This is a genomic window from Vibrio sp. A2-1 (assembly GCF_021728355.1).
GTDB classification, from domain to species: domain Bacteria; phylum Pseudomonadota; class Gammaproteobacteria; order Enterobacterales; family Vibrionaceae; genus Vibrio; species Vibrio splendidus_K.
This window is the reverse complement of sequence record NZ_JAKKCO010000004.1, coordinates 373,442-421,007: the sequence shown is the minus strand read 5'-3', so window position 1 is coordinate 421,007 and position 47,566 is coordinate 373,442. Positions and strand designations below refer to the sequence as shown.

Annotated in this window: 43 protein-coding genes and 1 tRNA gene; 16 read left to right on the top strand and 28 right to left on the bottom strand. The window is 44.0% G+C overall.

Annotation, left to right across the window (positions count from 1 at the left end; all coding sequences use genetic code 11):
- Window positions 1-141: 141 nt before the first annotated feature.
- From csdA to L3V33_RS16425, 3 genes are all read right to left on the bottom strand, one after another.
- Window positions 142-1,353, bottom strand: coding sequence for a cysteine desulfurase CsdA (csdA, locus tag L3V33_RS16435; protein ID WP_237290820.1), 1,212 nt, complete (start codon window positions 1,351-1,353; stop codon window positions 142-144).
- Window positions 1,354-1,440: 87 nt separating this feature from the next.
- Window positions 1,441-2,334, bottom strand: coding sequence for a 2-dehydropantoate 2-reductase (gene panE, locus L3V33_RS16430; protein ID WP_171308797.1), 894 nt, complete (start codon window positions 2,332-2,334; stop codon window positions 1,441-1,443).
- 110 nt (window positions 2,335-2,444) lie between these two features.
- Complete coding sequence (locus tag L3V33_RS16425) at window positions 2,445-3,236, bottom strand: outer membrane protein OmpK (protein WP_029222329.1); 792 nt, start codon at window positions 3,234-3,236, stop codon at window positions 2,445-2,447.
- Between the two features lie 585 nt (window positions 3,237-3,821).
- On the opposite strand from L3V33_RS16425, the gene L3V33_RS16420 reads away from it, so the two are divergent.
- Complete coding sequence (locus L3V33_RS16420; protein WP_237290819.1) at window positions 3,822-5,168, top strand: DUF4397 domain-containing protein; 1,347 nt, start codon at window positions 3,822-3,824, stop codon at window positions 5,166-5,168.
- Window positions 5,169-5,244: 76 nt separating this feature from the next.
- Here the strand turns inward: L3V33_RS16420 and L3V33_RS16415 are convergent, their stop codons facing one another.
- The 4 genes from L3V33_RS16415 to L3V33_RS16400 form a co-directional block, all read right to left on the bottom strand.
- Complete coding sequence (locus L3V33_RS16415) at window positions 5,245-6,603, bottom strand: MFS transporter (RefSeq protein WP_017079927.1); 1,359 nt, start codon at window positions 6,601-6,603, stop codon at window positions 5,245-5,247.
- Between the two features lie 54 nt (window positions 6,604-6,657).
- Complete coding sequence (locus L3V33_RS16410) at window positions 6,658-7,206, bottom strand: peptidylprolyl isomerase (protein ID WP_146457515.1); 549 nt, start codon at window positions 7,204-7,206, stop codon at window positions 6,658-6,660.
- Window positions 7,206-7,775: a YajG family lipoprotein gene (locus L3V33_RS16405; RefSeq protein WP_004735204.1), complete on the bottom strand. Its 570-nt coding sequence runs from the start codon at window positions 7,773-7,775 to the stop codon at window positions 7,206-7,208. Before L3V33_RS16405 ends, L3V33_RS16410 begins: the two co-directional genes overlap by 1 nt.
- A gap of 66 nt (window positions 7,776-7,841) precedes the next feature.
- Window positions 7,842-8,993 (bottom strand): methyltransferase, encoded by a 1,152-nt coding sequence (locus tag L3V33_RS16400; RefSeq protein ID WP_004735205.1) that lies wholly within the window; start codon window positions 8,991-8,993, stop codon window positions 7,842-7,844.
- A 175-nt stretch (window positions 8,994-9,168) separates the two neighbouring features.
- Between L3V33_RS16400 and bolA the strand changes: the two genes are divergently transcribed.
- The 9 genes from bolA to nqrM all read left to right on the top strand — a co-directional run bounded on the left by bolA (window position 9,169) and on the right by nqrM (window position 17,288).
- A complete protein-coding gene (gene bolA, locus L3V33_RS16395; RefSeq protein WP_146457513.1) occupies window positions 9,169-9,477 on the top strand; it encodes a transcriptional regulator BolA in 309 nt (102 codons plus the stop codon).
- Between the two features lie 521 nt (window positions 9,478-9,998).
- Window positions 9,999-11,339, top strand: a complete 1,341-nt coding sequence (locus tag L3V33_RS16390; RefSeq protein ID WP_237290818.1) for a Na(+)-translocating NADH-quinone reductase subunit A — start codon at window positions 9,999-10,001, stop codon at window positions 11,337-11,339.
- Between the two features lie 5 nt (window positions 11,340-11,344).
- Window positions 11,345-12,589 carry an NADH:ubiquinone reductase (Na(+)-transporting) subunit B gene (locus L3V33_RS16385; protein ID WP_004735208.1) on the top strand — a complete coding sequence of 415 codons (1,245 nt, stop codon included), beginning with the start codon at window positions 11,345-11,347 and terminating at the stop codon, window positions 12,587-12,589.
- On the top strand, window positions 12,579-13,346 hold the full coding sequence (locus L3V33_RS16380) for a Na(+)-translocating NADH-quinone reductase subunit C (RefSeq protein WP_004735209.1): 768 nt from the start codon (window positions 12,579-12,581) through the stop codon (window positions 13,344-13,346). The genes L3V33_RS16385 and L3V33_RS16380 overlap by 11 nt, the downstream gene beginning before the upstream one ends.
- Window positions 13,346-13,978 (top strand): NADH:ubiquinone reductase (Na(+)-transporting) subunit D, encoded by a 633-nt coding sequence (locus L3V33_RS16375; RefSeq protein WP_004735210.1) that lies wholly within the window; start codon window positions 13,346-13,348, stop codon window positions 13,976-13,978. The genes L3V33_RS16380 and L3V33_RS16375 overlap by 1 nt, the downstream gene beginning before the upstream one ends.
- Window positions 13,979-13,985: 7 nt before the next feature.
- The gene (gene nqrE, locus L3V33_RS16370; RefSeq protein WP_004735211.1) at window positions 13,986-14,582 is read left to right on the top strand and encodes an NADH:ubiquinone reductase (Na(+)-transporting) subunit E; all 597 of its coding nucleotides are present in this window, start codon (window positions 13,986-13,988) and stop codon (window positions 14,580-14,582) included.
- 29 nt (window positions 14,583-14,611) lie between these two features.
- Window positions 14,612-15,838 carry an NADH:ubiquinone reductase (Na(+)-transporting) subunit F gene (gene nqrF / locus L3V33_RS16365; protein WP_004735212.1) on the top strand — a complete coding sequence of 409 codons (1,227 nt, stop codon included), beginning with the start codon at window positions 14,612-14,614 and terminating at the stop codon, window positions 15,836-15,838.
- A 174-nt stretch (window positions 15,839-16,012) separates the two neighbouring features.
- Complete coding sequence (locus L3V33_RS16360; RefSeq protein WP_237290817.1) at window positions 16,013-17,017, top strand: FAD:protein FMN transferase; 1,005 nt, start codon at window positions 16,013-16,015, stop codon at window positions 17,015-17,017.
- A 16-nt stretch (window positions 17,018-17,033) separates the two neighbouring features.
- Window positions 17,034-17,288 (top strand): (Na+)-NQR maturation NqrM, encoded by a 255-nt coding sequence (gene nqrM, locus L3V33_RS16355; RefSeq protein WP_004735214.1) that lies wholly within the window; start codon window positions 17,034-17,036, stop codon window positions 17,286-17,288.
- 127 nt (window positions 17,289-17,415) lie between these two features.
- Here nqrM and L3V33_RS16350 read toward each other — a convergent pair whose 3' ends face one another.
- Complete coding sequence (locus tag L3V33_RS16350) at window positions 17,416-18,657, bottom strand: diguanylate cyclase (RefSeq protein ID WP_054548041.1); 1,242 nt, start codon at window positions 18,655-18,657, stop codon at window positions 17,416-17,418.
- A 163-nt stretch (window positions 18,658-18,820) separates the two neighbouring features.
- Between L3V33_RS16350 and dinB the strand changes: the two genes are divergently transcribed.
- Window positions 18,821-19,897, top strand: a complete 1,077-nt coding sequence (gene dinB / locus L3V33_RS16345; protein WP_019350587.1) for a DNA polymerase IV — start codon at window positions 18,821-18,823, stop codon at window positions 19,895-19,897.
- A 124-nt stretch (window positions 19,898-20,021) separates the two neighbouring features.
- Here dinB and L3V33_RS16340 read toward each other — a convergent pair whose 3' ends face one another.
- Window positions 20,022-21,956, bottom strand: coding sequence for a RecQ family ATP-dependent DNA helicase (locus tag L3V33_RS16340; RefSeq protein WP_237290816.1), 1,935 nt, complete (start codon window positions 21,954-21,956; stop codon window positions 20,022-20,024).
- 145 nt (window positions 21,957-22,101) lie between these two features.
- Here L3V33_RS16340 and L3V33_RS16335 point away from each other — a divergent pair, with 145 nt between their 5' ends.
- The 3 genes from L3V33_RS16335 (at window position 22,102) to L3V33_RS16325 (ending at window position 25,100) form a co-directional block, all read left to right on the top strand.
- The gene (locus L3V33_RS16335) at window positions 22,102-22,575 is read left to right on the top strand and encodes a GreA/GreB family elongation factor (RefSeq protein ID WP_054548038.1); all 474 of its coding nucleotides are present in this window, start codon (window positions 22,102-22,104) and stop codon (window positions 22,573-22,575) included.
- 87 nt (window positions 22,576-22,662) lie between these two features.
- The gene (locus tag L3V33_RS16330) at window positions 22,663-23,421 is read left to right on the top strand and encodes a YggN family protein (protein ID WP_237290815.1); all 759 of its coding nucleotides are present in this window, start codon (window positions 22,663-22,665) and stop codon (window positions 23,419-23,421) included.
- A gap of 317 nt (window positions 23,422-23,738) precedes the next feature.
- A complete protein-coding gene (locus tag L3V33_RS16325) occupies window positions 23,739-25,100 on the top strand; it encodes a sodium-dependent transporter (protein ID WP_145565914.1) in 1,362 nt (453 codons plus the stop codon).
- Between the two features lie 181 nt (window positions 25,101-25,281).
- Here L3V33_RS16325 and lipA read toward each other — a convergent pair whose 3' ends face one another.
- The 12 genes from lipA to leuS form a co-directional block, all read right to left on the bottom strand.
- Window positions 25,282-26,247, bottom strand: coding sequence for a lipoyl synthase (lipA, locus tag L3V33_RS16320; RefSeq protein ID WP_237290814.1), 966 nt, complete (start codon window positions 26,245-26,247; stop codon window positions 25,282-25,284).
- 4 nt (window positions 26,248-26,251) lie between these two features.
- Window positions 26,252-26,911: a lipoyl(octanoyl) transferase LipB gene (lipB, locus tag L3V33_RS16315; protein WP_017079937.1), complete on the bottom strand. Its 660-nt coding sequence runs from the start codon at window positions 26,909-26,911 to the stop codon at window positions 26,252-26,254.
- Window positions 26,912-27,106: 195 nt separating this feature from the next.
- Complete coding sequence (ybeD, locus tag L3V33_RS16310; RefSeq protein WP_017079938.1) at window positions 27,107-27,382, bottom strand: DUF493 family protein YbeD; 276 nt, start codon at window positions 27,380-27,382, stop codon at window positions 27,107-27,109.
- A gap of 235 nt (window positions 27,383-27,617) precedes the next feature.
- Window positions 27,618-28,799: a serine hydrolase gene (locus tag L3V33_RS16305; protein WP_017079939.1), complete on the bottom strand. Its 1,182-nt coding sequence runs from the start codon at window positions 28,797-28,799 to the stop codon at window positions 27,618-27,620.
- Window positions 28,800-28,892: 93 nt separating this feature from the next.
- Window positions 28,893-29,732 carry a septal ring lytic transglycosylase RlpA family protein gene (locus L3V33_RS16300; RefSeq protein ID WP_017094899.1) on the bottom strand — a complete coding sequence of 280 codons (840 nt, stop codon included), beginning with the start codon at window positions 29,730-29,732 and terminating at the stop codon, window positions 28,893-28,895.
- A 3-nt stretch (window positions 29,733-29,735) separates the two neighbouring features.
- Window positions 29,736-30,857, bottom strand: a complete 1,122-nt coding sequence (gene rodA, locus L3V33_RS16295; protein WP_054548035.1) for a rod shape-determining protein RodA — start codon at window positions 30,855-30,857, stop codon at window positions 29,736-29,738.
- The gene (gene mrdA, locus L3V33_RS16290) at window positions 30,857-32,749 is read right to left on the bottom strand and encodes a penicillin-binding protein 2 (RefSeq protein ID WP_054548034.1); all 1,893 of its coding nucleotides are present in this window, start codon (window positions 32,747-32,749) and stop codon (window positions 30,857-30,859) included. The genes rodA and mrdA overlap by 1 nt, the downstream gene beginning before the upstream one ends.
- Window positions 32,750-32,755: 6 nt before the next feature.
- Window positions 32,756-33,226, bottom strand: a complete 471-nt coding sequence (rlmH, locus tag L3V33_RS16285; protein WP_004735246.1) for a 23S rRNA (pseudouridine(1915)-N(3))-methyltransferase RlmH — start codon at window positions 33,224-33,226, stop codon at window positions 32,756-32,758.
- A 3-nt stretch (window positions 33,227-33,229) separates the two neighbouring features.
- Window positions 33,230-33,547: a ribosome silencing factor gene (gene rsfS / locus L3V33_RS16280; RefSeq protein ID WP_004735247.1), complete on the bottom strand. Its 318-nt coding sequence runs from the start codon at window positions 33,545-33,547 to the stop codon at window positions 33,230-33,232.
- Between the two features lie 64 nt (window positions 33,548-33,611).
- Window positions 33,612-34,637: a DNA polymerase III subunit delta gene (gene holA, locus L3V33_RS16275; protein ID WP_237290813.1), complete on the bottom strand. Its 1,026-nt coding sequence runs from the start codon at window positions 34,635-34,637 to the stop codon at window positions 33,612-33,614.
- A gap of 9 nt (window positions 34,638-34,646) precedes the next feature.
- Window positions 34,647-35,288, bottom strand: a complete 642-nt coding sequence (lptE, locus tag L3V33_RS16270; RefSeq protein WP_146457499.1) for an LPS assembly lipoprotein LptE — start codon at window positions 35,286-35,288, stop codon at window positions 34,647-34,649.
- Between the two features lie 226 nt (window positions 35,289-35,514).
- On the bottom strand, window positions 35,515-38,091 hold the full coding sequence (gene leuS, locus L3V33_RS16265) for a leucine--tRNA ligase (RefSeq protein WP_114633072.1): 2,577 nt from the start codon (window positions 38,089-38,091) through the stop codon (window positions 35,515-35,517).
- Between the two features lie 265 nt (window positions 38,092-38,356).
- Here leuS and L3V33_RS16260 point away from each other — a divergent pair, with 265 nt between their 5' ends.
- Window positions 38,357-38,827, top strand: coding sequence for a zinc ribbon-containing protein (locus L3V33_RS16260; RefSeq protein WP_237290812.1), 471 nt, complete (start codon window positions 38,357-38,359; stop codon window positions 38,825-38,827).
- A 125-nt stretch (window positions 38,828-38,952) separates the two neighbouring features.
- Here the strand turns inward: L3V33_RS16260 and lnt are convergent, their stop codons facing one another.
- The 5 genes from lnt to miaB all read right to left on the bottom strand — a co-directional run bounded on the left by lnt (window position 38,953) and on the right by miaB (window position 44,681).
- Window positions 38,953-40,467, bottom strand: coding sequence for an apolipoprotein N-acyltransferase (lnt, locus tag L3V33_RS16255; protein ID WP_237290811.1), 1,515 nt, complete (start codon window positions 40,465-40,467; stop codon window positions 38,953-38,955).
- Between the two features lie 32 nt (window positions 40,468-40,499).
- Window positions 40,500-41,390, bottom strand: a complete 891-nt coding sequence (corC, locus tag L3V33_RS16250) for a CNNM family magnesium/cobalt transport protein CorC (protein ID WP_004735253.1) — start codon at window positions 41,388-41,390, stop codon at window positions 40,500-40,502.
- 120 nt (window positions 41,391-41,510) lie between these two features.
- A complete protein-coding gene (ybeY, locus tag L3V33_RS16245; RefSeq protein ID WP_065113503.1) occupies window positions 41,511-41,972 on the bottom strand; it encodes an rRNA maturation RNase YbeY in 462 nt (153 codons plus the stop codon).
- The gene (locus L3V33_RS16240; RefSeq protein WP_017087693.1) at window positions 41,973-43,094 is read right to left on the bottom strand and encodes a PhoH family protein; all 1,122 of its coding nucleotides are present in this window, start codon (window positions 43,092-43,094) and stop codon (window positions 41,973-41,975) included.
- Window positions 43,095-43,256: 162 nt separating this feature from the next.
- Window positions 43,257-44,681, bottom strand: a complete 1,425-nt coding sequence (miaB, locus tag L3V33_RS16235; protein WP_171308809.1) for a tRNA (N6-isopentenyl adenosine(37)-C2)-methylthiotransferase MiaB — start codon at window positions 44,679-44,681, stop codon at window positions 43,257-43,259.
- A gap of 308 nt (window positions 44,682-44,989) precedes the next feature.
- On the opposite strand from miaB, the gene L3V33_RS16230 reads away from it, so the two are divergent.
- Window positions 44,990-46,165, top strand: coding sequence for a 2-octaprenyl-3-methyl-6-methoxy-1,4-benzoquinol hydroxylase (locus tag L3V33_RS16230; RefSeq protein WP_237290810.1), 1,176 nt, complete (start codon window positions 44,990-44,992; stop codon window positions 46,163-46,165).
- Between the two features lie 71 nt (window positions 46,166-46,236).
- Here the strand turns inward: L3V33_RS16230 and L3V33_RS16225 are convergent, their stop codons facing one another.
- A complete protein-coding gene (locus L3V33_RS16225; RefSeq protein ID WP_237290809.1) occupies window positions 46,237-47,283 on the bottom strand; it encodes a lactonase family protein in 1,047 nt (348 codons plus the stop codon).
- A gap of 157 nt (window positions 47,284-47,440) precedes the next feature.
- Window positions 47,441-47,525, bottom strand: a tRNA-Leu gene (locus L3V33_RS16220).
- Window positions 47,526-47,566 lie beyond the last annotated feature (41 nt).

Sequence of the window (47,566 nt, the reverse complement as noted above, 5' to 3'; positions counted from 1 at the left end):
TATCAGAAGAATCGAGAGATCGCTGAACAGCTTCTCGTTTAAATTCGTCTGTATATTGTCTTTGTGATTTTACTTTCATGACACTCAATGCTCTGTATTAAGTGTCTACTTTTATGGGGTCACATCAATACTCGCTACTCGCTACAGCATATCAACGGCTTTTTCTATCGCCGCTACGAGCTTTTCAACATCATTCATGTTGTTGTAAATACCAAATGAAATTCGAACCGTTCCTTTTACATTAAGCGCATCCATCAATGGGTGAGCACAATGATGCCCTGCACGTACCGCGATCCCTTGCTGATCCAACAGTGTCGCAATGTCTTGATGGTGAACACCTTCCATCACAAAAGTAATCACGCTTGCGTTGGGCTGATACCCCAAAACCTGAATATCATCCAGTTTACTGAGTGCACGGTAGGTTTCGTGCTGAAGCTGGTGGATATGATTTTCGACATCTTGCTGTGCAAAACCACTTAACCATTCTATTGCAGTGCTTAATGCTATCGCTCCCGCCACATTTGGCGTGCCCGCTTCGAATTTGCCAGGCAGTTCTGAAAAAGTAGTGCCAGAGAAAGAGACACGCTCAACCATTTTGCCACCGCCGTGCCAAGGTGGCATCGCTTCGAGCAATTCAAGCTTGCCGTAAAGTACACCGATACCCGCAGGGGCGTAGAGCTTGTGCCCTGAGAATACGTAGAAATCCGCACCTAAAGCAGCAACATCAACGGGCTCGTGTACGATGCCCTGTGCGCCATCGACCACAACAATCGCATCCATCTTGTGTGCTTTTTCTATGACAGCTTCAATTGGCTGACGAGAACTCGTCACGTTGGTTATCTGAGCTAATGCAACAATCTTGGTTCGTTCATTTAAAAGCGTATCAAACGCGACTAGGTCAAATTCGCAATCCGATGTCATCGGTACTTTAACAACTTTAGCCCCGGTTTGTTCAGCCACAATTTGCCAAGACACAATGTTGGCGTGATGTTCCATTTCGCTAACCAAGATCTCATCGCCAGGCTGAAGGGTACTTCTTGCGTAGGTTTGAGCTATCAGGTTGAGTGCTTCGGTGGCACCGCGAGTCCAAATGATCTCTTTTGAAGATCTTGCACCGATAAACTGAGCGACCTTATCTCTTGCCGCTTCAAACTGGCTGGTCGCGTTCGCTGTTAAGCTATGACTACCACGGTGAACATTGGCATTTTGTTTGGAGTAATATTGGCTAATGGCATCAATAACCACCTGAGGTTTTTGTGTCGTTGCCGCGCTGTCTAAGTAAATCAATGGTTGTTGATTGATGGTTTGTGATAGCGCAGGAAACTGCTCTCGGATGTGATTGATATCAAGCATCTATTCTTACCTAAAATCTTGGAAATTGGTGCTAGCGTTGTGCTTAGCGGTATTGTTATTTTATCGCGACTTGTTAACTGTTGCTGACTAATCTTGATGATTCCAGCGATTTTCTTGCTCTTTGACTTGAGCGAACAGTCTTTGGTTAACGGGAACGTCTATCTGATGCTTGAGTGCAGTCTTAATAAGGTAGCCGTTAATAAAGTCGATCTCGGTCTTACGTTGGTAAAACATATCTTGCTTCATGGATGAGTTGTTCTGCGCCGTGGCTTGGATAACCTGTTTGACGCTTGCTTCCAATTCATCGAATGAACAAACGATCCCTTCGGCTTGCATAACCTGCGTGAGCTCTTTAACGATAGAACTCAAAATATCCTCAAACCTTTTATCTGCAAGTTCGCCATTCTTGATCTGTTCAAGGCCCGTGAGTGGGTTGATCGCACAATTGATGGCGAGCTTAGTCCAAAGCGCGGTTTCTATTTGTGGGTTCCAACGCACAGCAGGGAGAGCATCATCTAAGACATCAACTAAAAACGTACACTGTTGGCCAGTTTGGTTGAAAGCACCCAATTGAGTTTGGCCCAATCCCGTGTGGTATACATTGTTGCGGTTGGGCTTGAATGCCGCTTGGGTGGTGGTCGCTAGTACTACCGGGTGAGTATCAATTTGAGTTGCTATCTGATCGACCGCGCCCATTCCGTTATGCATGAACATGAGAATGGTGTCGGGATCGAGATGTTGAAGCTGTGGAGTGGTTGCTTCTTCTACTTGCCAAGCTTTGACCGTGAAAATAACCAAGTCACTCGCTGATAGCTTTTCGATATTGTTGTTACTGAAGGAAAGGGAAGCTTGTCCATCAAGTGATAATTCAATTGAGTTATAAGTGGAACGACTCCACAAAGAGACATTATGACCAGCTTGAAGTAGTTTTATTGCCCATAAAGAGCCGATGGCCCCTGGCCCAACAATCGTGATGTTCACAGCTATACCGAGATAAAAAAGTGATGCTGCAAGGATAGCGAGGCATTAAATGAAAGCAATAAAAAATGGCACCCGAGGGTGCCATTTAGGAAACTTTCTTATAAGTTCGATTAGAACTTGTAAGTTACTGCTACGTAGTGACCGAAGCCTGTCGTTTTACCTGCTAGGCCGTCATCTTTAAGACCGTAAACGTCTTTGTAGCCTTTAAGGCCGTAACCAACAGCAAAACGGTCTGAGTGCCAGTAAAGGCCGTTAAACATAACGCCGCCATTTGATGTTTTCAGCGCTTTATTATCATCATCCATACCGAATTGGTAATCGATGTAACCTTGGTAAGAGATGAACGAACCGTTCTCGAAGAAGTAGAATGGTTTGAACCAGTTAGTCGAGATTTGGTAGCCGTTCCAGTCTTTTTCGTTTGAATCGTATGTACCGTATAGGTTTAAGCCAATCTTGCCTAACCAAGGAACCATTACGTCAGAGCCAAGACCAACTTTTTGAGTGTTAACGCCAGAGTTACCACCCCATTCCATAAGCGTAGAAACATAAAGCTCTTGAACTGGACCGAAAGATAGATCTTTACCAGTTAGGCCATCTAGAGACATACGTGGTGCAAATTTCATGAAGATTTTTTCTTGACCATCTTTATCACTGCCTGGATCAGACGTTAGGTTGAATACATCAACGTAACCGTATAGATCGAAGATTCCAGAGCGACCACCAAACTCCATCTCTAGGTAATCATGAGTTGATTCGCCTGGAAGTTCGTCAATAGCACCCATAAGGTTGAACTGCATCCATTTGTAGTCGTTTTTATGGATGTCGCCGTCAGAATAATCAGCTGCCATTACTGGAGCAGATGTTGCTGCAATTAGGCCAAGAGCTAAAAGTGATTTACGCATAATGGAACTCTCTATGTTTAAAATAAGTAACCCGCTAATCCGTGCGTGTTTGTATGTCCGAATGCCGAGCATAATAGCGATTTTGTTCTCAAATAAAAGTGAGACAGAGTGAAAACTATAATTATTATGGTGAGGTTGATCACACTAACGATCTAAATGATGGAACTTTAAGATGGCAATGCATCTTGATGCACCCCTATTTCTATTGATTTTGTGAAATTAGATTATTTTGTGGATAAATCGGTGAAATACTGCGCTAAGCAAACGATTCTACTAAATAGAGTGACATGCATATCAAAATCAACAGTATTCCTTTCTAATAGTTTTCTCTTTAAAAATGACTCATTAAAACCTCCTTTCAATCTTGTCTTTGATCTATTTTTGACCAACTGCGTAATGATGTTGGAATCAATTGATGAACAACTCATGTGATGACTGACTAGGAATTTCAATCTAGCTACTTTTTGAATCACGGAGAATTAAAGACAGTTCACTGCACTAGATTTTGAGACAATTTTTAAAGATTAGTTATTGGACTAATCATTTGTGTGACGAACTGGTCTAACTTTTTTGGAGAGAAGACCGATGGAATATTCACCAATACTCGCGGTAGCGATGTCAGCCCTGTTCATTGTGGGGTGTAATGATGACGATGAACCAACAACTCAACTACAAGCTGTACATGCATCGCCAGATGCTCCGTTGGCTAATGTCTTAGTAAATAGTCAGGCTCGTTGGAGCGGTGTCGATTATGCTCAAGCATCCGGATACGCATCTGTAAATCAAGGGCAAACAACTTTGCAAGTCGACGTTCAACTTCCTGGTGACGCAGTTGCTACCGTAATTTCACCAAGCCAATTCGATTTGAGCGGTGATCTAGATTACACCGTAATGGTGGTCGGCGATGCTGATGGTTCTAATAACCCGGTTGAGGCTTTAGTTGTTACAAGGCCTGCTGAGGGAACGGCAACAAGTTCAAGTTTAGATGTGCAAGTTGTTCACGCGGCAACAGGGGTTGGAGATGTGAACTTATACGTAACGGCACCGAATGATCCATTGGGCGCTCCGCTTGGCACTCTCGGTTATAAAGACTTTACTGACGTACTCAATATTCCCGCAGGACAATATCGTGTGAGACTTGAAACGGTAAGTGGCAGTGCCATTGCTTTTGACTCTGGAGAAATCACTCTGTCTGGCGGTAGTGAGCTAACCATAGCGGCGGTGCCAAGAGCTGACTCCAATAGCGCTTCACCTGTAAAATTGATGGTGATGGACGGAACTGGATCATCTTTAATCTACGATATGGCAGAAACTTCAGAAGTAAGAGTCGGGCATTTAGTCGATGGTGCACCGGATGTAGATGTGTTCGTTAACGCTACTAAGTTTGCTCCTCTTGATGCTCTGATGTTTAAAGAGATTCGCGGCTTCCTAGACTTGGCTTCAGGTAGTTACGATATTGATATTTACGAAACTGCAACGACGACTCCAACATTTATCGATGTTGATGGTTTAGCTGTATTTGCTGGAATGGATTACAGCATTTATGCAGTGGGTACGGTAAGTCCACTCAATTTGGAACCACTAGTTGTCCCTGAAAACCGTCGCCCGGTTGCGACCAGTGCGGTGTTAAACATTACTCATGCGGCGGCAAACCCAGTTGCAGCATCGGTTGATATCTACTTGACTGAGAACGTGGGAATCTCTGGTAGCACTCCGGCACTAAGTGATGTGAAGTTCAAAGATTACGCGAATGGTATTTATGTGGCAGCGGGATCTTACTACGTGACAATTACTGTAGCAGGAGACCCAACTACTGTTGCCATTGACTCTGCGCCTGCAACTTTGGCTGACGGTGTTGTTTATCAAGTCGTCGCGATTGATGACTCGATGGGAACTGGCTTTAACTTAATCGTAAGTGATACAACAGATTAGCGTTTAAGTATCTGCTGGCAGAAAGTAAAAGAGGGTAGCCCAGTGCTACCCTCTTCTCTTTTGTTTTCTTTTACTCTTATTCGTGGTTGTTTTTGGCTTTCTCTAATAAATCAGTGAAAAAGTGGCGTAACGAGTAGAGCATGATCAAACTTGGAATCACCATTAATGACGTTAGTATAAAGAAGGTTGACCAATCATTGAGGAAGTCGACCAGCTCACCGCTAAATGAAGCCAGAGTTGTACGACCGAAATTTCCCAATGATGCTAGCAAGGCGTATTGCGTTGCCGAGAAAGCTTGCCCAGTTAGTAGCGTTAAGAAGGAAACGAATGCCACTGTCGAAAAGGCGGTTGTGAAATTATCGACAATAATCGTTGCAAGGAATAAGTTTTCATTGGGTCCTACTTGAGCAATCCATGCAAACATTAGGTTGCTGGCTGCCATTGCTACGCCGCCAATCATTAGCCCACGTACAATACCAAATTTCACATTGAAGACACTGCCTAGCAAGGTAAAGAATATGGTTGCACCCCAACCAATTAACTTGGAGTAGTGGCCGATTTGTTCATTGCTAAAGCCGATCTCTTTATAGAAGGGAATCGACATTCTGCCTAAGAAGGCTTCACCTATCTTAAACAGGAATACGAACAGCAGAAGCGTAATAGCAACTTGAACACCGTTTCGCTTAAAGAAATCGTAGAAAGGTTCCAACACTGTAACGCTTAGCCAGGCCACAACTTTAGAGCCCACAACCTTATTATGGCGCTGTTGTGCTTCTTTTTGTAATGCTTCACGTTGTGTTGTTGGCTCACCGACAAATAAGGTGAATAGCATCAGAATGATGACGACGCCAGCCATGCCATAATACACGCCGTTCCAACCTATGGTATCGGCATTGATAAATGCGAGATAACCAGGAAGAGAGTAGCCTGTCCACCATCCCATCACTGCCATTGCGGATGCTTGCGGTAATTTGGTAGATTCAGATTTAGGAAATGAATCAATACGGAAGGCATCAATGGCTATATCTTGGGTTGCCGACGCAATCGCAATTCCGAGAGCCAACATTGAGGTGAACATCAAGTCATTGGCAGGGTTCACCCCGGCAATGAACAGCGTGCAGATCAATACAAAGCTTTGGCATAGAAATATCCAACTGCGTCGTTGACCCAATATAGCATGTAGAATCGGCAGTTTGACTCGGTCTACCAGTGGTGCCCAAAGAAAGTTAATGGCATAGACGGCAAATACACTACCGAAATAACCGATAGCAGCACGAGTTAATCCTGCATCTTTTAGCCAGCCTGACATGTTAGAGCCGATAAGAACCCAAGGAAAGCCACTCGAACAACCCAACATAAACACCCAAAGTAGGCGTTTATCTAGGTAGCTACGGAAAGTCTGCATCCAAGAAAGAGAGGGAGTGCCAGATGACATGGGGCGTCCTTGTATAGAAAAACGCCCTTAAGAGGTTAAGGGCGCTGTATGAGATTACTTAAGAAGTGTTACTTTGTTGATGATGATAGGGTCGACTGGAATATCGGACATGCGGCCCATTCGCTTAGTCGGAATGGTTGCCATCTTTTGTACGACATCAAACCCTTCAGTTACCGTGCCAAAAACAGCGTAGCCCGGGTTACCACCTTTTGCATTCAAGAAGTCGTTATCCGAAAAGTTGATAAAGAACTGACGAGTCGCAGAGTCTGGCGCGTTAGTACGAGCCATTGCGATCGTTGCTGTATCATTTTTTAGACCGTTACTGCCTTCATTTTTGATTGGGGCATAAGTCGCTTGCTGATTCATGTCTTGATCGAAGCCGCCACCTTGCGCCATAAAGCCAGGAATAACACGATGGAAGATAGTGCCTTCATAGCTGCCGTCTGCTACGTATTTTAGGAAATTTTCAGTACTAATCGGAGCTTGCTCTTGGTTTAGCTCAATCGTGAAGTCACCTAATGTTGTTTCAACGTTCACTTTAGGGCCTGCCCAAACGCTCACGCTCACCAGCATTAATGCAATAGAAGTTAGAATACGGCTCATTAGAAACGTTCCTTCATGTAGTTTTGTAGTTCAGGGTCGTTCGCGATTTCAGTAAGAACCAAGTTGATCACATCGTTAAGAACCATAGAGATGTCGTCGTTTGAAGCACTTAACGCTCCTGTACGAGTTGCGGTACCGTTGAATGTTTTAACTAGCTTCCCTTCAGGTGTCTCGGCCGTTACTTCAAGCGTTACTTTACCGTCCATTTTGTTTTCCATAATGGTGTGTTCTACGGTAACAAGTGCTTCTTGAATCTCTAAAACAATTGAGTTTTCACTGTTTACGCTTGCTCGAAAACCTTGAGACTCTAACTGTTGAGCTACTGCATTCTCTAGCGAAATACGCATGTTTTGTTTAGCGTGAATTGGCTGAATGTTTGAACGGCCACTATCAACCAAGGCTACATATTGAGCGGCACGAACATCTTTACTGGTTAGTGTGTATGTTTTGCCTTGTACAAGGTTACTTGAGCTTAGTGAAGCTTCTGGCATTACATTGATCTGTTCTTGCTGAGGGGCAGAACATGCTGTCAATGCCATAATAGAAGCAGCCAAAATCAGTTTTTTCATTCCTTTATCCTTTCTAAATTCACACCAGAAGCTCGGTATCTTAAATTCTTGTGAAGTCGTTTCTGCTTATTTATTAAAATTCGCAGGCTCTCTTGTTGCTTGTAATATCTCAAATTTTTGGTTTAGTTCAAGCGTTTCAACGTTAGCTTCACCAAATAGTCTTGCTAGTTTGACATCGTATCCGAGGTGTCGGTTGCCAATAACGATTAATTTGCCTCCGTTGCTAAGAACATGCTTTGCATCACAGAACATTTGCCATGCAATGTGGTCTGTAATCGCTTGTTGCTGGTGGAACGGAGGATTACACATAACTAAGTAAGTGCTGTTCTTCTTGAAGCCATCTAAACAGTTGTTGGCGATGAACTGGAAGTTGCCTTCTTCACCAAGGTTATCCTTGACGTTTTGGCGCGCCGATTCCACCGCCATAAAGCTTTCATCCACACAGGTGATACGAGCTTGTGGGTTCAATTGCCCAGCTTTTACACTCAATACACCATTGCCACAGCCTAAGTCGATAATATGACGTAGCTCAGGATCTTGAGGGATGTGCTCTAGCATATAACGAGCGCCTTGATCGAGTGCTTCCCCTGAGTAAACATTTGGTAAATTTTTCAGGCGGATATCTTCACCGTCTACGTCCCATTCAACATAAGGTTCTACTGTTTGAATCGGTTGGCAGTTTGGAGAAGAGAACACAAGGCGGTGCTTTTTCTTAGCCAGAGAGGTTTTGGTTTCCCCCAGATATTTTTCAAACAGGTTAAGTGTTGAAGTGTGAATTTCTTTTACTTTATTCACACCAATCACTTGGCAGCCTTCAGGCAATGCTTGGCGCAACTGGCTCAATTGCCATATTAGGTGGCGGTTGGTTTTTGGCAATTGCATGATGACAAGGTCGATACCGTGTGGGATATCATCCATCGTGTTCAAGAAGTTCACTCGGTTACTTTGATTGCGCTGTAAGTTTTTTAATGTTCCGCGATGAGAGATAAAAGAGTCACTCATCATAGTCACGTCATGATCTTTGGAGAACCAAGCGGATAGGGCACCAAAACTGTCGTTCATGATCAGGATGTGTTTACCAGGTTCAAGGTTCATCTCTTCAACATGGCTAATCAGATATTCGTCGCCGGCATCCCAAGCTTGAAGGGTTTCATTTGAACGGTTGGGGAAACGATTTAGGGTTAAAGTTCTATCGTGAAGGGTAAGTTCAGTTTTCATTGCTTGAGATACTTATGTAAGAAATAACAAAGATATTGTCTCAAATGCAGCCTGAACAAGATATAAAAAACTCGACTAAACCCCACGAGTCAGCGATGAAATACTCAGACAGTCGGTTAGTTAGGGTTTATACTGGAGCGACAGATAATGCCAATACGCTATTTAAGGAATCACAATGATCCAAGAAGTTATCGAAACAAAATTGCACAATGAGTTTTCACCAAGTCATTTAAACGTGGTGAATGAGAGCTATATGCACAATGTTCCGGCTGGTTCTGAGAGTCATTTTAAAGTGATTGTTGTCAGCGATGTGTTTGAAGGTTTACGTCTTATTGCTCGTCATAGAGCGGTAAATAAAGCACTATCAGAAGAGTTAGAGAATAATATTCACGCACTATCCATTCACACTTATACAAAAGATGAATGGATGAAGCAGCTAAATAACGTGCCAGATAGCCCGATGTGTATGGGTGGTGGTAAGTAAGATAATTAACCCATATAGAAGAGGCGGCTAGGCCGCCTCTTTTGTCTCAAAATCTATCTGTTTTCTGTTGTTATATCACTCAAGCTGATGGTAAATTGACCGGGCAAAAATACCTACAATGAGTAATGTTTTTATTAACAGTGTTTCAACATAACACGTAAAATATTAGTTTGTGACAGAGTATTAATCTCTTGTTTAAAACACGTTCTAAAAGCCATTCTATCTGTGCGGCTCGTCAAATTTATACATATTTGAGAGTCCATATGCTTCAAATCTCACCAAATAAAGGCCGTATTCAAGTTATTGGTCATGGCATCAAGTTGTCAAAAAATGCTAGAATATGGCACCTGATAAATCTCACATAATTCTTGTGATGAGTTTATTAATGTATTGTTGCGATTTTGGTATCTCAAATTTACCAAAACCGGACACTGTAATGTCGTGTCTAAGGGCGATTTTAAAACGTCCTGAATTTACGCAATTAAAAGAATCTTTTTCCCGATAAAGTAGTGCAAGTGCGTATGATTACAATAAAGAAGGGTTTGGATCTTCCTATCGCAGGAACTCCATCCCAGGTGATTAATGATGGTAAGTCCATCACTAAAGTCGCCTTGCTTGGCGAAGAGTACGTTGGTATGCGTCCTACGATGCATGCTCGCGTTGGTGATGAAGTGAAGAAAGGCCAAGTTCTTTTTGCAGATAAAAAGAACCCAGGTGTTGTATTTACTTCTCCAGCAAGCGGTAAAGTTATTGAAGTGAACCGTGGTGCTAAGCGTGTTCTTCAATCAGTAGTGATTGAAGTAGCAGGCAATGAGCAAATCACGTTCAATAGCTATGGAGCTAACCAACTAGTAGGCCTTGACCGTGAAACGGTTAAAGCTCAATTAGTTGAGTCTGGCGCATGGACCGCTTTGCGAACTCGTCCGTTTAGCAAGGTTCCAGCAGTTGATTCTGAAACTCAGGCTATTTTTGTTACTGCTATGGATACTAATCCGCTAGCAGCTGAGCCAGAATTAATCATTAACGAGCAGTCTGATGCTTTCGTTGCTGGTTTAGATCTTCTTTCAACTCTGACTAACGGTAAAGTGTACGTTTGTAAAAAAGGTACTAGCTTACCTCGTTCAGCTCAGTCTAACGTTGAAGAACATGTTTTTGATGGCCCACATCCTGCAGGTCTTGCAGGCACGCATATGCATTACCTGTATCCGGTAAATGCACAAAATGTAGCGTGGAGCATTAACTACCAAGACGTGATCGCATTCGGTAAGCTTTTCCTTACTGGTGAGATTTACTCTGAGCGCGTTGTTTCTCTGGCTGGTCCAGTAGTTAACAACCCTCGTCTAGTTCGTACTCAAATTGGTGCTAGCCTTGAAGAGTTGACGGACAGCGAGTTGATGCTAGGTGAAGTTCGCCTGATCTCAGGTTCAGTGCTATCTGGTGTTCACGCTTCAGGTCCACATGCTTACCTTGGCCGTTACCATCAACAAGTTTCGGTTCTTCGTGAAGGTCGTGATAAAGAGCTATTCGGCTGGGCTATGCCTGGTAAGAACAAGTTCTCTGTTACTCGTTCATTCCTTGGTCACGTGTTTAAAGGTCAGTTGTTCAACATGACAACGACAACGAACGGTAGTGATCGCTCTATGGTTCCAATTGGTAACTACGAGAAAGTAATGCCATTAGATATGGAGCCTACTTTGCTGCTTCGCGATCTATGCGCTGGCGACGTTGATAGTGCACAAGCACTTGGTGCGCTAGAGCTAGATGAAGAAGATTTAGCACTGTGTACCTTTGTATGTCCTGGTAAGTACGAGTACGGTCAGTTACTTCGTGAATGCCTAGATACAATTGTGAAGGAAGGGTAATTTTCATGGGCCTTAAAAAGTTTATTGAAGACATCGAGCATCATTTTGAACCAGGTGGTAAACACGAAACGTGGTTTGCGCTTTACGAAGCAGCAGCAACACTTTTCTACACACCAGGTACTGTTACAAAGAAAAGCTCGCATGTCCGTGATAGCGTTGATTTAAAACGTATCATGATCATGGTTTGGCTTGCGGTATTCCCAGCAATGTTCTGGGGTATGTACAACGCAGGTGGTCAGGCTATCGCAGCACTAAACCACATGTATTCAGGTGCAGAGCTAGTTTCTATCATTGATGGTAACTGGCACTACTGGCTAACCGAAATGCTTGGAGCCTCCTTAGGGGCCGATGCAGGTTGGGGCAGTAAGATGCTCTTGGGTGCGACTTACTTCTTACCTATCTACGCAACGGTATTTATCGTTGGTGGTTTCTGGGAAGTACTGTTCTGTATGGTGCGTAAGCACGAAGTCAATGAAGGTTTCTTTGTTACTTCTATCTTATTTGCGCTTATCGTTCCGCCAACGCTTCCTCTATGGCAAGCAGCACTAGGTATTACCTTTGGTGTTGTTGTTGCGAAAGAGATCTTCGGTGGTACGGGTCGTAACTTCTTGAACCCTGCTCTTGCTGGTCGTGCGTTCCTGTTCTTTGCATACCCTGCACAGATTTCAGGTGACGTAGTTTGGACTGCTGCAGATGGCTTCTCTGGTGCAACTGCTCTTAGCCAATGGGCTCAAGGCGGCGGTAGTGCACTAATGAACGTAACATCAGGTGAAGCAATCACTTGGATGGACGCATTCATTGGTAACATTCCAGGTTCTATCGGTGAAGTTTCAACGCTTGCACTTATGATTGGTGCAGCAATGATTGTTTACATGGGCATTGCTTCATGGCGCATCATTGCGGGTGTAATGATCGGTATGGTTGCAGTATCAACACTATTTAACGTGATTGGTTCTGACACTAATGCAATGTTCAGCATGCCTTGGCATTGGCACCTAGTTCTAGGTGGTTTCGCATTCGGTATGTTCTTCATGGCGACTGACCCAGTATCAGCTTCATTTACCAATAAAGGTAAGTGGTGGTACGGCATCCTAATCGGCGCAATGTGTGTAATGATTCGTGTAGTTAACCCTGCATACCCAGAAGGCATGATGCTTGCGATTCTATTCGCAAACCTATTTGCTCCTCTGTTTGACCACGTTGTAATCGAGAAGAACATTAAGCGGAGACTAGCGCGCTATGGCAAGTAATAACGATAGCATTAAAAAGACGCTGTTTGTTGTTATCGCATTGAGCCTAGTGTGCTCAATCATCGTTTCAACAGCTGCAGTTGTTCTTAAACCTAAGCAACAAGCTAACGCAGTTCTGGATCAGCAAACTAAGATCCTTGAAGTTGCGGGCATTGAACTTGCGGGTAATATCCCAGCACTGTACGCAGAGAACATCGAACCTCGTCTAGTTGATTTCGCTACTGGCGATTTCGTTGACGGCGACGCTGCTGCATACGACCAACGTAAAGCGGCAAAAGATCCTGCTCAGTCAATCAAGCTTTCAGCTGAAGATGACATCGCAAAGATCATTCGTCGTGCTAACACGGGTACGGTATACCTAGTGAAAGATGGCGCTGAAACTTCTAAAGTTATCATCCCTGTTCACGGTAACGGTCTATGGTCAATGATGTACGCATTCGTTGCGGTAGAAACTGATGGCAACACAGTTTCTGGTATCACTTACTACGAGCAAGGTGAAACTCCTGGACTTGGTGGTGAAGTTGAGAACCCAACTTGGCGCGCTCAATTCGTTGGTAAGAAATTATTCGACGAAAACCACAAACCTGCTATCCAGGTTGTTAAAGGTGGCGCTCCTCAAGGTTCTGAGCACGGTGTAGATGGCCTTTCTGGTGCAACACTGACCAGCGTTGGTGTTCAACATACATTTGACTTCTGGTTAGGTGATATGGGCTTTGGTCCGTTCCTAGCAAAAGTTCGTGACGGAGGTCTGAACTAATGTCTAGTGCAAAAGAAATTAAAAAGAGCATCTTAGCGCCTGTGTTGGATAACAACCCAATCGCGCTACAGGTTCTTGGTGTGTGTTCTGCTCTTGCGGTAACCACTAAGCTAGAAACAGCATTTGTTATGACTATCGCGGTAATGTTCGTTACTGCTCTGTCTAACTTCTTCGTTTCTTTGATCCGTAACCACATTCCTAACAGTGTGCGTATCATCGTTCAGATGGCAATTATCGCATCATTAGTAATCGTGGTAGACCAAGTGCTTAAAGCATACTTATACGATATCTCTAAGCAGCTATCTGTATTCGTTGGCCTAATCATTACTAACTGTATTGTAATGGGTCGTGCTGAAGCATTCGCAATGAAGTCTGCGCCAATCCCATCTTTCATCGATGGTCTTGGTAACGGTCTTGGTTACGGTTTCGTTCTTATCACTGTTGGTTTCTTCCGTGAGCTTCTAGGCTCTGGCAAACTATTTGGTATGGAAGTACTACCTCTAGTGAGCAACGGTGGTTGGTATCAGCCAAACGGCTTGATGCTTCTAGCACCTTCTGCATTCTTCCTAATTGGTTTCTTGATTTGGGCAATTCGTGTGTTCAAACCAGAACAAGTAGAAGCGAAGGGGTAAGGTAGTCATGGAACATTATATTAGTCTGCTAGTTAAATCGATTTTCATCGAAAACATGGCGCTTTCTTTCTTCCTAGGTATGTGTACATTCCTAGCGGTTTCTAAGAAAGTTAAAACTTCTTTTGGTCTTGGTGTTGCGGTAGTTGTAGTACTTACAATCGCTGTTCCTGTAAACAACCTTGTTTACACACACATCCTAAAAGAAAATGCACTTGTTGCCGGTGTCGATTTAAGTTTCCTTAACTTCATCGCATTCATCGGTGTTATCGCTGCACTTGTACAAATCCTAGAGATGGTTCTAGACCGTTTCTTCCCACCTTTGTACAACGCACTAGGTATCTTCCTTCCATTGATCACAGTTAACTGTGCAATCTTTGGTGGTGTATCTTTCATGGTAACTCGTGACTACAACTTTGCTGAATCTGTTGTTTACGGCTTCGGTTCTGGTGTGGGTTGGATGTTAGCTATCGTTGCTCTTGCGGGTATCCGTGAGAAGATGAAGTACTCTGACGTACCTCCAGGTCTACGTGGCCTTGGTATCACGTTCATTACTGTTGGTCTGATGGCGTTAGGCTTTATGTCTTTCTCTGGTGTTCAACTGTAGGGTAAGCACCCAGTAATAAGGAATAACAAATGCAAAGCATTATTCTTGGCGTAGCGATGTTTACCATTATTGTATTGGCTCTAGTACTAGTGATTCTTTTCGCTAAGTCTAAGCTAGTACCATCAGGTGACATCACTATTGCTGTAAACGGCGACCCTGAAAAGGCGATCGTTACTCAACCTGGTAGCAAGCTACTTGGTGCCCTAGCTGGCGCTGGTATCTTCGTATCGTCTGCTTGTGGTGGCGGTGGCTCTTGTGGTCAGTGTCGTGTAAAAGTTAAGTCTGGTGGTGGCGACATCCTACCAACTGAACTTGATCACATCACCAAAGGCGAAGCTCGCGAAGGCGAACGTCTTGCATGTCAAGTTGCTATGAAAACTGACATGGAGATTGAACTAGACGAAGACATCTTTGGTGTTAAGAAGTGGGAATGTACAGTTATCTCTAATGATAACGAAGCTACTTTTATCAAAGAGCTAGCACTTGCTATCCCTGAAGGTGAAGAAGTACCGTTCCGCGCGGGTGGTTATATTCAGATTGAAGCTGAACCACATCACGTGAAATACGCAGATTACGATATTCCTGACGAATACCGTGGTGACTGGGATAAGTTCAACTTGTTCCGTTACGAGTCTATCGTTAAAGAGCATTCGATTCGTGCTTACTCTATGGCTTCATACCCAGAAGAGAAAGGCATCATCAAGCTTAACGTGCGTATCGCAACTCCGCCGCCAAACAACCCTGACGTAGCTCCTGGTGTGATGTCTTCATACATCTGGTCTCTTAAAGAAGGCGACAAATGTACTATTTCTGGTCCATTTGGTGAGTTCTTTGCTAAAGACACAGACAATGAAATGGTATTCATCGGTGGTGGTGCAGGTATGGCGCCAATGCGTTCACATATCTTCGACCAACTTAAGCGTCTTAACTCTACTCGTAAGATGTCTTACTGGTACGGTGCACGTTCTAAGCGTGAGATGTTCTACATTGAAGATTTCGATGGCCTAGCGGCTGCAAACGAGAACTTCGTGTGGCACTGTGCACTGTCTGATCCTCAACCAGAGGACAACTGGGATGGTTACACAGGTTTCATCCACAACGTATTGTACGAAAACTACCTGAAGGATCATGAAGCTCCTGAAGACTGTGAGTACTACATGTGTGGTCCACCAATGATGAACGCGGCTGTTATCGGCATGCTGAAAGATCTTGGTGTAGAAGATGAAAACATCCTACTAGATGACTTCGGTGGTTAATCCATTTAAGTGATTGATATTATGGCTGACTCTTATGAGTCAGCCATTTGTTTTTCTAAGACTACTCGTGACAACAAACTGGCTTATATAAGAAAGAGTAAGGCATTCAAAATACCTATTTTTTACTCTTATTTTTCCTTATATAAACCCTTAACCTTAAACAGGAGTAAGCAAGTGAGAATTTGGCTTGTTGCATTAACTTCTTTGATTTTTCTTGCGGGCTGTGATCAGGCAAGAGAGCAAGTGCATTTAAGTGGCCCTACAATGGGTACCAGTTACAATATTAAGTACATCAATGGTGATGAATTTCCTGAGTCTAACGAAGTTCATACCGAGATCGACCGTCTGCTTGAAGAAGTGAATGATCAAATGTCGACCTACCGTGAGGATTCAGAACTGAGCCGTTTTAACCAGCATAAAGGTGCCGATGCATTCGAAGTATCTGAACAAACCGCTATTGTTGTGAAAGAAGCGATTCGTTTGAACGGTCTTACTGAAGGTGCATTGGATGTTACGGTTGGGCCATTAGTTAACCTTTGGGGTTTTGGTCCTGAAGCTCGTCCTGAAGTGGTTCCATCAGATGAAGAGCTTGCGGCTCGCAAGGCTAAGGTTGGTATTCATCACTTAAGCGTTGAAGGTAATAAGCTAAGCAAAGACTTGCCTAAATTGTATGTTGACCTTTCAACTATCGCAAAAGGTTGGGGTGTGGATGTCGTTGCTGATTACCTTGATTCAATTGGTATTCATAATTACATGGTTGAAGTAGGTGGTGAAATCCGCTTGAAGGGTTTAAACCGTGAAAGTGTGGGTTGGCGTATCGCCATAGAGAAGCCAACTGTCGACGAGCGCAACATTCAAGAGATCATCGAGCCAGGTGATATGGCGATCGCAACATCTGGTGACTACCGTAACTATTTTGAGCGCGATGGTGTTCGTTACTCACACATCATCAACCCTGAAACAGGCAAGCCGCTTCATCATAAAGTGGTTTCTGTAACCGTTTTAAACCCGTCTTCAATGACTGCAGATGGCTTATCTACAGGCCTTATGGTCTTAGGTGAAGTAAGAGGAATGGAAATCGCTAACCAGCATAGCATCCCAGCGTTTATGGTGGTTAAAACAGCAGATGGCTTTAAAGAAATTGCTTCAGAAGCATTTAAGCCATACTTAGGTAAATAAGGTAAGCGAGAGAATTATGAATACATTTCTGATTACATTTGGTGTTTTTCTTGCAGTAATCGCAGCGATGTCTATTGGCTATATTATCCAAAAGAAAGTTGTGAAGGGTAGCTGTGGTGGCTTAGGTGCTGTTGGTATTGATAAAGTATGTAACTGTCCTGAACCTTGTGATGCGCGCAAAAAGCGTGAAGCACGTGAAGCGTACCGCGAAGAGAAACTGGCTGAGCGTCAGCAAAAAGAAGCTTCTTGGAATAAAGATCGTATTGCTTAATTGCGATTAGCAGCAATAACGATTAGGAGCGAAACCTGCTCCTCAAAAAACAAAGAGCCTAAGGTTAACACCTTGGGCTCTTTTCATTTTAAAGGCTGACTCGATTCGTGCTCTAGGAAAGCAGGAGTTACTCATTAACGCGTTGAAGGTTATTACGAGCGCATATCAACTGGTTTCGACCTTGCTTTTTCGCGGTATAAAGTAGCTCGTCTGCTGCTTTGATTTGCTCGTCTAAAGAGCCTTCTTGGTCGGTCACGCCAATGCTCATGCTCACTTTAATCACATGTGAATCATGCTGCACTTCATGATTTTCAATTGCAACTCTCATCGACTCCAAGGTCTCTATAAAATCTTCAAATGGTTCGCATGACTGAATGCAAAACTCTTCGCCACCGAAGCGAGCCGCTAAATCATCTTTAAAGTGCTCTTTGATGATTTTACCAATCTCAATTAATACCGCGTCACCACCGTCGTGGCCGTAGGTATCATTCACCTTTTTAAAAAAGTCGATATCCATCATGGCGATACTGCGATGTTCGCAGCCTTTACATGTTTTATTGAAGAGGTAGCGACGGTTCCAAAGTCCGGTCAGAGCATCCTCGTTTGCATGACGAAACAGCTCGTTGGTCGCTTCTTTCATGTCGAGTAATTGGTGAATACGGCAGAAAAATTCTTCTTGGTTAAATGGCTTATAAAGGAAGTCGTTGGCGCCAGCTTTAAGGAAGCGAGCAGTCATTGTGCGATCATCACTGCCAGATAGGCCGAGAATAGCGAGTTGATTACGATCGTGTTGGACTCGAATATCACGGGTCATCGAAATGCCATCTTTGTTCGGCATGTCATGGTCGGTAACGACAAAAGTGATATCAGGATCGTTTTGGAGGAGCTCTAGTGCTTGCTCTCCATCTTCCGCTTGAATCGTTTGAATATATTGATGCTCAAGAAGTTGGACGACATATCGACGAACCACAGCAGAATCATCAACAACTAAAGCTTTATGGTATCGGTTATTCGAGATTCGATTAACCAGAGGAAGTAAGTAACTGACTGACGACATGCTGTCTTTGAGGATGTAATCAAGCACACCTTTTGCGAGTACTTGCTCTCGAAGTGTGTTGTTGAACATGCCCGTGAGCACAATGATTTTTTGTTGATAGCCGAGTACCAAATCAATAATCTCACCATCTTGTCCATCGGGTAAGCAGTAATCGAGCACCGCACACAAGAAATCCGTCTCTTGCTCTAAGATAGCTTTGGCTTCTGCTACAGATTCAGCCAGTGAAACATCATAGCCATCATTTTTAAATTGCTGGTACAGGTAGTTTCTGAATGCACGACTGTCTTCTACTACTAGTATTTTCTCACTCAAAAGCTATCCTTACTTATAGACTAAATACTCCTTAACAATACTATCAGAATAGTAGGCGGCTATTGAAGAGAAACCTCTTGAGCTGGACTCCAGATCATTTTAAATCTAGGAATAATTGATTATACTGTTCATAGATACAGTTGTAAGGTTGAGTTATTCCTAAATGTGTAGTGCGGGCGAAGAGAAAGTTAGAAAAATAATCCATGTTGATATGGATTGTTTTTACGCAGCTGTGGAAATGCGAGATAACCCATCTTATAGAAATCGACCGCTCGCCGTCGGGGGACATGAAAAACAGCGCGGGGTTTTGAGTACATGTAATTACGAAGCTCGCAAGTTTGGTATTCGTTCTGCAATGCCAACAGGAAAAGCGCTGCAGCTTTGCCCCAACCTATTGGTTGTCCCCGGGAGAATGTCGGTCTACGTCGAGATATCGAAAAAGATCCGCGAAATTTTTTCTCGATACACATCCATCATTGAACCTCTTTCTTTGGATGAAGCTTTCCTTGATGTCACCGATTCCAAGCAATGTCATGGTTCGGCCACACTGATTGCAGAGGCGATTCGTCACGATATCTGGAATGAACTCAACTTGACCGCTTCGGCTGGCATCGCTCCAATAAAGTTTCTAGCGAAAGTAGCGTCAGATATGAACAAACCTAACGGACAGTTTGTGATTCCTCCACAAGACGTACAAGCCGTGATTGATGAGCTCCCACTCGAAAAGATTCCCGGTGTTGGCAAGGTCAGTATCGAAAAACTGCATCAAGCAGGCTTCTTTACTTGTAAGGATATTAAGGAGTCTGATTATCGCGATCTATTGCTCAGGTTTGGCCGTCAAGGTGCATCACTATGGAAGCGCAGTCATGGAGTTGATGACCGAGAAGTTATCATCGAACGTGAACGAAAATCGGTAGGTGTGGAGCGCACCTTTACTCAAAACATTTCTACCTACGAGGAATGTTGGCAGGTGATCGAAGATAAGCTGTTTCCTGAGCTTGAAACTCGTCTCGAAAAAGCCAGCCCAAGTAAAGCGATCATCAAGCAGGGCATTAAGCTCAAGTTCGCCGACTTTCAACAAACCACAATTGAACACATCCACGCCTCTCTAGATCGTGAACACTTTAAAGAACTGTTAAGTGAAATACTGAAAAGACAACAGGGGCGAGAAATACGCCTGCTTGGTTTGAGCGTGATGCTACAACCCAAAGATCAAATGCGTCAGTTGAGTTTCTTTTAGTCTGTCTTGTTTAGAGAGTAATAAGAATAGAGGATAAGTGGGAATAGAGTAATGAGATGTGCACTGATAAGCACCGACTAGACTTCATAGCCTAGCCAGTTTCTATATCAATACGTGAGATGCCTTACCTAGGAAGCTGTTTAACTCGAGCTAAGGTATCACTGAATGGTTGCTGCTCTAACTTTCCGTAACCGACCATTTTGCTGGCTTTAAGCTTGGTTGAAAGCGGGGTTGCTATTCCGCATAGAAAACGCGTAATGGCTTCGTCGGTGATCAATTGTTGACTCTTAGATACAAATTCATGAATCCATGTCATTACGGTTTCGTCGTCAACGGGATCAACATTGACAGTTGGTAATATTGCCACCTCACCACGGCATACCGAGCAATGACCACAGTTTGTTGGTGCCTTATCATCGGCAAAGTAGCTTGCTAGGCGTGAGCTTAGGCACGTGTCTGCCTCAAAGAAGCTCAGCATTTGGTTAAGACGGTTTATTTCACTGTTCTCTTTTTCCTTAAACAATTCAGTTAGACGTTCCGATAACTGCATCATGCCTTCAGAGGTGTTGTGGATCGCATACACATCGGTGATCTGCTTACTTTCCAACTCAATCCAACCTTGTTCATTGAAATAATCGATTGCCGCAATCACACGTTGACGATCTGTCTGGAAATGTGTCCACAGCGCATCGAAGTCGACTTGGCACCAGACTCTGGCTTGAGGCGAGCACTGGAAAATCGCTTCGACAAAATGACGACGTTCGCCTTGGAACTGTTCGGTGATCTGCTGTTTCGGGCGAACGAACTTAAATTTGTAGTCAGCAAAGTAGCTGTACTTCGGCTCAATTACACCTTCAATTTCAAGATACACCAGTAGCGTTTTTAGCGGTAACTGACGAACGTTGGATTCACGTGATAGCTGGTTAAGCATAATCTCCCATTGGTTTGAGCCAGAAACGCCAATGTTTTGATTTTCGTAGATTTCTTTTAATACTGCTTGGATCGATATGTTGTCTGGCGTATCGCCAAATACGAAGTTCTCTAGTGTACTGAGGCCGTACTTGTTGGCGAGAAGAATACATTCTGAAGGCTGGCCATCTCGGCCTGCTCGACCGATCTCTTGCGAGTAGTTCTCTATCGATTTAGGTAAATCAAAGTGAATGACTCGGCGAATGTTGGATTTATCGACGCCCATACCAAACGCAATGGTGGCCACGATACAGTTCACGTCATCATTCATGAATTGATGTTGAATTACATCTCGGTTTTCAGGCTTAAGACCCGCATGATAAGCAACAGCATTTACGCCAGCGTTACGAAGTTGCTGAGCCACCATCTCTGCTGTTTGTTGAAGGGTGACATAAACAATAGTCGGAGCAAGAGAAGCTTGATTAACGACGTTGCACAAGATTTCTAGTTTGCTGGTTTGTTCGCAAGGTTGAATTGAGAGGTCAAGGTTTTCACGATAGAAACCGGTAACGACAACTCGATCTTCATCGATATCAAACTTAGACTTCATATCTTGGATAACTGATGTGGTCGCGGTTGCTGTCAGCAGCAGTACCTGAGGAATATTGAGTTGTTTTTGGTACTGGGGAAGCTTTAGGTAGTCTGGTCTAAAGTTATGTCCCCATTCTGAAATACAGTGCGCTTCATCGACCACCAGTAACGAGATCGGCACTTGGGAGATAAACTGGCGAAAGCGTTCGTTCTTCAAGCGTTCAACGGAGATCATGAGGATCTTGGTGTCTCCGTTACGTACCGACTGCATCACTTGTTGGGTGGTTTGTCTGTCTTGGCTTGATTCGATTGCAGCTGCGCTAATGCCTTTGCTGTGCAAGAAGCTGAGCTGGTCTTTCATTAAAGCTAACAGTGGCGATATCACTAAGGTTAAATGTGGCAATGCTAGCGCTGGCAATTGATAGCAAAGCGACTTACCTGATCCGGTTGGGAATATGGCCGCCGTCGAATGACCAGATAGAACATTATCAATGACTTGCTTTTGCCCATTACGCAGTGAGTCGAATCCGAATACTTGTTTTAACTTCTGCTCAATCATTTATGTTCTACCTGAATTATTAAGTGTCGTATTGATGATAAAGCGAGCGTCCATTAATGATAGCGTCGCTTGATGAATCAAATGTCTTGCACCTGATTGTACCTAATTCTATTCTGTAGCTCCTATAGAAAAGCACCCCAATAGTATGAATAAGTCTGAGCTTCGCCAAATAATCTTAGAGCAACTCGAATCCCGGTTAAGCATCGCACAATCTGCGACTCAGCGTGCGATTGATGCTGCCACCGATGAAGAGACCGTGCCAGAGCACAAGTACGATACCTTAGCGTTAGAAGCCTCGTACCTTGCCCATGGACAAGCGATGCGGGTTCAAGAGTGTGAAGATGACATCCAGTGTTACCGAAACCTCGTATTACGAGATAGTGAAAGAATTACCGTCAGCAGCTATGTTGTGGTCATTGACGAACATGATGAACATAAGCACTTTTTCCTAGGGCCAAGAGTCGGTGGGCTTTCTGTTACATGGAACGAAAATGAGATTGCCATCGTGACGTCGAATGCACCATTTGGTCAGGCTCTAATGGGCAAAGAAGTCGGTGATGAAATTGAGTTTAGGGTCGCTGATAAACAGTTTTGCTATGAAGTAGTATCGATTGACTGAATGACAGGCTTATAAATATAAACGTTTTTCTGACAAAGAAGCATAAACTAGCGGTATAGTCGTTGGGCAGATTGATGAGAGGGTGTTATGAAAAAAAGCGTATTAATTGCATCATTAACAGTGGCTACCGCTGTTGTGAGCCTGCCAACTTTTGCAGCTCAGTGTCGAGTTGATTTGAAAAATGAACTACGAATTGACGAGCAGAAAGTCGAAATCAATCAAGTAAATGGTGATACAGCTATTCTGGATGGCAATAACGATCTTTATATTCATGGTGAGAAGGTTGAACTTGATGCCGACCAACAAGCGGCGATTGAAAAATACCGCGAAAGCATGAGTGAGTACTTACCACGAGCGAAACAAATGGCGAACGATAGCCTAGCGTTAGCTAATGACGTGATTGATGATATTGCGGCTAGCCTCGATTCACCTGAGTCATTTGATAATGTAAAAGAATCAATGAAAACTTACTTTGCTGAACTGGAAGCTCGTTACTACAAAGATGGCGAGTTAGTGTTACCAGCAGACAGTTTTGATTCGATGGCCAATGGTTGGTCTGAAGATTTCGAGAAAGCGAAAGAAATCTTTAATCAAGAATTTATCTCCAGCGCTTTTAATGCGATGTCAGAAAAAATGAAACAAGACGGTGGTCTAAACCTGACTGAATTGGCTGATAGCATGGCTGAATTAAAGCTTAAAGTTGAAGAGCGAATGAAAGAACACTCTCAACAAGTGCAAGAGGAAGCGAATGAGTTCTGTGATTCGCTTGATGAGATGGCAGAACAAGAGCAAGAGCTGCATGAAATCATTCCGAACCTAAAAGACTATCAAGTATTCACGATCTAATCTGAATCTAATTATGAAGAACAAGAGCACCGATTGGTGCTCTTTTTGTATGTATGTGTTTATGGATGTAGGTGTTTATGGATCTATAGATTCAGCCGCACGAGCATTTAATCCGATACATACTCTTTATTTTTTAGGTCTATATCTTGATTGGTCGTTATTTGGCAAACGATAAGATCAGTTAGTTGTTAACTATGTGGTTCTAAATAGCGTATCGATTGTAAAAATAAGAGAATTATTCATTTATTGGTTGTGCCTATCATTGCTTTTTATTACTGTACTTCCCAACTAGTTCACTGATTTTTGATGCGGGCAATATGAACCAACAATCTTCCTCTTCAAGAGAGCACTTTAGCTCTCGTTTGGGTTTTATTTTAGCAGCGGCGGGTGCAGCGGTTGGCTTGGGTAATATTTGGGGCTTCCCAACTCAAGTTGCCAGTAACGGTGGTGGCGCTTTTCTCTTAGTCTATTTGATCATGATCTTCGTGGTCGCTTTCCCAATGCTGGTGGTTGAGATGGCTATTGGTCGTCACGGTCAAGCAAACCCTGTCGATAGCATGCGTTCTTTGACTACGAACCCTTTGGGTAAGAAAGTCGGTGAGTTTGTCGGTTGGGTCGGATTGAGTGTGCCAAGCGCCGTGTTGGCATTTTATAGTATTGTTGGAGGCTGGTTGATCTGCTTCCTCATTGGTGCTGTCGCTGATCTGATTGGTCTAGAGGCTGCTGCTGATTGGTTTAAAGGCTTCAGTGTTGAGCGAAATGTATTTGGCACTGTCGCATTCTATGTGCTGACTATCTTGATTGTTCAGGGCGGTGTTAAGCAAGGTATCGAGAAATGGTCGACTCGTTTGATGCCTGCGCTGTTTGTTTTGTTTGGCTTACTGTTTGTTTACATCATGACCCAAGCTGGCGCGATGGAAGGCCTGAAACATTACCTAGTTCCAGACTTTGAGAAAGTTTGGGACAGAAAACTGATTCTAGCGGCAATGGGGCAAGGTTTCTTCTCGTTGACTATTGGCGGTTGCTCGATGTTGGTTTATGGCTCTTACTTAAGTAAGAAAGAGAACCTGCCAAAAATGGCAATGAACGTTACCTTAGTCGATACCGCTGTTGCGTTTATTGCGGGTTTAGTCGTCATGCCTGCAATGTTTGTTGCGATGCAAAAAGGTGTTCAAATCTACGCTGAAGATGGCTCATTATTAAGCTCTGACACGCTAGTATTTACGGTTCTGCCGTTGATGTTTGATAGCTTAGGCGTGCTTGGCCAGATCTTCGCGATTGTCTTCTTTTTGTTGCTAACGATTGCCGCGCTGACTTCATCGATTTCGATGCTGGAAGGGCCTGTAGCGCTAGTGAGCGAGCGTTTCAATACCAGACGAACACCAACGAGTTGGGTAATTGGTAGTGTTATCGCGCTGTTTAGTGTGGTGATTGTCTACAACTTTGCCGCGATGTTTGGAATGGTTGCGATGATAGCGACTCAGTACCTTCAACCGGTTGCTGCTCTGATGTTCTGCCTATTTGGTGGCTGGGTATGGAGCCGAGCTTCAAAAGTCAAAGAGCTTGAGCAAGGTTGCCCTGATTTCCAATTGGGTTGGTTTGGTAAAGTGTGGCCAATGTATGTGAAGTTCGTGTGCCCAATCTTAGTGGCGACGGTTATCTGGGCTTCATTTGGTTAACGCAGAGCCCATCTGGACTCTCTGAACCTAAACACTCAGAACTTGAAATGTTAAGCACAAAGCCACTCATAAGGAGTGGCTTTGTTGTTTCGATGTGAAGGTATAGCTGAACTTGCAAGATAGAAAAAAGGCGCTGAACATAATAGTCAGCGCCTTTGTATTTTTAGTTAAGTAATCGTGACTACTTAATTTCCATACCTTGCGCTTGTAGATCTGCATGGTAAGAAGAACGTACAAACGGGCCACAAGCTGCGTGAGTGAAGCCTAGTTCTAGAGCAATCTCTTTCAGCTCATCAAACTCTGAAGGCGGCACGTAGCGTTCTACTGGTAAATGGTGGCGGCTTGGCGCTAGGTATTGGCCAAGTGTTAGCATAGTTACACCATGCTCACGAAGGTCTTTCAGTACTTGAACGATCTCTTCTTTCGTCTCACCAAGACCCATCATCACACCTGATTTAGTTGGGATGTCTGGGTGCTGCTCTTTGAATTTTCTCAACAGATCAAGAGACCACTTGTAGTTTGCGCCTGGACGCGCTTTACGGTATAGGCGTGGCGCTGTCTCTAGGTTGTGGTTGAAAACATCTGGCGGGTTGTTTTTCATTAGATCAAGTGCCACATCCATACGACCGCGGAAGTCAGGAACCAGTGTTTCGATACGAATATTTGGATTTTGCTCGCGAATTTCACGGTTACAGTCAGCAAAGTGCTGAGCACCGCCATCACGCAGGTCATCACGGTCTACTGAAGTGATTACAACGTACTTCAGCTTCATGTCTTTAATCGTCTTAGCCAGTTTCTTCGGCTCTTCTGCTTCAGGAGCAACAGGACGACCATGGGCAACATCACAGAACGGGCAGCGACGAGTACAGATAGCGCCAAGAATCATAAACGTTGCCGTGCCGTGGTTAAAACACTCGGCTAGGTTAGGGCAAGACGCTTCTTCACAAACTGAGTGCAGGTTGTTCTTGCGCATTGCTGATTTGATTTCTTGAATACGATGGCTGTCTGAAGGAAGTTTAATCTTCATCCATGCAGGCTTACGTAGAACTTCTTTCTGTTCAGCAGGCATATTCTTTACGGGAATTAATGCCATTTTGTCAGCGTCACGATATTTAACGCCTTTTTCCATTTGGATTGGTTTGCTCATGATTTTATGCTTCTGCTGTAATGTTACTGGTGGCTTGAATGTCTACTTGGTCATAGCCGAGTAGCTCTACGAGCTCTTGTATTAACTGTTGCTCAACGTTTTCTAGTTCACTTGGCCCGCCTAGCTGGCTTACTTGTGCCATTTCCATACCTTGATAACCACATGGGTTAATACGTAGGAATGGAGACAGGTCCATATCGACGTTGAGTGCTAACCCGTGGAACGAGCAGCCACGTCGAATACGTAATCCGAGTGAACAGATTTTCTTGCCATCGACATAGACACCAGGAGCGTCAGGTCGGGCAGTTGAATTTATATTGTAAGCTTTCAGAGTGTTGATTACGAGGTTCTCAATATGAGTCACCAAATCACGTACTCCGAATTTTTTGCGGCGGATGTTAATCAAAAAGTAAGCGACTAACTGACCTGGGCCGTGATAAGTCACTTGGCCACCGCGATCGCTTTGAATGACAGGGATATCACCAGCATTTAGTACATGCTCGGCTTTGCCTGCTTGTCCTTGAGTGAAGACAGGGTTGTGTTCAACCAACCAAACTTGGTCTACGTCTTCTTCTGTACGTTCGTCTGTGAACTTATGCATGGCTTTCCATACAGGTTCGTAATCCTGACGGCCTAATTTTTTTACGATTAGCTTATTTTGCAAAGTAGCACTCCCCCAAGGATTAATAAAGTGAACGCATTATAAACGCGAAACATGATTCTAACTACAGACGGACTGCAAGGTTTTTCAACTTTCTTTGTATTTATTGAAAATTAAGTTGAATGAATTTGACCTAGATAGGGTGCTTCAAACAAAAACAGCGGCAATAAGCCGCTGTTTTTCATGTGTAATCGGAGATTACAGAACCATACGAACGATTTCGATCTCGCCCAGTTCTTTATAAAGCGTTTCTACTTGCTCAATTGAAGTCGCTGTAATATTGATCGAAACAGAGTGGTAGTTACCTTTCGCACTCGGTTTTAGCGTTGGGCTGTAGTCACCAGGAGCATGACGCTGGATCACTTCTAGCACTAGCTCAGTAAGTTCTGGCTTTGCATAGCCCATTACTTTGTAAGTGAATGAACAAGGGAACTCTAAGAGATCTTTTAGTTTTGCATCAGAATTGATGTTCATGAATAGCTCCAAAAGGCTAGACTCTCGCAAATTGGCGAAATGTCGATAAAAAGCGTGTTCGGTCAACAGACACGAGTAATAGGGCGGAATATTACGTGTAAATATCTCTGAACTCAAGATCAACAAAAGCCGCACATGGCGGCTTTTAGTTCGTCAATGAGTAAATAATGAACTTACTCATTGAGTTAGCTTTGCACTGAGCTTGTGTATTGCTCAGTGCAAAGCTTTGACTGGTTTAGAATAACCCCTTAAACAGCAATACTAGGTAGTCCCATAGACGGCTAAATAAGCTGCCTTGGTCTACATCTTCAAGTGCAAGTAGTGGGTATTCAGCAACGTCTTCACCATCAACTTGGTAGAATAGTTTACCGACAACATCGCCTTTGCTAATTGGTGCTTCTAGTTCCTTTTCAAGAACGAAGCTTGCTTTTAGGTTCTTAGCTTGACCACGAGGTAGGGTAACGAAAGTATCTTCGTCGACACCTAGTGCAACTGTATCCTTGCTACCCATCCAGATCTTCTCTTCTACGAAGGTTTCACCGGCTGTGTGTGGCGCCACTGTTTCGAAGAAACGGAAGCCGTAGCTAAGCAGCTTTTTGCTTTCTGTTTTACGAGCGTTAGCATTTTTAGTTCCCATCACAACAGCAACTAGGCGCATTTTGCCCTCGGTTGCTGAGCTTACTAGGCTATAACCTGCCTTGCTTGTATGGCCCGTTTTGATGCCATCAACGTTCATGCTCTTATCCCATAACAGACCGTTACGGTTGTACTGGGTGATGCCGTTGTAAGTGAATTTTTTCTCTGAGTAGATACGGTACTCATCAGGAACATCACGAATCAGCGCCTGACCAAGTAGCGCCATATCATAAGGTGTTGAGTATAGGTTCGGGTTGTCTAGACCGTGCACGTTAGCAAAGTGCGTGTCTTTCATGCCGATAGAGCTTGCCCATGCGTTCATTAGGTCAACGAATGCATCTTCAGAACCAGCAATATGCTCAGCCATTGCAACAGTAGCATCGTTGCCTGATTGAATGATGATGCCACGGTTCAGTTCTTCCACTTTAACCGTTGTGCCCACTTCAATGAACATTTTCGATGAATCTGGGAAGTTTTTAGCCCAAGCATTCTCACTGATAACAACATCGTCGTTTAGATTGATGTTGCCACGTTCTAGCTCTTGGCCGATCACGTAGCTCGTCATCATCTTGGTTAAACTTGCTGGAGAAAGTTGAGTGTTCATCTCTTTCTCTGCTAGTACTTTGCCTGAATGGTAATCCATCAGAACAAAACCTTTAGCGGCGATTTGCGGTGCATCAGGGACTACAATTGGAGCGGCGAATGACGATGTAGCTATCGTTGCAGAAAGAGCAACAGAAGTAGCAAAAATCGATTTAACAAGTTTATTAGATTTAATCATTTTGAATGCAATTATTTGGTGAACTATTCATATATTAACAGAATCACTCTGTCACACCAGAGCGCTGATTACCAGAAGTAACTGTTAGATTAATTAGCGGGTTAGTGTGTGTTTTTTTATATAAGCTGACGGGTAACCCATTAGCTTAACTTGTTCTAATTTCTCTTGAGTCAGAGCATAGTCATGAAATGGCCCAAGCATCAGACGGTAGTTATCGTCATTTGGCTGCAAGAACGTTGCTACAGCTAGCTTTTCGCCTAGATCTTTGGCTAACTTCTCGGTTCTATCTTCATGTGGAGAAGTTGCAACTTGAATGATAAATTGCGGTAAAGCGGCCTTTTTATTTGCGTCGGTTGGCATAGCCACAGTAATGACTTCTATCTCAACATTTGCGGTGCCGGTTCTCAACACATCGAGCTTATAAGCTGCCGCATAACTAAGGTCAATGATTCGACCTTCATGGAATGGACCGCGGTCATTGATACGAACAATCGTCGTTTTATTGTTATCAGTATTCGTCACTTTTACATAGCTTGGAATTGGCAATGTTTTGTGCGCTGCCGACATGGAATACATGTCGTAGATCTCGCCGTTAGACGTTAAGTGACCATGAAATTTCTTACCGTACCAAGAGGCTTTGCCTTTCTCAGTAAAACCTTCGGTCTTCTTTACGATCTTGTAGTCTTCGCCACGCAAAGTGTAATCCGTGTTACCACCTAAACTATAAGGTTCATATTGAGGGTGAGCATCTTCTAGATGCTCCACCGAGATAGGTGCATCCGGTGCAATATCCGAATCAATATCGTAGCGACCGGTTGGCTTTTGTGAAGAGCAGCCGTTGATCAAAATCGCCAAGCCTAGAATAGAGGCTATTTTTTTGATTGGCAGCTCATCAACCAAAGATGCTTTTCTTTGAAATATTGTAATAGACATCGATTAGGTCGCCTTTGAAAATGCTTTTCTGTGTGTATGGATCGACATTAAAATACCAAAACCAGCCATAAGGGTAACCATTGAAGTACCGCCATAGCTGACGAGAGGTAGAGGAACACCAACCACGGGTAGAATACCGCTTACCATGCCAATGTTTACAAAGATATAAACGAAGAAGCTCAGTACAATACTGCCGCCCATCATTCGACCAAATGCTGTTTGCGCTTGGCTCGCGAGTACTAAACCCCGTCCAATAATGAATAGGTAGATAGCAAGCAAGAACAAAATACCAATCATGCCCCATTCTTCGGCTATTACCGCAAAAATGAAGTCAGTGTGACGCTCTGGAATGAATTCCAGTTGGGATTGAGTTCCTTGTAGCCAACCTTTTCCTGATATACCACCAGAACCTATCGCAATCTTACTTTGAATAATGTGGTAGCCCGCACCTAATGGATCTGATTCAGGATCAAAAAGGGTTCTTACTCGTACTTTTTGATATTCACGCATCAAAAAGAACCATAATATTGGGATAAATGCCCCTAACGCTATTGCGGCACTGGCAATGATTTTCCAACTTATACCAGCCAGGAATATCACGAAGATACCGGATGCGGCGATAAGGATAGATGTACCCAAGTCGGGTTGCTTAGCGATTAAAATGGTAGGTACAAACACCATCACTAGCGAGATCGCTAATGTTTGAAAGGTTGGCGGCAGTGATCGTTTACCGATAAATCGAGCCAGCATCAAAGGTACCGCAAGCTTTAATAGTTCAGAGGGTTGGAATCGAACAAAACCGAAATTTAACCAACGTTGGGCCCCCTTAGATGCCTCACCAAAGAACAACACGCCCAAGAGTAAGATGACACCGCCTGCAAATAACAGCGGGGCCAAGGTTTCATAGGTACGAGGCGAAAGTTGCGCTAAGAAGATCATGACACCTAAAGACAGCACCATACGCATTGCTTGGCGATCCATCATCGCAAGGCTTTGTCCGCTGGCGCTGTACATGATCAATAAGGCAAAGCCCATCAACACCAGAATACCGAGCAGTAATGGGAGATCGATATGGAGCCTTTCAAACAAGGCTCTATTTCGTCCAGTAGAAGGATCAAGTTTCATTATTTTGTTGCCTTACTTTCATCTTCTTCAGCGAGAATAATATGGTCTAATATTTTTCTAACGACAGGGCCGCCATTTGATGAGCCACCACCTGCGTTTTCTAATACGATGGTCACAACCGCTTCTGGATCTTCAAAAGGAGCATAACCAGTAAAGAGTGCATGATCGCGTAAATGCTCTGCGATTTCGTCCGCGTTGTATTCTTCGTCTTCTTTGAGACCGAATACTTGCGCAGTTCCTGATTTACCAGCGGTTTGGTAAGACATCTTTTGGAATGAACGTCTTGCAGTACCTTTCTTACCGTGGTTTACCAGTCTCATGCCTTCTTGCGCGATATCCCAGTATTTCTGCTTAACACCAGTGATTGGAGGATAAGTTTCGATCTCTGATACCGTTTGGTCATCGAATGGCTGACCATTATCGATCGTCGCACGTAATAGGTGAGGCGCTGTTACTTCACCTTCGTTGACCAATACAGACGTGGCTTTAGCGATTTGCATCGGTGTTGCCGTCCAATAGCCTTGTCCGATACCAACAGGGATGGTGTCACCTTGATACCAAGGCACACGGTGTCTTGCCATTTTCCATTCACGAGTTGGCATGTTGGCTTTACTTTCTTCGTAAATATCAATGCCTGTGTAGTCACCAAAGCCGAATAGCATCATCCATTGAGATAAACGGTCGATACCTAGATCAAAGGAGATTTGGTAGAAGAAGGTATCAACTGATTCTTCAATCGCTTTCTCTATATCAACAACACCGTGTCCCCAACGTAACCAGTCGCGAAACGGCTTGGTTTTGGAGTTAGGTATTTTCCAATAGCCTGGATCATTACGCGTTGTATTCGGTGTAATCACACCTTCTTGTAGAGCAGCAACGGCAATAAACGGTTTGATCGTAGAAGCTGGTGGATAAATACCCAATGTGGCACGGTTAACCAAAGGTCGATCTTTATTCTGTAGTAGAGCGTTATAACCTTTAGAGGAGATACCATGTACAAAGGCATTTGGGTCGTAGCTTGGGCTAGACACCATTGCTAACACGCCATTGTCTTTCGGGTCAAGAACGATGGCAGAGCCACGGCGTCCATCGAGCAGTTTGTGCACGTATAACTGAAGATTGATGTCTAAGTTAAGTACAATATCTTTACCCGGAACCGAAGGGACAAATTTTAGTGTGCGAATGACTCGTCCACGGCTGTTTACTTCAACTTCTTGATAACCCGCGGTGCCGTGCAGCATGTCTTCGTAGTAGCGCTCAATACCAAGTTTACCGATGTCACGTGTTGCTTTGTAATTGGCGTCTTTTTCTTCTCGTACTAAGCGTTGTATATCGCGATCATTGATGCGCGATACATAGCCAATAACGTGAGTCAGTACATCACCATACGGATAAAAACGTTTTAATGTGCCTGTTACCTCAACACCCGGAAATTTATGCTGGTTTACAGAGAAGACCGCAACTTGCTCTTCGGTGAGCTGATTTAGAATAGGCACTGACTTGAAGCGTCGTGAATTGCGGCGGTCACGATTAAAACGCTCGATACGTTCAGGTGGAATCTCGATTAACGTTTGTAGACGGACGAGCGTGTCATCCATATCTTTGATTTTTTCGGGCGTAATTTCTAGGTTGAAAACGGGGCGGTTTTCGGCAAGAAGTACACCGTTGCGATCGTAAATCAAACCACGGTTAGGTGCGATTGGAACGACCTTGATACGGTTGTCGTTAGAACGGGTTTTATAGTCTTGATATTGGTTGACCTGAATGTTGTACAGGTTAACAACCAACATCGACATCATGACTATGATCCCCGCAAACGCAACAAAAGCACGACTAGTAAATAGTCGTGCTTCTGCTTTGTAATCACGGATTTGGCTACGTTTACGTAACATTAACGCTTATTCTCGATGATAAGGGTGGTTAGCAGTGATGCTCCAAGCTCTATACAAGCTTTCCGCCATGATAACGCGTACTAATGGGTGAGGGAGAGTAAGCGCCGATAGAGACCAGCTTTGGTCTGCAGCCGCTTTACACGCAGGTGCTAATCCTTCAGGCCCGCCAATAAGGATAGAAACGTCGCGTCCATCCAACTTCCAACTTTCCAATTGTTCTGCCAGTTGTGGGGTATCCCACTTTTTACCTGGGATATCAAGCGTTACAATGCGGTTGCCTTTTGGCACTGCTGCCAACATTGCTTCGCCTTCTTTTTGAAGAATACGTGCAATATCAGCATTTTTACCACGTTTTCCCGCAGTGATCTCAATGAGTTCTAATGGCATATCATGAGGGAAGCGGCGTTTATATTCTTTAAAGCCTTCTTCGACCCACTTTGGCATTTTTGTACCAACTGCGATTAACTGGATCTTCAACGCTTAGCCCCAAAGTTTTTCTAGTTGGTACAGCTCTCGATGTTCTTCTTGCATAACATGAAGCATGCTTGTTCCCATATCTAGAACAACCCATTCACCTTCTTGCTGCCCGTCCATGCCTAGTGGTTGCATACCAGCTTTACGCACTTCATCGGCAACGTGTTGTGCGATAGAGGCAACATGGCGCTTAGAGGTGCCAGTACAAACAATCATGTAATCAGTAACACTTGATTTGCCTTCTACATCGATAGTAACAATCGATTCTGCTTTCATGTCGTCGGCTTTGTCTGCAAGAAAATCTTTTAGTTCTTCACGTAACACGGGGTGTTCCTTTAATCTGAATTTAGCTTTTTAGGATCTGTTGACCCTAGAATATACCACGCTTTTATGCGTGAAATGGGATTGAAGCTGAAGGGATACAAAACTCTACGCTTAACTGATGAATTAGTGGCCAAGGCGACTGTTCATATTGAGTTTTTGTCATCAATTCGGCTTGAGTCAGCAACGCAAACAACGAATGTAATTGAGAAATCGAAACTCTTGTTAGCGCAGCGTTATAAAGAGGCTTTTTAGATTGCCAGATACGGTGTTTTTCGAATACTTGGCCGATCGGCATCTGTTTCATTTGTTGCTGCATTTGTAATAGCAAGGCAAGTTCACGTTGTATGCTACGCAGTAAAATGACTGGCTCTACACCTTCAGCTTCCAGTTGTCTTAGAATTCGTTGTGCACGATTACCTTTTCCAGCCAGTAACGCGTCACTCCAATGGAATGGAGTAAAGTGGTTGTGGCGGCTCAGTGATTCTTCTAAGCGTACTAGGGTAAGTTTTCCGTCAGGGTATTGGAGCGCTAGCTTTTCTAGGCTTTGAGTGAGAGCAAATAGGTTACCCTCGTGCCATTGTGCCAGCATTTGAATCGCTTCAGGGTCTGGAGATAAGCCTATTTGACGGCAGCGCGCTTGGACAAACTGAGGTAAGCGGCTGACATCTGGCGTTAGGCAACTGATCCAGTGACCCTGATTAGACAGTGCTTTAAACCATTTAGCACTTTCTTGAGCCTTGGTTAGCTTCGTACCAATCAAGACCAACAGAATATCGCTGTGGATATGCTCTGAGATTGCCAGTAACTCTTTGGCTATCGCCGCATTGACCCCGGACTCTGGCAGTTCAAGTTCGATGATTTGACGGCTAGAGAACAGGCTTAATGCTTGAGTACAGTCATAGACTTGATTCCAGTCCAGACTGTTATCAATAGCAAAGCGGTGACGTTCATCAAAGCCTTGCTCTTTAGCAACCTTTTGAATCGCTTCTCGGCTCTCTTGTAACAGCAGAGGCTCGTTACCGAAAATGAGGTAAACATTATTTAGTTGTTTAGCAAGTTGCTCTGATAAGCGGTCAGCAAAAATACGCATCAAATAAACCTATTGTTCAGCTGATTCGACGGGCTTTGTCGTTTCCGTAGAACTTGGATCTATTTCGACGTTCTTGATGTTGTATTGTTTCTCAAGCTCTTTCACTTGAACATTTTCTAGCGCATCTAGATCCATGCTATCAGCAGCGATGTTCGCTTTTAGTCGAGCCATTTGACGAAGGATTTGACTTGTTGCAAGCTTACGCATCTCATCTTCGATCATGTCGCGCTCAACCGATTTTGCTAATGCGGTTAACGGATTGTCTAGGTAGCTACGGGTTACGCTGGTTGAGAATGTCTTTGAGCCTAATTCAGGAATCGTGACGCGGTATGATGCGTTGAGTGTCAGTTCTTTTTCTGCTGCACGAGTATTCTGGTAAAGGGACAGAGTTCGCTCACTAACGCTTTCGCTAATAATATGCAAATTAGGGGTGTTTTCTGTAGGCGATACGATTTCTACATCATTCATACGTAGCTGACCTTTCATCATACGTGTAAACGTACTGTATTGGTCGTAACTGGTCACAGAGATCTTGTTGAGTTCTTCTGGTACAGAATAGTCACCACGCAGGTGGAAACCACAGGCACTCAGTAGGCTAACGGTTAAAACAACAACAGTAACTTTCAATGAAGATAGTGAAATCAGGCGCATTATTTGATGGCTCTCATGAAGGTAGAATACTTATTTAAAGGCTTTAATTCGTTAGAACTGTTGAGCTATGAATCTAAAGCGCTTAAATAAGTAGACAGGGCGATGTCGCACCCTGTCTAAAGACTGCTGAAAACAAAATAAGTTCGCTTCAGCAGTTATATGTGCAGACTAAAGCTGGTTCGCTTTAATCTGCAACTGTAAGTTTGCCAATGTTAGCTAGCAAATATTAGTTAGCTACGATGTTTAAAAGTTTACCAGGTACGAAGATAACTTTACGAATCGTTAAGCCATCTAGGAACTTCATAGCGTTTTCATCGTTTAGACCAAGTTCACGAACTTGCTCTTCTGTCGCGTCAGCTGCAACCGTTAGTTTCGCACGTAGCTTACCGTTGATCATGACAACGATAGTCTTCTCGTCTTCAACTAGTGCTTTCTCGTCAAACGTTGGCCATGTTGCTGAGTCTACGTTTGATTCACCCAGAGCAATCCACATTTCGTAAGAGATGTGTGGAGTCATTGGGTAAAGCATGCGTACTACCGCTTTTAGCGCTTCATCAAGGATTGCACGATCTTGTACAGATTCTTGAGGTGCTTTCGCTAGCTTGTTCATCAGTTCCATGATTGCAGCGATGGCTGTGTTGAACGTTTGGCGACGGCCGATATCGTCCGTTACTTTCGCGATAGTCTTGTGAATATCACGACGAAGTGCTTTCTGGTCACCAGATAGCGCAGAAGCGTCAACAGCTTCAGCTGCACCCTTAGCAGAGTGAGCGTGAACCAGTTTCCAAACACGCTTAAGGAAGCGGTTTGCACCTTCAACGCCAGACTCTTGCCACTCAAGCGTCATGTCTGCAGGCGATGCAAACATCATGAATAGACGTACTGTATCAGCACCGTACTTGTCTACCATCTCTTGTGGGTCGATACCGTTGTTCTTAGACTTAGACATTTTGATCATGCCTGAGTGCTCAACGTCGCGGCCTTGGTTGTCGACTGCTTTTTCAATGCGACCTTTCGCGTCACGGTCGATAGTCACGTCAGTTGGAGCAATCCACTCTTTCGTGCCTTTCTCGTTCGTGTGGTAGAACGCATCAGCCAGAACCATGCCTTGACATAGAAGCTGCTTGAACGGTTCATCAGATGTCACGTAACCCGCATCACGAAGAAGCTTGTGGAAGAAACGAGAGTAAAGCAGGTGCATACATGCGTGCTCGATACCACCAACGTATTGGTCAACTGGCAACCAGTAGTTTGCTTTCTCTGGATCTAGAATGTCGTCAGCTTGTGGTGAACAGTAACGTGCGTAGTACCACGAAGATTCCATGAACGTATCGAACGTATCAGTTTCACGTAGCGCTGGTTCGCCATTGAATGTTGTTTCAGCCCAAGACTTATCGGCCTTGATTGGGCTAGTTACGCCATCCATTACCACGTCTTCTGGAAGAATGACTGGCAGCTGGTCCGCTGGTACTGGGTGAACTTCACCGTCTTCAGTGGTTACCATTGGGATTGGAGCACCCCAGTAACGTTGACGAGAAACGCCCCAGTCACGTAGACGGAAGTTTACTGTTTTCTTACCTTTGCCTTCTGCTTCAAGCTTCGCAGCAATTGCATCGAATGCTTCTTGGAACGCAAGACCATCGAATTCGCCAGAATCGAACAGTACACCTTTCTCAGTGTAAGCCGCTTCAGACACATCTAGCTCAGAACCGTCTTCAGGTTTGATTACTGGGATGATATCGATGCCGTACTTAGTTGCGAATTCGTAGTCACGTTGATCGTGAGCGGGAACCGCCATTACCGCACCTGTGCCGTAATCCATAAGAACGAAGTTCGCTACGTAAACAGGAACAACACGACCGTTAAGAGGGTGGATAGCCGTTAGGCCAGTATCCATACCTTTCTTTTCCATCGTTGCTAGTTCAGCTTCAGCCACTTTGGTGTTACGACATTCTTCAACGAATGCTGCAAGCTCAGGGTTGTTCTGTGATGCTTTCTCTGCAAGAGGGTGACCTGCAGCGATACCAACGTAAGAAACACCCATTAGTGTGTCTGGACGTGTTGTGTACACTTCTAGAGGCGCTTCTTCACCGTTAACAGCGAAAGATAGTTCAACACCTTCAGAGCGACCGATCCAGTTGCGCTGCATGGTCTTAACCATTTCAGGCCAACCTTCAAGGTTGTCTAGATCGTCTAGCAGCTCTTGAGCGTACTCAGTGATCTTAATGAACCACTGTGGAATCTTCTTTTGTTCTACTGGAGTATCACAACGCCAGCAGCAACCGTCTTCTACTTGCTCGTTCGCTAGTACAGTTTGGTCGTTTGGACACCAGTTAACAGAAGATGTCTTCTTGTAAACTAGGCCTTGTTCGTAAAGTTTAGTGAAGAACTCTTGTTCCCAACGGTAGTACTCAGGCGTACACGTTGCGAATTCACGTTTCCAGTCGTAACCAAAGCCTAAAAGTTTAAGCTGGTTTTTCATGTATTCGATGTTTTCGTAGGTCCACGGAGCAGGCGCTGTGTTGTTTTTTACAGCTGCGTTTTCTGCAGGTAGGCCGAATGCATCCCAACCGATTGGTTGCATTACGTTTTTGCCTTGTAGACGTTGGAAACGAGATACCACATCACCGATGGTGTAGTTACGCACGTGACCCATATGCAGTCGGCCACTTGGGTACGGGAACATAGAAAGACAGTAGAATTTTTCTTTATTTGGGTCTTCACTTACAACGAAAGTCTCGCTGTCATCCCAGTGTTGTTGAACCTTTTGTTCAATCTCTTGCGGGTTATATTGTTCTTGCATCGATGGTATCCGGTTATCTTGGAATTTGTGAGTTCGGTTAGAACAGAATCTTACAGATCGTCATAGAATACCTAAAGGAGCTTAGTACAACAATAGTTATACCCTTCATACTTGCAGTTGCAGCGTGGTTGATTGCGTAAATTCAACCGAATTACTTAGGACAGCTATACTTAAGGGTATGAATTGCATTTGTTTGTTAGGGACTGGTCGCTTCACTTAAGGTCAGTTCACTAAGATAAAGCTTGGTCATCTTAAGGAGGTCGTTATGCCGAAGAAAAAAGCACTCTATGAAGAAGTCGTCGAAGAGGTGATAGAAACGCTGAAGCATAGTCCTGAAGAGCTTAACAACAAAATAGAAACGTCAGGTAAATATGCGAAAGCAGCCAATGACATGACTAAAGACGAATTTTCATTGATTTCGGCTTATGTGAAGTCGGACTTAAAAGAGTTCTCCGAAAGCTATGAAGAGAGCAAAGGTGGTCCATTCTATTTGATGATCACAGACTCTATTTGGCAGGGGCTGTTAGATATAACTGATCGCACTAAGGTGGAATGGGTTGAACTGTTTCAAGACTTAGAACATCAAGGCTTGTATCAAGCGGATGAGGTTATTGGGCTCGGGACTCTTGTCTGTGATGAGTGTGGGCATCAAACCGAATATAACCACCCAACGACGATTATTCCGTGTATTAAATGTGGCTCGACAGGGTTTAGCCGCAAAGCGCTTAAGCCATAAAAAACTGGCGACATAGCATTTGCAACTTTACACCGTAGTAATAAAAAGGGTTGACTGAATCAGCCAACCCTCAACAACTTTTCGTCGAATCTCGAATCTCGAATCTCGAATCTCGAATCTCGAATCTAGTCTTTTCTTCTCATAAACCAGCCTGCAACCAAACTCAGCAACGCCCAGATGTACAGCGGCCAAGTACCGACCACGTGATAAGGGGTTTGACCATCCGTTGAGATTAGCTCAGCTTTCAATACTGCGGTTTCAAACTGCGGTATTTGTTTGATGATTTTTCCTTTGTGATCCGTTACTGCCGTTACGCCATTGTTGGTTGAGCGAATAAGCGGCTTACCCAGCTCTAGAGCACGCATTTGTGCGATTTCCATATGTTGCAAGGGGCCAATTGAACGGCCGAACCACGCATCGTTAGAGAGCGTTAGAATAAAGTCAGTTTCATCCGTTACGTTCTGCCTAACTTGATCATTGAAGATGATTTCATAACACAATGCCGGTGCGAGGTGACGACCATTTGCCACGATGTTTGGCTGAACGAAATCGCCACGGCTGAATGATGACATTGGCAAATTAAAGAACGGTGCTAACGGGCGCAGGATATCCTCAAACGGTACAAATTCACCAAATGGTAGAAGATGATGTTTATGGTAGCGTTCGTCTGGATCGTAGCTGTATTCACCGTATGGATTGACACCGAGAGAAAGAACACTGTTGTAGTACTTCTTATCTTCAGATTGGTTCAGCACGCCAGTAATGATTGAGCTGTTGTTCATCTTCGCTGCGCTATCTAAGTTTCGTAGGAAAGATGGAATCTCAACTTCGAATGCTGGGATAGCCGCTTCAGGCCAAATGATGATATCGGCGTCCCAGTTTTCTCGGCTTAGGTCTGTGTACTTCATCATGGTTGGCCAGCGATGGCTAGGTAGCCATTTGCTGTCTTGATCGACGTTGCCTTGAATCAATACTACTGAGGTTGTTTTCTCAGGGTTCGGTGTCACCCAATCGATGTTTCGAATACCGAACCCCGCACTAAAGACAATCGCAGGAATAATGCCGACACTCCACGCCTTATTTATGAGTGTATAAGCGAGTGCAGAGGCTGACACAATAATCGCTAGCGTCACAAGTTCGACACCACCAATCGGTGCGAATGAGCCTAGTGGAGAGTCGATTTGGCTATAACCTAGCCATAACCACGGGAAGCCAGTCATTACCCAACCACGCAGCCAATCACAGATTAACCACAATGCAGGAGCCGCGAGGAAAAAGCGGCTTAGGTTATTAGCAGGGAAGTACTTGTTTAAACTCCAAGTAAATAGGCCGGAGTAGACCGCAAGATAACCGACAAGCAATGCCATTAAGAATAAATTGGCAGCCAGAGGCATTCCGCCAAAGCCATCAATACTGACGTATACCCAACTAATACCAGTCGTGAATTGGCCTAAGCCCCATGCGTAACCAATCCAAAGCGCACTTTTAGGAGAACGGTTGTGGATCAGTAACAGCAACAAAGCTGGGCTGAGAATAGCAAGAGGCCATATTGAATATGGAGCGAATGAAAGGGTTGTTATAGCGCCAACAAAAACGGCCGCAAGCGGCCGTAATAGGCGATGAATAAAGGTCTTAGTCATCTAATTTCTGTCATCTCTTTAGAGAGAAGTTGTTATTCTTCGATAGTCGGAAGAGGCTGCTCGTCAGGGATGGTTACCTGTAGCTGAATCACACGACGGTTATCTGCTGATGTTATTTTGAAATGGTAGTTTCCGATTTCTACAATTTCGCCACGAACAGGCAGATGACCGAGTGCTGTCATTACCATACCACCCACAGTATCGACTTCATCATCACTGAAGGAAGTGTTAAACGTATCGTTGAATTCTTCAATGGTGGTTAAAGCTTTAACCGAATAGGTATGCTTACTCAGCTTACGAATATCTAGCTCTTCTTCATCGTCGAACTCGTCTTCAATTTCACCAACGATTTCTTCGAGGATATCTTCAATGGTTACCAGGCCAGAAACACCGCCAAACTCATCGACAACGATGGACATGTGGTAACGCTCTTCTTGGAACTCCTTGAGCAGGCGATCAACTCGCTTACTTTCAGGAACAACCACGACAGGGCGAATCACTTGTTCGATATCAAATGGGGCACTTTCTGAACCCAAATACTTAAGTAGGTCCTTCGCTAATAGAATGCCTTCAACATGGTCTTTATCTTCACTGATCACTGGGTAGCGAGAGTGTTGAGCATCAGTAATAAGCGCAATCAATGTATCTAAATCATCGGTGCGTTCAACTGTAACCATTTGAGAGCGAGGCAGCATGATATCGCGTACTCGCATCTCTGAAATTTCCATAACACCCTCGAGCATGTCGCGTGTGTCGTGGTCAATTAGGTCATTAATTTCTGAGTCGCGGATTACATCTACGAGCTCTTGGCGATCTTTTACTTCACCTTGAAATAGTTGGCCTAGGCGTTCAAAGAAGGACTTTCTACTCGGACCTTCAGATTTTTTACTTCCCTCAGAAGTGGGGGGGTTACCTTCGTTCATGATTTCTCAAAAAATAACGCTATCAGAAGTGTGATAGCACACGTTACAACTCAGATTCCTGCGAAAATCACAGGTTCGATGAGTTATTGTTTCTCTGCAACCTACTTTACTAGAATCAATTTACTTTTCTAGAATATACGGGTCTTCAAACCCCATAGTTTGCATGATTTCTGTTTCGAGTGACTCCATCTCTTCAGCTTCATCATCTTCGATATGATCATAACCTAGCAGATGCAGACTGCCATGTACAACCATATGAGCCCAGTGTGCTAGCAGAGGCTTATTTTGCTCTTCTGCTTCTTTTTCGACAACTTGGCGGCAAATAATGAGGTCACCCAGTAGATCTAATTCCATTCCTGGTGGCGCTTCAAATGGGAAAGACAGCACGTTAGTTGGCTTATCTTTTCCACGATAATCATGATTGAGCTGGTGGCTCTCTTCTGTATCAACAATACGAACGGTGAGCTCGGCATTCTCTTGAAACTGAGGAATTGTCTTATCTAACCAAAGCTGAATATCTTGCTCAGTTGGAAGTCCTTGCTCATTTTCGACCGCTATTTGCAGGTCTAGTTCAATAGACATCTATTTATCACCTTGTTCTGTAATTACAGAGCTATTTTGTGTTGCTAATTGTGTCGTAACGGCTTGCTGAGCTTCAAGAAGTTTGGCTTCACGCTCTTCACGTTTGCGCTTTTCAAACTCTTTGCGCTCTTTCTGGTCTTTTGCTTCCCACTTCTCGTACGCATTGACGATACGAGCAACGACAGGGTGGCGAACGACGTCTTCGGACATGAAGAAGTTAAAGCTAATGTCATCCACTTCGTTGAGTACTTCAGTTGCATGACGCAGACCTGACTTAGCACCTCGAGGTAAATCGATTTGCGTAATATCACCTGTGATCACAGCGCGTGAGTTAAAACCGATACGGGTTAAGAACATCTTCATCTGTTCTACCGTGGTGTTTTGGCTCTCATCAAGAATGATAAACGCATCATTTAATGTACGACCACGCATGTAAGCCAGTGGCGCAACTTCAATCACGTTGCGCTCAATCAGTTTCTCAACACGCTCGAAGCCAAGCATCTCAAACAGTGCATCGTAAAGTGGACGCAAATATGGGTCTACTTTTTGGCTTAAATCACCCGGTAGGAAACCAAGCTTCTCACCGGCTTCAACTGCAGGGCGAGTCAGCAGAATTCGGCGAACCTCTTGGCGTTCAAGTGCATCAACCGCAGCCGCAACAGCTAAGTATGTTTTACCAGTACCAGCAGGTCCAATACCAAAGGTGATGTCATGAGTCACCATGTTCATTAGGTATTGAGCTTGATTTGGTGTGCGTGGTTTGATGACGCCTTTTTTAGTCTTAATGGTCACTTCTTTGCCGTAGTCGATTTCAGACTCGACGTGTTGCTCCAAAATGCCAGACTCAGTGACCGCCAGATGTACTTGCTCTGGTTCGATATCGATTATGTTGCCTTTAACTGGAGCCGTTTCAACATAGAGGTGTTTGATGATGTCTAAAGCTGCGGCAGTTGTGTGAGGCTTACCGACAATGGTGAAAAAGTTGCTACGGTAATTAATCTCTACACCAAGGCGACGCTCAAGGTGCTTGATGTTGTCGTCAAATGGTCCGCATAAACTTGCCAAGCGCTTGTTGTCTGCTGGCTCTAGATTTATCTCTAAGGTAACGATTTTATTGCTCAAATTAGCCTCTCATTTTGTGCCACTCACTCTTAAATAAAAAAAAGAGCAAGAAGCCCGATTTAGACCGGGCTTCTGATGGTGATTCCCTATTTCTAAGATGGTCACTTAGTTAGGTAATTTCAAGCTTTGTGTTTGAGCTTTGTGCTCAAACAGTTGTATTACCTATGGCGTAAACGTGGCTACACCTAGCTCGTCTTCACGTTTTGTTTTTTCCATCATTTCTGCTGGAGTCATTACAACGCGTAGACCCATGTCTTTTTCTGTGCGAACTAGCTCACCACGTAGTGAGTTGGTGTAAACCTCAGTGATCTTCACGTCTACGAACTGGCCGATTAGGTCTGCAGAACCTTCGAAGTTCACAACACGGCTGTTTTCAGTACGGCCACGCAGTTCCATTAGATTCTTTCTTGATGGACCTTCAACAAGGATACGCTGCTCTGTGCCTAGCATTAGACGAGAGAAACGCATAGCTTGTGTGTTGACTGTCTGTTGCAGCTCCCACAGGCGATCTTTCTTCTCTTGTGTTGGTACATCACATGGGTAATCTGCGGCAGGTGTACCTGGACGAGGAGAGAAAACAAAGCTGAAGCTCATATCGAAATCAACTTCTTTAATTAGCTTCATTGTATCTTGGAAGTCTTGCTTAGATTCACCAGGGAAACCAACAATAAAGTCAGAGCTGATTTGAATATCAGGTCGAGCTTTACGTAGTTTGCGGATAATAGACTTGTACTCGATTGCCGTATGCGGGCGTTTCATCATCGTAAGAATACGGTCACTACCACTTTGTACAGGCAAGTGTAAAAAGCTCACTAGCTCTGGTGTATCTTTGTAAACTTCAATGATGTCATCACCAAATTCAAGCGGGTGGCTTGTAGTGAAACGAATACGGTCGATACCATCGATAGACGCAACTAGGCGAAGTAGTTCTGCAAATGTGCAGATGTCGCCTTCGTAAGTAGGGCCACGGAATGCGTTTACGTTTTGGCCTAGTAGGTTTACTTCACGTACGCCTTGCTCTGCCAGTTGTGCAACTTCGTAGAGCACATCATCCATTGGACGGCTAACTTCTTCACCACGAGTATATGGCACAACACAGTAAGTACAGTACTTAGAGCAGCCTTCCATGATAGAAACGTAGGCTGTTGCACCGTCTGCTTTAGGTTCCGGCAAGTTATCGAACTTTTCGATCTCAGGGAATGAGATATCCATTACTGGCTTTTCGTTAGACAGTGATGACTTAATCATCTCTGGCAGACGGTGTAATGTTTGTGGGCCAAAGATAACGTCTACGTACGGTGCTCGTTGACGAATGTGATCACCTTCTTGAGTTGCTACACAGCCACCCACACCGATCACCACACCTTCTTTTTTATCTTTAAGCGTTTTCCAACGACCAAGCTGGTGGAATACTTTTTCTTGCGCTTTTTCGCGGATAGAACAAGTATTCAATAGTAGTACGTCTGCTTCCTCAGGTACTTCAGTTAGCTCGTAGCCATTTGCAGCGTTAAGCAGGTCGGCCATTTTTGATGAATCGTATTCATTCATCTGACAGCCCCAAGTTTTAATTAGCAGTTTCTTACTCATTATATGTTCGCTCGATCGTTAGTTTAATTTAAGGGAGCAAATCGCCCATTATTCATCCGCCAGCATTGTTTGTCATAATTCGGTATTCAATTTTATGACTGGCTCTAGCGGCAAGCGGCGTATTGTACTGGTTTCAAAACCGACTGACTAGTAGTCTGAACAAATCTCTTATGTAGTGGTTTTTATTATTGTTAACGCCATATACCATAAGGGATAACCCTTTTTTCGAATAAGGTTTTTGGTTACAAGTTAGTTATGAAAAAGTACAATCAAAAACAGTCAAAGAATCAAACTGATAAGTACAAAATATGAACAGTTACGATATTGTGGTAGTCGGTGGCGGCATGGTTGGCGCAGCAACAGCGGTCGGCTTTGCAAAGCAAGGGCTGAGTGTTGCGGTGATCGAAGGTTTTGCCCCACAAGCTTTTGATGAGTCACAAGCGATGGATACTCGTGTGTCTGCGATTTCTCAAGCATCGGTCGATTTACTTGAAGGTCTTGGTGCGTGGCAAAGTATCGCAGCGATGCGCGTTTGTTCTTACAAGCGTTTAGAAACGTGGGAGCATCCAGAGTGTCGTACTCGATTTGATGCTGCATCACTGGATCTGCCTCGTCTAGGCTATATTGTTGAGAATAGGCTCATTCAACTAGGATTATGGTCTCAATTTGATGCCTACGACAATCTCGAACTGTTATGCCCAGAAAAGCTGGATGAGATTGAGTTTGGTGAAACTAATATCGTTAAGCTTCAATCAGGAGCTGAATTATCAGCGAAGTGGGTGGTTGGTGCTGATGGCGCGAACTCAGTCGTTCGTCAGCAAGCTGGAATTGGCATTACAGCGTGGGATTACCGACAACACTGCATGCTTATCAATGTCGAAACCGAGCAGCCTCAACAAGATATTACTTGGCAGCAATTCCTACCAAGTGGTCCTCGTTCATTTTTGCCATTGTGTTCTCTAACCTCTGACGGTCAAGAAGTCGGGCAGGGATCGTTGGTTTGGTATGACTCCCCATCTCGTATTAAGCAATTATCATCGATGAGCCCTGAAAAGCTGCGTAATGAAGTACTCGCTAACTTTCCTAAAGAGCTAGGTGATATCAAGGTATTGAATTCTGGTTCGTTCCCTCTCACTCGTCGTCATGCGCAATCTTACGCTAAGAACAATTGTATTCTGGTTGGAGATTCGGCACATACGATTAACCCTCTAGCAGGTCAGGGTGTTAACTTGGGCTTTAAAGATGTGGCTGCACTATTGGATATCACCAAAGAGAAAGGTGAATTGAATCAATCTGTGGCGAGACGCTATGAAGTGATCAGAAGAGGTGACAATCTAATGATGCAAAGTGGCATGGACTTCTTCTATAAAACGTTCAGTAATGACATTTGCCCGTTAAAGTTTGTCCGCAATGCTGCACTAAAGTTAGCAGAAAACTCAGGGCCGATTAAAGCTCAAGTCTTGAAATACGCCTTGGGCCTTTAAAACGGTTAGATCAGGTTGTTTATATAGAGAAGGAGAGCCGATGCTCTCCTTTTTTGTTTTTGTTGTAATGCTTATTGTTGCTGAGTGACACAAACTGGTGCATCAAGGTCTAACGAGTAACCGGTATAGGTCAGAGATCCATCTTCAACATTTCGTTTGAATGACGTGAGGTTGTTGGAGTGCTGGTTTGCGGAGATAAGCCATTGTCCGTCATTAGTGATATGAAAGTCGCGAGGGAACTTGCCTTCAATATCGTAACTGTCCATAAATATGAGCTTTTGAGTAGTTGAATCTATTCGAAAACAACTGATTCTTGATTGATGCCGGCAAGATACGTAAAGGAATTGCTCATCTGGCGATAGCTTAATTGCAGCCGCGGCTTCTCCTTTCTCCGTATTAGGAAGTGCGTCAACCTCTTCCACAATATTCCACAGCCCTAAAGACTTCTCCAAAATCAATATCGTTTCCGAGAGCTCACACACCACATAGGTTTTATCTTCAGCTTGGTTAAAGACTAGGTGACGAGGTCCATTCCCTGCTGGCACTTTAATAGACTGCATTGGCTCATCAAGGAATTCTTCTTGTTCTTCGTCGAAGCAATAGAAGTTGATTCGATCGGCTCCGAGATCGACGGTAACAAACTGCGGAGAGTTATTCAGGAAAAGGCTTTGATGAGCATGTGGGCCAGTTTGTCTTTCTTTGTTCGGCCCTGAGCCAACCATTTTGAGTGTTTTGAGTCGTTTATCGATATTACCATTGATACTTAAACTAAAAATATCGAATGTCCCTGACGAGTATTGCGATGTAATAGCAAACTTATTGTGGGGATCTATCGCAACGTGGCAGGGGTGATCCCCCGAGATGAGGCCTGTATTGGACGTGATTTGTGAGTCAACATTAGGTATATGAATGAGCTTCGGTTGTTTCTTTTGCTCAACCTCAGCTGCTGTATAGATACCAGACTTTGTCGCGGTGATAAAAGAGGGGTTATGACATTCGGCAATAAGCTCTAGAGGTAATAGTTTTCCTGTTTCTAGATCTAACTGAGTTTGATAGACACCTTGGCTATTACTTGGAGAATCTGTGTAGCAACCGATCGTTAAAGGGAGGGTTTTCATAGGTAGTCATACTCAGTTAGGAAATGGAGCAGACATTGTCTAATAAAATCGCAGTAAAAGTGAGGTTATAGAAGAGAATACTTGGTGACTTGGCTTGCAGATTTACATATTCCAGATAAAACAAAACCCAGCTAAAAAGCTGGGTTTCATTCAATGATGGTGCGGTCGGAGAGACTTGAACTCTCACACCTCTCGGCGCCAGAACCTAAATCTGGTGCGTCTACCAATTCCGCCACGACCGCAGCAAATCTTTATAGTTATATCGACATTGGTGATTCGATGT

Coding starts and splice junctions, on each gene's coding strand:
- L3V33_RS16405 (WP_004735204.1), bottom strand. CDS start 7,775: ATGAAAAAACTGATTTTGGCTGCTTCTATTATGGCATTGACAGCATGT.
- dinB (WP_019350587.1), top strand. CDS start 18,821: ATGTGTAGTGCGGGCGAAGAGAAAGTTAGAAAAATAATCCATGTTGAT.
- L3V33_RS16390 (WP_237290818.1), top strand. CDS start 9,999: ATGATTACAATAAAGAAGGGTTTGGATCTTCCTATCGCAGGAACTCCA.
- holA (WP_237290813.1), bottom strand. CDS start 34,637: ATGCGTATTTTTGCTGACCGCTTATCAGAGCAACTTGCTAAACAACTA.
- L3V33_RS16305 (WP_017079939.1), bottom strand. CDS start 28,799: ATGATTAAATCTAATAAACTTGTTAAATCGATTTTTGCTACTTCTGTT.
- miaB (WP_171308809.1), bottom strand. CDS start 44,681: ATGAGTAAGAAACTGCTAATTAAAACTTGGGGCTGTCAGATGAATGAA.
- L3V33_RS16325 (WP_145565914.1), top strand. CDS start 23,739: ATGAACCAACAATCTTCCTCTTCAAGAGAGCACTTTAGCTCTCGTTTG.
- L3V33_RS16420 (WP_237290819.1), top strand. CDS start 3,822: ATGGAATATTCACCAATACTCGCGGTAGCGATGTCAGCCCTGTTCATT.
- L3V33_RS16375 (WP_004735210.1), top strand. CDS start 13,346: ATGTCTAGTGCAAAAGAAATTAAAAAGAGCATCTTAGCGCCTGTGTTG.
- L3V33_RS16225 (WP_237290809.1), bottom strand. CDS start 47,283: ATGAAAACCCTCCCTTTAACGATCGGTTGCTACACAGATTCTCCAAGT.
- corC (WP_004735253.1), bottom strand. CDS start 41,390: ATGAACGAAGGTAACCCCCCCACTTCTGAGGGAAGTAAAAAATCTGAA.
- L3V33_RS16385 (WP_004735208.1), top strand. CDS start 11,345: ATGGGCCTTAAAAAGTTTATTGAAGACATCGAGCATCATTTTGAACCA.
- L3V33_RS16330 (WP_237290815.1), top strand. CDS start 22,663: ATGAAAAAAAGCGTATTAATTGCATCATTAACAGTGGCTACCGCTGTT.
- L3V33_RS16230 (WP_237290810.1), top strand. CDS start 44,990: ATGAACAGTTACGATATTGTGGTAGTCGGTGGCGGCATGGTTGGCGCA.
- nqrM (WP_004735214.1), top strand. CDS start 17,034: ATGAATACATTTCTGATTACATTTGGTGTTTTTCTTGCAGTAATCGCA.
- lnt (WP_237290811.1), bottom strand. CDS start 40,467: ATGACTAAGACCTTTATTCATCGCCTATTACGGCCGCTTGCGGCCGTT.
- lipA (WP_237290814.1), bottom strand. CDS start 26,247: ATGAGCAAACCAATCCAAATGGAAAAAGGCGTTAAATATCGTGACGCT.
- L3V33_RS16300 (WP_017094899.1), bottom strand. CDS start 29,732: ATGTCTATTACAATATTTCAAAGAAAAGCATCTTTGGTTGATGAGCTG.
- lptE (WP_146457499.1), bottom strand. CDS start 35,288: ATGCGCCTGATTTCACTATCTTCATTGAAAGTTACTGTTGTTGTTTTA.
- nqrF (WP_004735212.1), top strand. CDS start 14,612: ATGCAAAGCATTATTCTTGGCGTAGCGATGTTTACCATTATTGTATTG.
- L3V33_RS16400 (WP_004735205.1), bottom strand. CDS start 8,993: ATGAAAACTGAACTTACCCTTCACGATAGAACTTTAACCCTAAATCGT.
- nqrE (WP_004735211.1), top strand. CDS start 13,986: ATGGAACATTATATTAGTCTGCTAGTTAAATCGATTTTCATCGAAAAC.
- mrdA (WP_054548034.1), bottom strand. CDS start 32,749: ATGTTACGTAAACGTAGCCAAATCCGTGATTACAAAGCAGAAGCACGA.
- L3V33_RS16340 (WP_237290816.1), bottom strand. CDS start 21,956: ATGATTGAGCAGAAGTTAAAACAAGTATTCGGATTCGACTCACTGCGT.
- L3V33_RS16415 (WP_017079927.1), bottom strand. CDS start 6,603: ATGTCATCTGGCACTCCCTCTCTTTCTTGGATGCAGACTTTCCGTAGC.
- L3V33_RS16380 (WP_004735209.1), top strand. CDS start 12,579: ATGGCAAGTAATAACGATAGCATTAAAAAGACGCTGTTTGTTGTTATC.
- csdA (WP_237290820.1), bottom strand. CDS start 1,353: ATGCTTGATATCAATCACATCCGAGAGCAGTTTCCTGCGCTATCACAA.
- rodA (WP_054548035.1), bottom strand. CDS start 30,857: ATGAAACTTGATCCTTCTACTGGACGAAATAGAGCCTTGTTTGAAAGG.
- L3V33_RS16260 (WP_237290812.1), top strand. CDS start 38,357: ATGCCGAAGAAAAAAGCACTCTATGAAGAAGTCGTCGAAGAGGTGATA.
- ybeY (WP_065113503.1), bottom strand. CDS start 41,972: ATGTCTATTGAACTAGACCTGCAAATAGCGGTCGAAAATGAGCAAGGA.
- bolA (WP_146457513.1), top strand. CDS start 9,169: ATGATCCAAGAAGTTATCGAAACAAAATTGCACAATGAGTTTTCACCA.
- L3V33_RS16410 (WP_146457515.1), bottom strand. CDS start 7,206: ATGAGCCGTATTCTAACTTCTATTGCATTAATGCTGGTGAGCGTGAGC.
- L3V33_RS16335 (WP_054548038.1), top strand. CDS start 22,102: ATGAATAAGTCTGAGCTTCGCCAAATAATCTTAGAGCAACTCGAATCC.
- ybeD (WP_017079938.1), bottom strand. CDS start 27,382: ATGAACATCAATTCTGATGCAAAACTAAAAGATCTCTTAGAGTTCCCT.
- L3V33_RS16425 (WP_029222329.1), bottom strand. CDS start 3,236: ATGCGTAAATCACTTTTAGCTCTTGGCCTAATTGCAGCAACATCTGCT.
- leuS (WP_114633072.1), bottom strand. CDS start 38,091: ATGCAAGAACAATATAACCCGCAAGAGATTGAACAAAAGGTTCAACAA.